Source organism: Candidatus Poribacteria bacterium, from assembly GCA_009839745.1.
Taxonomy (GTDB): domain Bacteria; phylum Poribacteria; class WGA-4E; order WGA-4E; family WGA-3G; genus WGA-3G.
Genome location: VXPE01000101.1, coordinates 1 through 47,501 on the forward strand (window position 1 = coordinate 1; position 47,501 = coordinate 47,501).

General features: G+C 46.3%; 41 protein-coding genes and 1 tRNA gene. 6 read left to right on the plus strand and 36 right to left on the minus strand.

Going from position 1 to position 47,501, the window contains the following annotated elements:
• Positions 1 to 183 precede the first annotated feature (183 nt).
• The 18 genes from F4X88_15340 to F4X88_15425 all read right to left on the minus strand — a co-directional run bounded on the left by F4X88_15340 (position 184) and on the right by F4X88_15425 (position 21,793).
• Entirely contained in the window at positions 184 to 1,020 is an 837-nt protein-coding gene (locus F4X88_15340; protein ID MYA57660.1) for a LamG domain-containing protein, read from the minus strand.
• Between the two features lie 25 nt (positions 1,021 to 1,045).
• Entirely contained in the window at positions 1,046 to 1,486 is a 441-nt protein-coding gene (locus F4X88_15345) for a sigma-70 family RNA polymerase sigma factor (GenBank protein MYA57661.1), read from the minus strand.
• 42 nt (positions 1,487 to 1,528) lie between these two features.
• The gene (locus tag F4X88_15350) at positions 1,529 to 2,623 is read right to left on the minus strand and encodes a hypothetical protein (protein MYA57662.1); all 1,095 of its coding nucleotides are present in this window, start codon (positions 2,621 to 2,623) and stop codon (positions 1,529 to 1,531) included.
• A 41-nt stretch (positions 2,624 to 2,664) separates the two neighbouring features.
• On the minus strand, positions 2,665 to 2,973 hold the full coding sequence (locus F4X88_15355; GenBank protein ID MYA57663.1) for a hypothetical protein: 309 nt from the start codon (positions 2,971 to 2,973) through the stop codon (positions 2,665 to 2,667).
• Positions 2,974 to 3,061: 88 nt separating this feature from the next.
• On the minus strand, positions 3,062 to 4,198 hold the full coding sequence (locus F4X88_15360; protein MYA57664.1) for a hypothetical protein: 1,137 nt from the start codon (positions 4,196 to 4,198) through the stop codon (positions 3,062 to 3,064).
• Positions 4,199 to 4,209: 11 nt separating this feature from the next.
• Positions 4,210 to 5,307 (minus strand): hypothetical protein, encoded by a 1,098-nt coding sequence (locus F4X88_15365; GenBank protein ID MYA57665.1) that lies wholly within the window; start codon positions 5,305 to 5,307, stop codon positions 4,210 to 4,212.
• A gap of 120 nt (positions 5,308 to 5,427) precedes the next feature.
• A complete protein-coding gene (locus F4X88_15370) occupies positions 5,428 to 5,700 on the minus strand; it encodes a hypothetical protein (GenBank protein ID MYA57666.1) in 273 nt (90 codons plus the stop codon).
• A 175-nt stretch (positions 5,701 to 5,875) separates the two neighbouring features.
• The gene (locus F4X88_15375; protein ID MYA57667.1) at positions 5,876 to 6,997 is read right to left on the minus strand and encodes a hypothetical protein; all 1,122 of its coding nucleotides are present in this window, start codon (positions 6,995 to 6,997) and stop codon (positions 5,876 to 5,878) included.
• 235 nt (positions 6,998 to 7,232) lie between these two features.
• Entirely contained in the window at positions 7,233 to 7,511 is a 279-nt protein-coding gene (locus tag F4X88_15380; GenBank protein MYA57668.1) for a hypothetical protein, read from the minus strand.
• Between the two features lie 145 nt (positions 7,512 to 7,656).
• The gene (locus F4X88_15385; protein ID MYA57669.1) at positions 7,657 to 9,297 is read right to left on the minus strand and encodes a hypothetical protein; all 1,641 of its coding nucleotides are present in this window, start codon (positions 9,295 to 9,297) and stop codon (positions 7,657 to 7,659) included.
• Positions 9,298 to 9,311: 14 nt separating this feature from the next.
• Positions 9,312 to 11,009 carry a glycosyltransferase family 4 protein gene (locus F4X88_15390; protein MYA57670.1) on the minus strand — a complete coding sequence of 566 codons (1,698 nt, stop codon included), beginning with the start codon at positions 11,007 to 11,009 and terminating at the stop codon, positions 9,312 to 9,314.
• Positions 11,010 to 11,023: 14 nt separating this feature from the next.
• The gene (locus F4X88_15395; protein MYA57671.1) at positions 11,024 to 13,012 is read right to left on the minus strand and encodes a hypothetical protein; all 1,989 of its coding nucleotides are present in this window, start codon (positions 13,010 to 13,012) and stop codon (positions 11,024 to 11,026) included.
• A 53-nt stretch (positions 13,013 to 13,065) separates the two neighbouring features.
• Complete coding sequence (locus F4X88_15400; GenBank protein ID MYA57672.1) at positions 13,066 to 13,413, minus strand: hypothetical protein; 348 nt, start codon at positions 13,411 to 13,413, stop codon at positions 13,066 to 13,068.
• A 282-nt stretch (positions 13,414 to 13,695) separates the two neighbouring features.
• Positions 13,696 to 14,289 (minus strand): hypothetical protein, encoded by a 594-nt coding sequence (locus F4X88_15405; GenBank protein ID MYA57673.1) that lies wholly within the window; start codon positions 14,287 to 14,289, stop codon positions 13,696 to 13,698.
• Positions 14,290 to 14,441: 152 nt separating this feature from the next.
• The gene (locus tag F4X88_15410; GenBank protein ID MYA57674.1) at positions 14,442 to 17,345 is read right to left on the minus strand and encodes a sigma-70 family RNA polymerase sigma factor; all 2,904 of its coding nucleotides are present in this window, start codon (positions 17,343 to 17,345) and stop codon (positions 14,442 to 14,444) included.
• Positions 17,346 to 17,623: 278 nt separating this feature from the next.
• Complete coding sequence (locus tag F4X88_15415; protein ID MYA57675.1) at positions 17,624 to 17,884, minus strand: hypothetical protein; 261 nt, start codon at positions 17,882 to 17,884, stop codon at positions 17,624 to 17,626.
• Between the two features lie 349 nt (positions 17,885 to 18,233).
• Entirely contained in the window at positions 18,234 to 19,916 is a 1,683-nt protein-coding gene (locus F4X88_15420; GenBank protein ID MYA57676.1) for a glycosyltransferase family 4 protein, read from the minus strand.
• A 20-nt stretch (positions 19,917 to 19,936) separates the two neighbouring features.
• The gene (locus tag F4X88_15425) at positions 19,937 to 21,793 is read right to left on the minus strand and encodes a glycosyltransferase family 4 protein (GenBank protein MYA57677.1); all 1,857 of its coding nucleotides are present in this window, start codon (positions 21,791 to 21,793) and stop codon (positions 19,937 to 19,939) included.
• A gap of 427 nt (positions 21,794 to 22,220) precedes the next feature.
• Here F4X88_15425 and F4X88_15430 point away from each other — a divergent pair, with 427 nt between their 5' ends.
• A complete protein-coding gene (locus tag F4X88_15430) occupies positions 22,221 to 22,412 on the plus strand; it encodes a hypothetical protein (protein MYA57678.1) in 192 nt (63 codons plus the stop codon).
• 77 nt (positions 22,413 to 22,489) lie between these two features.
• Here the strand turns inward: F4X88_15430 and F4X88_15435 are convergent, their stop codons facing one another.
• From F4X88_15435 to F4X88_15490, 12 genes are all read right to left on the minus strand, one after another.
• Positions 22,490 to 23,806, minus strand: coding sequence for an FtsX-like permease family protein (locus tag F4X88_15435; GenBank protein MYA57679.1), 1,317 nt, complete (start codon positions 23,804 to 23,806; stop codon positions 22,490 to 22,492).
• 6 nt (positions 23,807 to 23,812) lie between these two features.
• Entirely contained in the window at positions 23,813 to 24,784 is a 972-nt protein-coding gene (locus F4X88_15440; GenBank protein MYA57680.1) for a hypothetical protein, read from the minus strand.
• Between the two features lie 445 nt (positions 24,785 to 25,229).
• A complete protein-coding gene (locus F4X88_15445) occupies positions 25,230 to 26,366 on the minus strand; it encodes a hypothetical protein (GenBank protein ID MYA57681.1) in 1,137 nt (378 codons plus the stop codon).
• A gap of 19 nt (positions 26,367 to 26,385) precedes the next feature.
• On the minus strand, positions 26,386 to 27,282 hold the full coding sequence (locus tag F4X88_15450; protein ID MYA57682.1) for a methyltransferase domain-containing protein: 897 nt from the start codon (positions 27,280 to 27,282) through the stop codon (positions 26,386 to 26,388).
• A 100-nt stretch (positions 27,283 to 27,382) separates the two neighbouring features.
• The gene (locus F4X88_15455; GenBank protein ID MYA57683.1) at positions 27,383 to 28,474 is read right to left on the minus strand and encodes a hypothetical protein; all 1,092 of its coding nucleotides are present in this window, start codon (positions 28,472 to 28,474) and stop codon (positions 27,383 to 27,385) included.
• Positions 28,475 to 28,554: 80 nt separating this feature from the next.
• The gene (locus tag F4X88_15460) at positions 28,555 to 28,776 is read right to left on the minus strand and encodes a hypothetical protein (GenBank protein MYA57684.1); all 222 of its coding nucleotides are present in this window, start codon (positions 28,774 to 28,776) and stop codon (positions 28,555 to 28,557) included.
• A 212-nt stretch (positions 28,777 to 28,988) separates the two neighbouring features.
• Entirely contained in the window at positions 28,989 to 30,047 is a 1,059-nt protein-coding gene (locus F4X88_15465; protein MYA57685.1) for a hypothetical protein, read from the minus strand.
• An 86-nt stretch (positions 30,048 to 30,133) separates the two neighbouring features.
• Entirely contained in the window at positions 30,134 to 30,367 is a 234-nt protein-coding gene (locus F4X88_15470; protein ID MYA57686.1) for a hypothetical protein, read from the minus strand.
• Positions 30,368 to 30,466: 99 nt separating this feature from the next.
• Complete coding sequence (locus tag F4X88_15475) at positions 30,467 to 32,116, minus strand: glycosyltransferase family 4 protein (GenBank protein MYA57687.1); 1,650 nt, start codon at positions 32,114 to 32,116, stop codon at positions 30,467 to 30,469.
• 21 nt (positions 32,117 to 32,137) lie between these two features.
• Positions 32,138 to 33,853 carry a glycosyltransferase family 4 protein gene (locus F4X88_15480; GenBank protein ID MYA57688.1) on the minus strand — a complete coding sequence of 572 codons (1,716 nt, stop codon included), beginning with the start codon at positions 33,851 to 33,853 and terminating at the stop codon, positions 32,138 to 32,140.
• Between the two features lie 177 nt (positions 33,854 to 34,030).
• The gene (locus tag F4X88_15485) at positions 34,031 to 35,530 is read right to left on the minus strand and encodes a phosphomannomutase/phosphoglucomutase (GenBank protein MYA57689.1); all 1,500 of its coding nucleotides are present in this window, start codon (positions 35,528 to 35,530) and stop codon (positions 34,031 to 34,033) included.
• 103 nt (positions 35,531 to 35,633) lie between these two features.
• Positions 35,634 to 35,951: a hypothetical protein gene (locus F4X88_15490; protein MYA57690.1), complete on the minus strand. Its 318-nt coding sequence runs from the start codon at positions 35,949 to 35,951 to the stop codon at positions 35,634 to 35,636.
• A 223-nt stretch (positions 35,952 to 36,174) separates the two neighbouring features.
• On the opposite strand from F4X88_15490, the gene F4X88_15495 reads away from it, so the two are divergent.
• Positions 36,175 to 36,247: transfer RNA gene (locus F4X88_15495), tRNA-Asn, on the plus strand.
• A gap of 113 nt (positions 36,248 to 36,360) precedes the next feature.
• Positions 36,361 to 37,185, plus strand: a complete 825-nt coding sequence (locus tag F4X88_15500; protein MYA57691.1) for a phytanoyl-CoA dioxygenase family protein — start codon at positions 36,361 to 36,363, stop codon at positions 37,183 to 37,185.
• On the opposite strand, the gene F4X88_15505 is transcribed toward F4X88_15500, so the two are convergent.
• Positions 37,182 to 38,816 (minus strand): thiamine pyrophosphate-binding protein, encoded by a 1,635-nt coding sequence (locus tag F4X88_15505; GenBank protein ID MYA57692.1) that lies wholly within the window; start codon positions 38,814 to 38,816, stop codon positions 37,182 to 37,184. The genes F4X88_15500 and F4X88_15505 overlap by 4 nt on opposite strands.
• A 421-nt stretch (positions 38,817 to 39,237) precedes the next feature.
• Positions 39,238 to 40,365, minus strand: a complete 1,128-nt coding sequence (locus tag F4X88_15510; GenBank protein ID MYA57693.1) for an ABC transporter ATP-binding protein — start codon at positions 40,363 to 40,365, stop codon at positions 39,238 to 39,240.
• A gap of 447 nt (positions 40,366 to 40,812) precedes the next feature.
• Between F4X88_15510 and F4X88_15515 the strand changes: the two genes are divergently transcribed.
• The gene (locus F4X88_15515; protein ID MYA57694.1) at positions 40,813 to 41,013 is read left to right on the plus strand and encodes a hypothetical protein; all 201 of its coding nucleotides are present in this window, start codon (positions 40,813 to 40,815) and stop codon (positions 41,011 to 41,013) included.
• Between the two features lie 34 nt (positions 41,014 to 41,047).
• Here the strand turns inward: F4X88_15515 and F4X88_15520 are convergent, their stop codons facing one another.
• From F4X88_15520 to F4X88_15535, 4 genes are all read right to left on the minus strand, one after another.
• Positions 41,048 to 42,292, minus strand: coding sequence for a YvcK family protein (locus F4X88_15520; GenBank protein MYA57695.1), 1,245 nt, complete (start codon positions 42,290 to 42,292; stop codon positions 41,048 to 41,050).
• Between the two features lie 182 nt (positions 42,293 to 42,474).
• On the minus strand, positions 42,475 to 43,902 hold the full coding sequence (gene glmM / locus F4X88_15525; GenBank protein MYA57696.1) for a phosphoglucosamine mutase: 1,428 nt from the start codon (positions 43,900 to 43,902) through the stop codon (positions 42,475 to 42,477).
• The gene (locus tag F4X88_15530; GenBank protein ID MYA57697.1) at positions 43,892 to 44,668 is read right to left on the minus strand and encodes a hypothetical protein; all 777 of its coding nucleotides are present in this window, start codon (positions 44,666 to 44,668) and stop codon (positions 43,892 to 43,894) included. The genes glmM and F4X88_15530 overlap by 11 nt, the downstream gene beginning before the upstream one ends.
• 8 nt (positions 44,669 to 44,676) lie before the next feature.
• Entirely contained in the window at positions 44,677 to 45,330 is a 654-nt protein-coding gene (locus tag F4X88_15535; GenBank protein MYA57698.1) for a tetratricopeptide repeat protein, read from the minus strand.
• Between the two features lie 183 nt (positions 45,331 to 45,513).
• On the opposite strand from F4X88_15535, the gene F4X88_15540 reads away from it, so the two are divergent.
• On the plus strand, positions 45,514 to 46,623 hold the full coding sequence (locus F4X88_15540) for a nucleotide pyrophosphatase (protein ID MYA57699.1): 1,110 nt from the start codon (positions 45,514 to 45,516) through the stop codon (positions 46,621 to 46,623).
• A gap of 13 nt (positions 46,624 to 46,636) precedes the next feature.
• Positions 46,637 to 47,398, plus strand: a complete 762-nt coding sequence (locus F4X88_15545) for a leucine-rich repeat domain-containing protein (GenBank protein ID MYA57700.1) — start codon at positions 46,637 to 46,639, stop codon at positions 47,396 to 47,398.
• The last annotated feature ends 103 nt before the right edge of the window (positions 47,399 to 47,501 follow it).

Sequence of the window (47,501 nt, forward strand, 5' to 3'; positions counted from 1 at the left end):
GCACCGATTTACCCGTGCTTTTCTAAAGACTAAACTTTTTTCAAACTCACGTTAATTAGCACAAGGCGTTTTCGTAACTTTTACACTCTAAATACTCAAGGTGCTTCTCTCGAAACGTAAACCGTCAATCAGATAACCATAGTCTTTTTAGAGTTAACACGCTTGACATCCTTATGCCTCCTCTTACTGTTTAAGCCGTCCCCATGTTGTGGTGAGTTTTTCGTGTGGTTCGACTGCGAGGGGGATACCGGTCTTCGCTCCACCTTCACCTATCAGATGATATGCATTGTCCGAGGCATCTGAGAATATCCGTTTTCCACCCGGTTCATCAAAATGCCACAACGCAACTGTCTGACGGTCTTTTTTGAACTTGCCGCGCGGTGTAAAACCGCGTTTATTTACACCGTAACGAGCAACCTTTGAGATGCGGACCTCATCGATATATCCTGCAAAGGGTCCCCAAAAGTAGTCGCCGCGAAACTGAATTTTCTTTCCAAACCCGCCGAGTGTAAAATCCTTTGGACGCTCGAAACCTGAGATATCGTGTGCGAGTGTTGTTCCTCGTGCCGAGATGTCTACGGAGTCATTAACGATGATTATGGTTTGTATCCCTTTTGCCTGATAAACGATGTGATACCATTGATTCAGGGTAAAAGGTATCGGTGGATAGGGAGTCGTCGCTCGCCCTTTCGCAATAGGAAGATGCGCTTGAATCTTGAAGATTAAATCTCCCGCGTGAATATCCTCCTCAATACATATTCGCATCTGTTGGCTGAGAATCATTGCGAATGTATTCGTGTCGGGCGGTGTGGTTGGATAGACCCACATTTCGACGGTAAACTCATCCGTGTCTTTTGGGAAGAATACACCCTGGGTTTTAAAATCCAGAACAGCGTAGTCGTCGACCCCGTCAAGGACTAAATAGTTACCACCTGCGGGCGAAGCGGGTGGGAATGCTTTAGCACTCAGCGGAATTAATGCGAGGAAAAAGAAACATGTAAGGATGTGTCGGTAAACCATTTTTTATCTCCTTCATATTCGGTTTTTAGGTGATATTTAGAAGTTTGAGCACTGAAACAACTATAATTGCGATTACCAAAATTGTTAAAAAAGTAAGAAAGAACCGCTTCCTAACTGAATGAGATTTCGATTTTATGTGCGGGACTTGTCGCATAAGGTTCTCGTGTACACTTCCAGATACCTGCGCGTCACCGAGCACTTTTTGAATTAGGAGTATCTCATCCTTTTGTAAAAATTTGTGCGCCCGCTGAAGTCTACGTGCAATTGTATTCGCTGACACACCTAAGAAGTTACCTATCTGCTTAGGTGCCATTTCACCCAAGTAACAAAGGACGATTATCGTTCGCTCACTCTCTGGCAGTTTTTTCAACGCTTGCTGCACGAGTTGATAGCGATACTTGTATGCATTTGTCTCACACCGCTCCAAGATATCATGAGTATAGGAAGATTGTCCTTTCTTCCCCATTGGTGTACCCCCAGTAATTACATGAGATTTTCTATGATACTGCTATTCAGGAGACCATATCCGAAGCCCTTCAAAGTCAAAACGAAAAGGAATGACTTGGACCCCCACTTCTCTAAATCCTCTTCTTGCAGCATCAATAGAATCTGGATTACAGTGGAACACTAAGCAGCCACCGCCGCCGGCTCCGCATGCTTTCCCGCCTGTACAATTGTTTTTTTTCGCAATATCAACCAATTCACCAATCCGTTCCGTATTTACAGAAGGATGTAACTGTTTTTGAAAGTGCCAATTCTCATCAAACAATTGACCTAAATCAGAGAAATTGGCGGTCTCAAATATCTGCTTCATCTCATCAGCAATTCTGCGAAGCGCCTTCAAAGCTGCATGCGTCTTTCTGTTCCCCGCTTTGTAAGTGTCAATTACATTCTGGAGAATGCTGCCTGAAAAGTGCGACTCCCCTGTGTACACAAGTAGTAGAGACTTCTGAAGCTCCTCCAGAACGTCCTCAGTGAGTCCGAGTGGAGTTGATTTAACAAATGTGCTATTACATCGTAGCAGGTTTATCCCACCGAGTAGACCGGCGTAGTGATCTTGTTTCCCACATGGAATTCCGGTTTCCTGTTCAACACCCGCCGCGATGTCAACAATTTGGCATAGCGTTAATTTCTTTTCGACAAAAGTCGAGAGTAGCCCTACAAGTCCAACGCCAAGAGTGCCAGAAGCCCCCAATCCGCTTCCCTTTGGAACTTCGCTCCAAGTCGAGAGATGGCAGCCCTTATTAGGACGAAAGCGAGACAAAATCGCTTGCGGAAGATTCAGCCCGCGCAAGCATGTGGATACGTCCACCGGATAAAAGAACTCTTTGAGATCCACAGCGTGGAGACTTACACATGCGTCAAGGACAGGTGTGAGAGACGCGTAGACATGTAAATCAATCGCCGCATTCACCACCACTCCTTCATTTTCCATCGCGAACGGAATCAAATCTGTCCACCCGCCAGCAAAATCAATCCGCGTCGGCGCACGCGCATAGAGAGGCGCGCGATGCAGTAGACTCGCTACAGCTCTCTCTTGGCTAGCAGAGGAAATCTGCTGCCAATCCTCTTGTGTTTTGTGAAGCAAAGTTGAACGCATCATGGTCTGAGTCTCCTGTATAGATAACGTGATACATCCGATGCTTAAGCATCCAAAACTATACAATTCCAGAGAAATTCGATCGTGGCGTACTCCCCAACCTTTTGCATGAGATCCGTATGCGTTTCACGCCATAATTTTGCCGTGCTTTGTAGATGAATCTCTCTATTCTCCCAAAGTTCTGAAACACAATACCCTGCCCGATCTTGATAGGTATCCAACAGTTCAACTGCCAAGCATCCAGGTGTCTTTCGTAGAACAGGAAGCCACTGAGTTTTCAGAAATCTTTGCAAATCTTTCTTTTTCTTTTTTTCCCGCAGTGTTAAAATATAAAAGATTCTCGATCTTGCCATGTTATGACTCCTTTTTCATTACTAATATTTCCGATATCTGTCGGAATGGACAATCTCTTATTGAGGTTTATTCATGGGAAGCGAACGTTTACTGAAAAAGCGTGAAAAAGGGACCGCGGCACAAAAGCGTCAAGATAACACCCAAACAGATCATAGGCGCGAACCGCAAAGAGCGTTGGATGCGGATCCTGTTATCGAAATCCTCAAATTTACCATCTTCTGAGAGTTGTTTCAATTCCGCCGCCTTCTCTTCCGAAACGCTCCCTGGTAAGGTTCCAAGAACAATATTCGGGTTTAACACACTTGGGAGCGCAAAACCTTTCTTGCTATATGTAATTTCTCCATCGATCCCTTCCACCCTAACAATCTGTTCAGCAGGCACCATGCCCTCTTTCAAATCAGAGATGTCTATCTCGCGATCCAACACCATACTGTCGAGATTCTCAATAAAATGCTTCCCAAAGAAGAATACGGTAAGGTAAAGAAGGTATATCTTCAAAAGCGGGGCGTACGCCTCCGACCAAGCATTCAGCGTCCAAGGGGTTGTGAGAATCATCAATTGAATCATCACTACGGAAACAACATAGTTACGGATCTTTTCCAGACTGAATTTTTTTACAAAGTAACTGAGGGTGAAATACAGAGAAAATACAATCAAGAGTTGATGCCACAATCCCAGTTCAATCCCTAACCAACGCAGCGAGAGGATAACAAACTGCCGTAACCCAAGCAAAAAGATAAGCCGAAATATCCTCTCAAAAATCTGTTGACGAAAATCTTCCTGTTGGAAAATTAACATAAATGCCTGCCATTTCTGTTGAACATTCGTTTTCAGACAGAGGTAGGTAACGAGGATCACACAATACGGCACGAAAATATTAATAATCAGGGATGTCGGTGTGTATTGCGCGAATGCCATCGACTCCGAAAACAATCCCACTGGCATCAATAGAGACGCGCCCCATACCAGTTTGGCATCGCCTGCAGCGAAAATGCCGAACCAATAGAGCACCAGAACGATTAAAAAACCACCAACAACCGTAATGATACTGTTTAAGAGGCCGCTGTTCCCTAACATAACCGAAATGCCTTGACTCAGGATGCCGGCGTAGATGAGCCCGTAGCTGCAAAAATTCTTGATTTTTCTTTCCCGTAAATCTGTATAGGTCGCATAGCAACAGAAAAGTAGAAGAAGACCGATGAACAAATTCTGGTAGTTTAGCATTTTTCAATTCCTTAAGGTTGACTTTGAGGTTCCATTTTCAACGCCCCCCATCGCACCGGCAGTTTCCCGACTGCCTCAACCGAACGAAATCCGGTATCATATACCAACACATCTGTAGAATATTCCCAATCTTCTTCGTAACCTCCGAAAACATAAATCTTGCCGTTAACCGCTGCTGTCCCAGAAGGGTTAATGGGCGTTGGCAGTTCTGGAATATCGTGCCACGCCTGGGTTTGTGGATTATATACATCCACAGTCGCCAAAATCTCAGGAAGCGCATCTTCCCAAATGAAACCGCCAATCAAATAGATTTCATTCCTAATAACAACCGGAGAAAAATCAAGTTTGATGTCTAACATATCGTTCTTCTGCTGCCATTGATGGGTTATTGGGTTATATTCCTCAATAGTCGCAAGATACGGCCCCCCCCTAAAGTCCATTGGCCATCCATATCCGCCGATGACATAAATACGATTGTTGACAACTACCATACCGCCAGGATCACGTCGGGTGGGCATTTTAGGACCCTTCGCCCATGTATCTGTCGCAGGATCATAGATTTCAACGCTATCTGTCCGTTCATCGATATTTAAACCGCCAATGAGATAGATTTTGTCAGCAACTGCACCAATCCCGAAATTGAGCCAAGGTGTGGGCATGTCCTGTTTCCTCGTCCATGTATCTGTTTGAGAGTCGTAGGCATCTACGACAACTGGAAATTTCATATTCGCACGGTTATTGTTTTTTCCACTAAATCCCCCAAAGACATAGATGGTGTCGTTGACTACTGCCGCTTTAGCACCTGTGCGTGGCGTTGGCATATTGGCAATTCTCTGCCACCGGTTTCTTTCTGGGTCATACATCTCAACAATTGATAATCCAAAGGGGCCAGGTATTCTTCTACCAAGTTTTGCGTCTTCATAGAGACTACCACCGATGAGATAAATCTTATCGTCTACAACAACAGTAGTGAAATCCAGTCGCTTAGTAGGAAGTTGAGATACCAATTCCCAATCCTTACCAGCAAAGGATTCTACTGACATCAGCAAGAGAATAAAAACAACTGTGCTAATAACGACAGTTTTTTTAGAATTGAGTGCGCTTAACATTGTAAATTCCTCCTTATGTTGTGAATAGTAGCGAGAACTTATACAAAAACGAATTCGCGTAAATAATAAGTTCTCGCTGATTCTATGTGGATAGCCATCTTACATATAAATGGCTACTGGTTAACACTCAGGGTCCCCACAATAATAGAAAAGATCACCTTCCGCATCAGTTGCAGAACAGCAGGATACAGCGGTGGGACACGCGTGAGTCTTTTCTCCATCGCACCATCTCCAATCTGCTTCTGCCTCCGGGGTCAGCATCACTGATGCCAAAATAGCACCCGTCGCCACTGTCCCTGCGACCAAAGCATTCTTGTGCGCCACATGCCCCTCTTCTTTGACGAAGAAATCACTCAGACGCTGTTTCGTGAGTTGTACTACGTGAGTTTGCATTCGATTTCACCTCCTTTCATCTATCGGATAAACTTACCAAAGCAATGTTCATGCGATACGCCGTTGAGGACATGGAAAAGCCTAAGAATAAACCTTAAGAGACAGATTCAACAGTCAACGGCAGTGATTCGCAATTCCATGACTTGGTAAGACCTTGCATGTAATTGAGCATTTTTCAATTCCTTAAAAGGGGTGGCGGTGCTTTGAGTTCCCCCCATCGCACCGGCAGTTTCCCAGTTGCCGTGACGGCACGAAACCCGGTATCAAACACTTCAACGGTTGGAGAAAGTTCCCTATCTTCTCCACGACCCCCAAAGGCATAAATCTTGCCGTTGACCGCCACTGTAGAAAATGGCAGTTGTAAGGTTGGAGCAGTAGGAATCAAATGCCATCTCTCCGTAGCCGGATTGTACACTTCAATACTCTCAATCCGATCACCTACTGCAGCACCTCCCGCTTGCACATCAAAACCACCAATGAGATAGATTTTATCCGCAATAACAATTGTTGAAAAACCTGATCTCAGACTTGGCATGTCAGGTCTCTTCGTCCACCGGTTGGTTCTCGGTTCATAGACCTCAATGGCCCCAAGATACGGCCCCCCGTGATTGCCGACTTGCGGCCAGCCTGCCCCACCGATAACATAAATGGTGTCGTCAATAACCGCTGTTCCAATTCCATCACGTCTTGTCGGCATTTTCGCTCGCTTTGTCCACGTGTCACTAACAGGGTCGTAGACTTCAACGAGATCAAGGCGTCCTTGGTGCCCAGGTTTCCGGTCCTTTGGATGGAGATACCCACCAATCGCATAGATTTTGCCAGCGACCACACCAGTGCCGAACCACAGACGGAGAATTGACAAGTCCTGTTTCCGAATCCACGTGTCAGTTTGCGGATCGTACATCTCAACGACTTTCAGAAATTTGAAATTCTCACCCCGGTTGTCTTTCCCAGCGTGTCCTCCCATAACGTAGATTTTTCCATCAACAACTGCTGTCTCAGCACCCGCGCGGACGGTCGGCATATCAGCGAGTCTCTGCCACGTGTTGGTCTCTGGGGCGTAGACCTCGACCAACGACATTCCAAACGGACCGTTTTCATGTTCAAAGCGCGTGCCACCGATGAGATATATCTTTCCATCTACCACGGCAGTCGAGAACTCACTTCGATGCGTTGGCAGTTCAGAGATGACCTGCCACTCGTTCGCAGCAGCATTTTCTATTGCTAAATTATAGAGAACCACAGCAGCTAAGCCAACCAGAACCCATTGTAAGAACTCATGTATTTTTAACAGCATTGATGCCTCCTTATCAATATCAATGCCAATCAAACGTCAAGGGTGTGAGGAAAAAGAAAAAAACAATGCTTTTCCCAACTTCTTCCTCACAAAATCTGCTCTTAAGATTGTTCCTTAGCGTCCTTTATTTTATAGGCGGAAAACTTGCGAAAACGAATCTATATCTGATTGTGCCTTTAAGACACAATCAGGTAAGACCTCTTTACCACATCCGCCTACGCAGGACGGCCATCTCTTATATATCGACGCAGAAATAGAACGGCTCACCGTCTCCGTGGAAACCGGAGCGACAATCCTGATCAGCCTTTCGACACCAGACGAAATTGTCTTCTTCACCACACTTAAACCTATGATGAGCCTCAGCGGTATCAGGTGTCAGCATTACTGATGCCAAAATAGCACCCGTCGCCACTGTCCCTGCGACCAAAGCATTCTTGTGCGCCACATGCCCCTCTTCTTTGACGAAGAAATCACTCAGACGCTGTTTCGTGAGTTGTACTACGTGAGTTTGCATTCGATTTCACCTCCTTTCATCTATCGGATAAACTTACCAAAGCAATATTCATGCAATCCGCAATTCCATGGTTTGGTAAGAACTTATATGGCTATATGAAGGGCGTAAAAGGATTCTGATGCGTATGCCCTCCAAGTTCAGAAGTTCAGAGAAGATTCTCTAAGATTTTTTCAGCACGTTCTGGTTCTTTGCAGATGGAGTGAAGGACAGTTTTAACCTCCATCAGTGTATGTTCCTCCAGAAGTGTCATCGCAATTGCCTGCTCTATGTCAATCGGTGCTGGAACCTTTGATAGCACAAATGCCTCTGACTCGATTTCACCACATATCGGATTGTAATGTTTCCTAAAGAGCAGACGATGTTTCGCAGATTTATACTCGGGCCCCTTACAATTTTGAAGATCTCCAAATAAACGGAGGATTCGCCGGATCGTCTCTTGCCATGACCAAGTTGAAGTCGCCTTTAATCCTACTTGCACCAAAACCTGCTGTTCATTGGGATTTTCGAGCAGAAATCTGAGTTCTTGCGATATTGATTCAACTGGCAAATCGACTGGATCGAAAAGACTTGGCGAAATTTGAATAAACCGACACGCGCCTGAAATCTCTTCAGGTGTAGAATATCCCCAAACAACCGTTGGAATGCCACACGCAACGATCTCAAGCAGGAGTAGCGCGGATGCCCCGAGAATCGTCGGAAACACCAATGCATCTAACGCATTAAAAATAAAAGGGCTCGCCTCTTTGTCCTGCAGGGACGCAATATTAAAAAAGTTAACGCAGCCATCACTTGTGAAATTGTCCATCTCAGTGGAATGAATAACCAGATAGTTGAAGTTTGGGTTGGCAAAACGTAGTTTGCGCATGAAGCGAAGCGTTTCGTGCGAATTAAGTCCTGGCACAATACCTATCAACGGCTTTTGCAAAATCGCTTCATGCCCGAGTGCCTGCGCCAATTGACGCTTACATTGCGTTTTATCCATCGGTTTGAAAATAGATGTATCAACACCATAAGGAATATGATGAAAAACACCCAGATCGGGAACGAAATCTGAAAAAAAGGTTTGCGTCCAAGAAGCATCACAAGCAAAGGCGTCAAAGTCTCTCAACGCCGCACATCTCTCAAGCACGGTATTACACGCTTCATGATTTATCAAAGCCTCATTGGACAGGCGGAGTATAACTGGATGCCTGTTAAATTTCAGGTAAACCTGTTCCCATACGGTTAGTGGTGCTAAAGCGAGGATGCCGTCACTGTCCCGCGGAATAAATTTTGCTGGCGAAAATGAGCGGTCACTTCTAAAGAAAATCGGGTGAACGCCTTCAACCCGCAAACCTTCTTCAATTTCTTGGCGATTATTATCCTTTTCAGATACAGGCAAATAAAGGTCGGCGTGATTTGCCAGTGTGGTCAGCAGATGATGATTCGCCGCACTTAGGAGAAAAGAGGTTATCTTTTTGTTCTCCAAAATCCCTTCTGTCAGAAAAATTTTCTGACGATCATTACACCGAGTGAGTTCCATCTCTGCTGGATGTGATGAAAACAGCAGTCCCATCTTTGAAAGTTTAGAGAGAAAAGCGAGTGTCTCAAAAATCTCAGAACGACCATATTTGTCGGCGATGGCTTCAATAATGGCATCTGTTTCCGAAACACTATAAGCGTTCAAAATATCGCAGACAATATCATTCACCGGAATAACAACACCCGCATCAAGATCAGCAACGAACTTCTCGCCATTGCATTCAAATTGATGAAGATTATGCAAATTGCGAGGAAACTCAATCATTATTTAACTCCCCTCTATCCGTTCATGGATTCCTGAAAACCAATAACCTTTTCGAGAATCGCCTCGGATCTATTTTGGCCATATAAATGATGTAACACCGCCTCGACCTCATGTCGGGTGTGCTTTCTAAGAAGTGCCAGTGCCAAACCCTCTTCTATGGATTGAGCATAGCGATCCTTCATTAGGGGTCTTTCCTTTTGGGTTGTAATGTTGTTCAATATGGCTTGGTTTTCAATCTGTCTTCGACGATTATTAAGGGAAGGAGCGAAAGAGATGGCGAAGTGTGGTTTATATCGGTTTTCTAACTGTTGAATTCGCTTCAGTCTTCTAAACAACGCAATAACATTCTGCGCGGTTTTATCCCATGTAAAAGTCAACGCTCTTTCTCTTGCTTTCTCTCCCAACGCCAATCGTGCCTTCTCATCGGTGAGGAGGGTATTGATCGCATCCGCCATTACCTTCGGTGAAACCGTTCCAGCGAAACTCCCAATTTCATCATCATAAGCTCGCGCGGGCACAACAATTCCTGCATCGCCGACAACCTCAGGAAGTCCATCAAGTTTTGGGACAACCGGTGGTATCCCACAAGCCATCGCTTCTAATAGCGCAAGTCCAAACGTTTCTTCACCCACCATTGACGGGAAACAGTAAACATCAAAGGCATTCAGAAGTCGTGCAAGTTGGTCTCTTGGTTGCTGTGGTGCATAAATCAGATTTGGAGGTAACTCCTGATGTGCGTAGATATTCAGTGTTGGCGCGGTCAGCAGAAAACACGCATGTGGCAGAAGCTTGGCAATCTTGATGTAAATTCCGGCACCTTTCTCAGGTTGAAATCTTGAGAAAAAACCGACAACCGGTGAAGTCGCAATCTCAGGTTTGTTCAGCATCTTCGCAACTTCATTTTTGGCTTTCTGCTTCTCCAATGGGCAAAATTTGTTAGCATCAACTCCCAATGGTATAGTATGAAAAATATCCTTGTCACAGACAAATCGACCATACAGATCGCTGACTGAATTCGTTGGAACCAGAAAAGCATCAAAAGGACGCATCGCCGCATACCAAAGCAATCCCGAGTTAATACCATCGCCATTGTGACCTCTTGCAGAATAAATCGGGATAATAAAGGGTGCGTCAACATAATGTAGGAGAAAAAGAAACCTCTTGCCTGGATGACTTTCTAACAGCACACCATCATAATTGCTATCCATCAACTTTAAGAGAGTAGACCGATCGTTTTCTTGGAATCTTATACCTCGCACATTCTCCTTAAATACTTCGTCGTTTTCACTTACTATATCAAGAGAAGCATAAGTTTCAAGAGATTTGACGAGATTGTGATGTGCAACCGACACCCCACCTGTTGCTTTTGTAATATCAGTCGCATAGGCACTCCTTTGCAGGACGAGGATCTTTAATCTTCCAGAAGCCTTTGTCTCTAATGCCGGTGTATCCCTTTTGAAATTTGAGAAGAGAATCCCGCGCTGCTCCATTACAGCCAGCGAATCTAACGCCTCAATGACTAAATCAGCGTCGTATTTTCTTCCAAGCCGGTCTATGATCTCTTCACTTGAAAAAGATGGGCATAGTTCCAGAATCTCCCAGACAATGTTATCAATTTCCAATACAATACATTGACTCAAGTCAGCGACATACATACGACTGTCCTGCCGGAATTTATGTAGATGAGCGGTAGATTTCGGACATACTAACATTATGCACCCCCTCGCTAACGACAGCTTCCACTTACTTTTCCACGCCAAAGGCTACCGTCAATAATCCGTCCATCAATGACCAAAGTCGGGGACCCTTTGATATCGAGTGCCTCCGTCCTTTGTATCTCCTCAACAAGATCTAATGTTATCTTTTCCGATTCCACCGCTTCTGCAATCCTGCTGACATCCAGTCCAACATCCTTCGCGCAATGGACCCATGCTTCCTGAAGGTGGTCCGCGCGACACAGCAAATAATCAAAAAGTTTCTCTGGATATAGCTCAGCGATAACCATTTGTCGCTTGTTCTCCATAAGCTCGGGTTCACCATGTAAACTTGTAAACCGAATATCTCCACTCGCATCTTCCGCAGATGCGTCCTCTTTCCCTATTATAAACCGCAACTTGAAGTCGATGGTATCCCCATACGTTTCAAAAAACGGCAGCAATTCCTGTTCCGCTTGCACACCGAATGGGCAATACGACATTACAAAAAGTTCAACCTCTGGTTTCATAGGTCCACGCATGCGCTGCTCAAGGATCTGCTTGAGGCTCAACTCAGTTCGGCTATGATCAACTTCGGACATGACGTATTCAATAAGTAGGTCGAATCCCGGAGAATGTTCAGGCGTGTGGCACTCTATACAAACTTTTTCAGAAACTTGACCCCGAATATTCTTTTTCAGGGGTGTGTAAACGTGTTGTCTACCCGGACCGTGGCAGGTTTCGCATCCGACATCCACAAGATGCGCACGTTCTGTGTTACCTATCTCGTAACCACTCTCATATCCGGAGCCAGTGACGTGGCACGTGATACATTCGGGATAATATTCCCTACCCACCGTGCGTAAGGTGTTGAACGCTGTGGCGTGCGAAGAGTGAGACCACTGGCTGAATTCTTTCTGATGGCATTCTTGGCATGCTTGAGAACCGATGTAGCTGTTTCTATCATCTTGTTCAAGGGGTTCCGAAGAAAACAATCGATGACCGATGATCTGGAATTGATGGTCGGTAGCGACTTGATGATAGAAATCATCCAAGAGTTTCCTAACGTCCGGATCGTCAGAGACAGATTCTGTTAGCGCAATTTGCTGAATTTTCGAGGATATATCCCCCACGCTATCGGATAGCATGAGCGCACCAAGCGTCTTCCCTTTGGAACTACAATACGTCAGTAAGACATCGCCAACCCTTTCGGTTTCGCCTTCGGACGGACTCAAAATCGCTGAAAAACTCGGGTATTCCCGTGCCAATGCTCTATTGACTTCTATAGGTGAATGACTCAGGCCAACAACAAAATCGGATTGCTCCTGAACTTCTGACATAAGTGAATTAAGTTCCCCAGACACAGATGCCATTTTCGCTGGGTCTTTAAGGTCCAACGTGACCATAGCGATTCGTTTTCCTCCTATCGTTTTTATCAAATACGAGCCAGAATTCTGGGTCAAATCTGAATCCAAAGATGTAAACGACAGGTCAAATTTCCTATTTTCAACGATCCCAATCTCTGCCTCAAAAGGAAAGAACGCGTCATAATCCATCATTTCCATCGCCATAAGGGTTGTTTGTACGCGATGCTGGTCTCGTATATGTACCCCATTACCAGTCGAGGAATCATCTGATTTAAACGAGTGTGGTTTCATGCTTGAGAGTTGAGAAGGTTGGATGCCACCCAGATCCACCAATAGTGGAGAAAACCCGTTTTCGCGGATATGCGATATTACTTTGGCACGCCTCGGTAACCCGCCTGATTGTCCGATAAAACAACCGCATGGTTCAAGCTGTGCTTGTGTGTTCCCAGTGAAGAGAAGCAGCGGCACCCTGTTCGATGAAATCTCTTTCAATTGATGTAGATAATCCACCAAAGATGTCGCATGAATCTGAGAAGCGAGTTGTTTGGTCTCTCTAATATATCGCAACCGTTTCGCTTCACTCCATTGTTGATAAACAAACGGACCTACTACAACAACAGTCAGAATCAGTGTAAGTAATATGTATTTCTTCACAAAAATCTCCAGTTTCTCCAAGTTTAGGCAGTTGTAAACGATTGTAATTCTTTTTACGGTTGGTGCTGCGGTTCTGCTTTGAGTTCGCCCCAGCGCACCGGCAGTTTCCTGACCGCCTCAACCGCACGAAAGCCGGTATCATAGACCAGAACGTCTGGATTAAATTCCAAATCTTTTCCGTAGCCGCCGAGGACATAAATCTTGCCGTTGATCGCCGCCGCACCATAAGGTCGAATAGCCGTTGGCATTGATCGAATATCGCTCCACGCCTGGGTTTGCGGGTTGTATATATCCACAGATGCTAAAAACTTAGGGTGTCTGCCTGTGGGAGCGAACCCTCCAATCAGGTAGATGTTGTCCTTCATAACAACCTGCGAGAACCCGTGTCTGGGGTCTAACATAAGCCCTTTAAAAATTAAGGACACAGTTTTAGGTGGGACAGGGTGCAAAATGCGAGAAAATTGAGAAGAATCTGTATCTACAGCAAAAAAAACAAAAAACCCGCCTGCAATTACGGCGAGTTTATTCTCAGGTACACGGCGTTACAGATGTACCAGTTTAAAATTAAAAAGGCGAACCTTATGTTCGCCCCTGTTGCTTTTAGAATACCATGACTAACAGTCGAATTTTAGCATCATATTTTCAACCGGTGTATTTCCCTTCCAAAATAGACGTATTTGTTGTTAAGTTCTACCCGATCGGCGTAAATCCACGGCGAGTCCCTCAAGTTGAGATGCCACTTCCTGAATGTTAACGTCTACACCTTGACGCACTAATTGATAACACAGGTCCTCCCACCTTTGGCGTTGTGTCCAGGCAATCTTACAGATTTCGGTCCAAATATCAGATCCAAGAGGAAGCGAAAGGGGTTGAATTTCATCAAAATGGATACCCGCTAAAATGCTAAGGGAATCCATAATGGATTTACCTTCCTTAATCACAAGGTTAACAACTTTCCCACATTCTTTAGCGGTCAGACCCTTCACCTCAACGATCGCAATAGCCAATATCCATTTATCTTCTTCCTGCTTGAGTCGAGTGATTTGATAGGCTTGTTCAATCCCGATATGTCCTTCATCAATTTTCCACAGAATGCCTATCGGAAGTTGAGAGATACGATGGCGGACGATCCAAAATTTATCCGATTTACCCATTACTCGTGTGATGGATTGATAGGTTCCGAATTTCTGATATAAAACATCTACCGCTTTGGCGACCTCAGAGGGTTTCTTCTGATCATGGGCAGCTACAATCTTTTTCGCAGTTTCTATATCCATCTCCATCTCAATCGCCTCCTCAGATCATTGTCCAACTTCCTTTGACGCTTACGATAAATGGTTACATAATTCAGCCGAAATTGTGTGCTATTAGCACACTGAAAGGCTTCATGCCTTAACATTCTTCCCGACAAATTCATAATCACTATCTATTATTCCTCCGCAAGCGATATCTGAAATATTCCGCGATCTTTAGTGGCACTATAGAGTCTGCTGTTAATTATATTAAGAGAGACAACTTCACCTGGCACTTCTGAAGCAAACTGTCTCCAGCGTCCATCAGTATCCAACCCATAAATCCCCATATCTCCAGCACCGTAAACTCTGGGACCCGTCACAGCGAAATGATTCATAGTAAAGTGGTTTATAATAATAGGTGTACCTGACCTATCCATTATTACGCGCCAGTGTTCCCCAGTTTCTGAAACTAAGACCCCTGTGTCTGTCGCGACGTAAACCGTTGATCCCACAAAAACGATCTCTTTGAACGAAGTAAAGTGAAGTGGTAGATTGGGTGTAACATCCCTCCAATTACTTCCTTCGTCAAGCGATTGAAACAGTCTACCGTGCCCTTGCCCGACATAGAGTATCTTTCCCGAAACGGCTAACTTAAATCCCTCATCGAAGAAATTGTCATGAGACGGCTTAACAATGTCTACTAACCCTGTGTCCTTCCACGCTGAATCACCAAATTTCCATTTAAAAAGTCTACGATTGTATCCCGCATAGAACACATCACCGCTAATTGCAAACGCCTCGACTCTCGTCCATTTCTCAATAGGAGGCAATGCAGCCTTTGTCAAGCGATCTTCACCCATTATCTCACTATCAATAGCAGGGACATCTTGAACTGGAATCATCGTATTACCTTCTCCAGATAAACGGAAAATGTGCAAGTGATTTTTTTCAGGGGAAATAAAATAGAGCATCCCACTATCAATCACAAACTTTGCATAGAGATTGGCATAAATATAAGCACCATCATCTTTCACTGATTTACGAGAGACCTCTTCAGTACCAATACGGACTTTTTTCCAAGACATGCCTTGGTTGATCGATTGATATACCTCATAGGTAGTATATGCGTATAGCCTATTGTTGAACACAACTAAATCATATATCCTTGTTCCCAGCACTCCGTCCATAAATATATGCCACGATTCGCCACCATCCGTTGTGCGATGAATACCGAAAGCACCAACTTTGTAAAACGTCTCATCGTTCACCGCCGCAGCGGGTAAACTATTGAGCATGTATAAATTCGTGTCAATTCCAAGATTTGTCCAAGTGTCGCCGCCATCCATTGAACATAAATTCGTGGCACCGAGTGCTAAGAGCGTTTCATCTGTCACCAAAAGTTTTACACCCGATGGGAGTGCTGATGGACGATATTTAGGTGTTATCTCAGTCCATGATGCTCCCAAGTCAATTGATCGATAAATCCTACCTGAACTCGGTTCACTCCTTGGCATTATTGAACTTGCATCCATTGGCGTTAATCCAACTAGATCGGGTCCCATTCCAACGTAGAGATTCCTATTAAGCACTGCCAAGGAGTAGACAGATTTTGATGTGTCTACTGGTAATTTCCTCCAAATACTTGAATCCAGACGATAGAGACCGCGGTTGGTACCGGTAAACACCGTCTTCCCAACAGCGATGATTGCTGAAATCCTTTCACTTCCTAAGCCATCGTTAAGTGATTCCCACTCAATTCCGCCGTCTATGGATCGGAAAATCCCCTCATCCCTAAGCGCGAGATACATTATGATATCTGATTCTATGTTTGGATCTTCTATCGCATCAATGATGATGAATCCAACAGTATCACCCTTTGGTCGGACACAAAACGCACGCCATGTCTCACCTTTATCTACTGACGCAAATATTTCATTTGTAGAAACAATATAGAGGGTTCCGCGATTCTCCACCATCGGCATCAGGGATTTATCTATCGGAATACTCGTGCTCAGATACCGCCATGTGGTTGCCTCTGTCTCTAATTTGTACATGCCCTCTCTTGAAATAGCAAAGGTAGTCCCATCAGAAACGGTGTAAATATCGTGCACCTTACCACTAGGAGGACTATCTATTTGTCCCCACTGCGTAGTAGAAAACGTGCGTAGATCTTCTTCAGAGTATGTCCTTAGTGTTACCTCAGAAAACTGTGCCCCAGCACCTATACTTTTCCCAGGTAGAATAGCTCGACCAAACCGGTTTTGTATAGATGGCTTTGATATAACATCAAGAACGATCGGTGCATCAACAATCTCAATCGTAGGTTCCGATGCTGCTTCAAAACTATACGGCTTTTGGAAGCGGGCAAAATATTGATAACTCGCACCCAGCAGGAACATAACCAAAATTGTTGCCGCGCCGAAAGATAGCCACGGTACTAACGGTTTGCCAGCCGGTGGAACTGCCGGGTTAATATCGGCGACTTGCCGCATAATCCGCGCTGTTAAATCAGCAGGTAACTGTACGCTTCCGAGCACTTCGCTCACCAAGGATTCTGCTTCCTGTAGGCGTTCGCGCCCTCGACGCAGACGACTTTTAATTGTGTTTACCGACACACCTAAAAAGTTACCTATCTCCTTCGTCGTCATCTCGCTGAGATAGTGAAGGGTCAACACTGTCCGTTCGCTTTCCGGCAGTTTTTCCAAAAGTGATTTGACAACCTCAGAACGATGCTCAGCGGTTTCTGTCTCGTGTGTCTCTGTCAAATAATGCGTATAGGAGGATTCATCTATCTCTTCCAAGGATGTATCTTCCAGCGACTGCATCGCCGGTTTATGCCTCTGAATCCAATTAAGTGTCAGTCGATGCGCAATCACATACAACCATCCTGCAAAGGACTTAGGATCTTTCAAGGTCCCAAGTTTTTTGTATACTTGGAGAAAAACATCTTGGGTTAGTTCTTCGGCATAGTGAAAATCTCCTATCTTTCGCCAGATAAGCGCGTGAACCCCCTTTTGATGCCTTTCGACCAAGATGTTGAATGCCGAATCATCACCTGATAATATCCTGTGTATTAATTTAACATCGTCTTCTAACATCCATAACCTCCAAAACGAATAACAAATCTTATATTATTCCAATAGCGGACCTTCGCGTGGCACAACCTAACAGGAGACCATGCTACAAATATGTGTGGTTAAAGGTGCTGAATATAAACAAATGCTTTACAATATCCCTTTTAAAATTAAAGACACAACTTTTCGGAGGCAAGGGTGCATTATAAAAAATAAAAAGCAAATTTGCAATCAAAATTGCAAATTTGCTTGAAATCGTATGGCATTCCGACTGCGGAAAACAGTGGAAACGCAAACATGGATTAACTATCATCAACACACTCAGATTCCCACTGTTGACAGGTTCCGTCATCATCGTACTCTTCACACCACGCTCTACACCAGCCATACGGCCCACAATCATCATGGGTTTGACATGATGCTTCTGCAGGTGGAGCATACATCATCTGCGATAACAAAAGGACCCCACCGGCTACACCCAAAGTTAACGGCGCCCGTATACCGACCCGTCCACTTTCAGATGTAAGAAACCGTTTCGCTCTATCGCGTGTCTCTTTTTTCATTCGGATTTACCTCCTTTCCGCCGGATTTACATCCAGCCAAATTAATTTTCCAAACTGAGTTGGAAAACCTATTCCAACATCAAAGACCTACTTGAAAATCAGGCGTAGAGGTCCTTTGCTGGAAATACTCGAAAACCAAATTGTGCAGAGCACAATTTGTCTTATAGTAAAGCCTGTAATTACTTATACACCCGCAGAAGAAGCGTCGGGAATCGGAGTTCCCTCCTACAGGGTTCATGAAGCAGGGTGCGGGTTCTCCAAAATGTAAACTTATTTTCAGATTTTACTATAATTTCACATTTTCAATTCAGTAGACTTATACCGTAGGGTCAATCTCCACTAAAGTGGGTCAAAATTTAGTCCCTCTTCCAAATGCCAAGTTGCCCCGTCGTTGAACAGAACTTTCTATCTTGAAATGCTTGAAAACCGACGCGACTTCAGTGGATTTGTGCTGTTCCATGAGTGTCTCTGCTAAAGCCTTTTCGAGATGTTCATACCTGTTAATCCCCAATCTATACACATTGGATGTTATTTTACGCGTCTCAGAACTATAGCGACGACAGAAAATAGGACGGAACAAATTTTCATCGGTTGGATAACTCCTGGTCATCAACGGACGGTTCTCCTCAAACAATCGGATAATATTTCTTGCTGCCTTCTGCCAAGTGTATTTCTGAGCGAAACCTTTCGCAATCCGTTCATATTCAGCGCGCATCTTAGAAGGCTCCAACCCTTGATTGATCGCTGCCGAAAGTTGGTCCATGGATACGTGAAAATCACCAAAATTATCCCATTCCAATCCGATACTCACCCCTGCTCCTTTTACTTCTGTGGGGAGACCGTATTTCGTCATGGCGATACACGGCGTTCCATAAGCCATTGCCTCCAAAACCACTGAAAGCGGTGTACCCGGCATCGCAGGAAAATAGATCAGATCCAGTGCCTGAAAGAAAACCGGTAAAATTGCAGACATCTCCTCATCATCTGCCCTGAAAATCACCACATTCTCCGGTAGATTCCTATAGTGCTTTGCCAATACGTAATCATAAACAAAAATCGAGAGATGTCGGTTGGCTCGCGCAAATGCAGAAATCCACTGTGCACCAAGATGCGGCTCAAATCCAGAAACCAATCCAACAACTGGGCGCTCGGCAAACATCGGTCTATCAAAAATAGCAGCGGTGTGTTGCTTTGCTAACCCTTTATCAATCGGTTCAACAACGTTGATACCGTCCGGAATCACATGGATATGCTTTCCCGGAATACCAAACTCGCTCAGCCATTCCTTCATCCATGATGCTTTGACAACCAAACTATCATTCGTTTTCTGTGCCACATAGAGAGCCAAGAGTGGTTCAAGCAGCGAACTTTGTAGTTTCTGGCTGTTTTCTATACAGTGAACAATTGGAATATCTGGGACCTGATAGTATAACAGGTCATTCTCCATTAATTGAGAAAGCAGTAAAATACCGTCGTAGCCTTCTCTGGCATACCATACAGGCACAAAGGTATCGTCCTCATCATTTGTTATCTGCCGAATACGAATCTTCCCTAAATCTCTCTTGTTCCCGGAGCGTATACCACCATCCCTGACTTGCGAAAAAGATAGTGTTTCTAACGATGCCTTACGCGTAAGGGCAGATAAAAGTTGATACCGATTCATAGTCGTGATGTAATCAATCGATGATTCTTCATCCCTAAAACCGAATGGAACCAACAATCTGAGTTCTCCACGTACAGGTTGAGAAGCGTTAAACTCACCAGATGACTCGGGAATCCGTGCTAAAAGTTGTCCTCGCTTACCAAACCACTCCAATCGTTTAATACCTTCAAAAACAGATGACACCTTATACTTTTTTTTCAAAGCCTCAACAATTTGATAATCCGTCTGAGTCCCATAGCGACTCAGGATATCCCATTCTACATCGTTGATTTCAATGATGTCATTGGTTTCAAGGTCAGCAACATATTTGCGTCCCTCTCGTTCAAATTTATGGTGGGGTTTTAAGTGATAGCCTGAGTTATGGGTCATTGGTTCTTTATCCTCCTTTTTTAGGCAGTCGCCTGTATTAAGCCGTGAACCCTTTTAAGTGTCGCCTTTGCTCGTTCCTCATCCTCAACCACCGCAGCAAGGACCGCCTCGGCTTCCCTCACAGTGTGATTCTTCAAAATGCTTAACGCAAGACCATCCTCAACATGCATGGAATAGGCTGTATCCCTTATGAGACAGCGCTCATAATGTTGATCCATCCCCAATACAATCGATTTGTATTTCAACCACTCACTGCCTTGATGTGCTAATCCTTCCGCTTCTAAACCATAAGCTGCTTCTGACGGTGTCGGTACAAACATATTTAAAAGTCTGTTTGGACTGACAAGCCGTCTCTTTTCGTGGAGTCTCTCAAAGCACTTTATAATCCGTCGCGCCGTCTTGTCCCAAGTGAAGGACGCTGCCCGTTCTCTTGCCTTCTGGGAAAGTTCCTGTCGCATTTCCTCATCATTCAGCAGCACGTTAATCTTCTCCGAAAAATCTAAGGGTGAAGGGTAACTGACAACCGTCGCTATATCTTCTTCAAAATTCTCGGCATCGGCGATCAGACCCGTATTTCCAACAACCGATGGCACACCATCAAAATTGGGAACGATCGGGGGAACGCCACACGCCATCGCTTCAAGGACTGTCAATCCAAAGGTTTCCTCACCTGACATTGAAAGGAAACAATAGACGTCAAATGCGTTATAGACCATCGGCAACTTCTCACGAGGATGGAATCCGGCGTAGACGAGATTATCAGGGAGTTCCCTCGATTGATACCTTCCAAGGTTCGGACCCGCAATCAAAAACAACAAATGCGGATTCAATTCAGCGAGTTTTAAGTAGATAGATGCCCCTTTTTCTGACTGCACCCGTGAAAGGTAGCCAACAGTTGGCGTTGTTACAATGCGTTCGTCTCCAACCTGTTCAGCCAACTCTTGCTTGGCTTTTTGTTTATTCATCGGACGAAACAACGCCGAATCTACACCGTTAGGAAGTGTATTAAAGAAACTCGAATCCCATACATAATCCGAATAGAACTCCCGGACATAATCCGATGGCGCCGTGAAAGCATCAAAATCTCGCATCGCCGCGTAATGCCGCAATATAGAGTTTATCGCTTTTCCCCCATGTCCACGGGGGGCATGACACTGAACTAAGATCGGCGGGAGTTCTACATGCTCGTAAAGGGGTAGCAGCCATGTTTCCTGGTCGTGATGTAAGGTAAGAATACCGAAATAGGTTTCGTTGAGCCTTCGACTGAGTCTACCGAAGTCAGACACCCTGATATCAACTTCATAGACGTTATCGGCTAACTTCCGATTCTGGTTGCCTGCAAAGTGAAGATCTACGTATTTGGTGAGATGTTCAAACATGTAAGACAGCGCCATGTTCGTCCCCGCATACAACGTTTCGATATCAAAATACGAGTCAACATTGATACCCGGTATGGCAACAAGCAACTTCCGCCGATCCGTTCCTACTGAGACGATCTCCTCGAGATTTTTACCGCGATTGAAGAGTAACCCTTCCTTTTCAAATTCTGCAAATGTTTCAAACGCCTCATAAATCTCGTCCTCTGCATAAGTGGTTTTCAGGACCTGGACAATTTCTTCGTTTGTCCGCTCTTCCGCCAGTTTCAAGATGTCGAACATTACGGCGGAGAGTTCGATAATGCTCGCTTTTTCAAGGTCTGCAGCATAAAATACTGCATCCTTTTCAAAGAGGTAAAGCGGGTGTAAAATTCTTGGGAAATCAAACACTTTTTTCTCCAATCTTTTCGTTGTTTGTAATTGCGCTCTTAAAATTAAGGACACCACATTTTGTAGTATGGGGTGCATAATTTGAAAAAAATATGCGAACATAAACTGCATAAAATCACACCAAGCCCGCACACATTTCGGTATGAAAGCCACAATTTACCAAGGTATTAGGCATAATTCCTTGATAAAAAATCAATAATCTGTTGCAAAAAAAAGGGACATAATTTAGGGAAAATATGCGAACGGAACACGCCGAATTGATCTTTACTGGAAAGCAACGGTGCTACTTTAGAAGTGAAGATAAAAATTAAAATATCAGACTGCACCCTCAGTAACCCAAAATTGTGTCCTTAAATAATAAAGGGACGCACGCCTGACATAAGAAATAGGACAGCGTGAGCAGACAAAAGAGCACTATGTCCGATGCGTCAATGTGAGTAAGATGTATCACTGCTGCCTATGCGAGGCAACAGACGAACTCGTTCTATATTGAGAGAAAACACGAATAGGGTTACGACTCAGAAGGGAGGAAGTAGCGATGAGTATTGATTCACTGATTAAACACGTCGAAAGTCTCAACAATAACATTCGCGTTGAGAGAACAGGTGAATACCTTAGCGTGAAAGGGAACACGTATTATGTGAGAGGCAAATTGAAGCTATTAGGTTTTCGATGGAATCGAAATAAACGAGAATGGTATTACTTGGCAAAAGGGATGGACCTAAACTGAAACGAATCTGGAGAACTTACAGCGTTTAGGTTGGAATAAAAGGTATGGATAGTAGACGGAGGCATCTCTATATCCGACTATTCTGCGCGGAGTGCTTCAATAGGGGGGAACGATGATGCTTTTATCGCGGGATACAGCCCAAACGAAATACCGATTACCACTGAGAATGAGACTGAAATCAGCAGCCATTGTAAGGATATAACGGCGGGCCATTCAGGGACGATTTTGACAATTTTGACGGCAAGTATTGCCATGCCTTCGCCAGCAAAGATGCCTAATACAATACCGATTGCGCTACCTACACCACATATCATAACTGACTCTATTAAAAACTGGAGTAGGATATCAAGAGGTTTAGCACCAAGTGCCTTTCGTAATCCGATTTCACGGGTGCGCTCGTTGACAGCAACAAACATCATATTCATAATACCGATGCCTCCAACGAGCAGTGAGAACCCGGCGATGCTCCCCAGAGTTATTTTTATTATCCTACCGATTTTATCTAATTGTACCATACCCGCTCGCATCTCCCAAATCGAGATGAAATCGTCTTGATTTTTGTGTCTTTTTCTGATGACTGTTTTCACCTCTTCAATTGCTTTCGGAATATCCTCAACGGTATGTGCATAGATCGAGATATACTTAATACGATCATTACCAGTGAAACGTTCTTGAACGGTTGATATGGGGATAAAGGCAAAGTTATCGAAACTCCAGCCGAATCGCAGACTTCTACCTCTCGGCATCAGTGTTCCGACGACTTTGAATCGTTCTGTGAATCGCATTCCTTTTTTTCGGTGTCTCCAACTGTAATACTCGTTATGTCGTGCGATTTTAACTTCTTGTCCCAAGGGCGATTTATCACCGAATAAGGCAATAGCAATCTCATTGCCTAATACGCAGATTTTCGCTCCGTTCTCTACATCTTCATCTGTGATAAAACGCCCCTCTTTAAGGTCCCACTCCATTGCAGTTTTATAGTTAGCATCTACACCGTTCCAGCCCGCACGAGTTTCAGCACCTCCTGGTGCTTGAATCAATACCCCTGACCAATTCCAGACCTGAGGCGCGACAGCCTTGAGGGAAGGACATTCTGCCTCCATTGCCAACACATCTTCATATTTTAGATATTCGCTGCTACGGCTAGGGATCCAGCGGTTATTCACGCGTTTGAACCGCTGCTGGTATATAATGAACTGATTCGCACCGCCGAGTTTCTGTATGTCTTGTCGGACAATTTCCTGGGCACCGTCACCAATCGCTATCATTGCCAGTACCGAAGCAACGCCGATGATAATCCCCAGCATCGTCAGCAGAGAACGTAGTTTATTTGAACGAAGTGCCGCAATACTGATTGATATCGCCTCAACTACGCGCATTTCACTCCTCCACATTATAACCTATTCTCGTTTCAGTTTTCCCCAGAGTGTCGTCAGCAATTGGGGTTGTGGTGAAACTGGCAACGCATACGCCGGATCAAACCAATCCCCAAGATGATTCGAGCCAACATGCGTGAGTTGTTCCGACTGCCCACCATCTAAGTTAACTTTGAAGATGTGGAAACTCTTAAGTCCAACAAACCGTTTATAGAGCAGGGCATCACCACGTGGAGACCAAACGACTGAAGTCGCTCTCGGACCCGCTTCATCAATAATTTGGGTAACGCCTGTTCCATCACGATTCACTGTATAAATCGTCTCTTTCTCAACGAAGTCTTTAAGTGGCACCCGATGCAGCCAAGAAAATGCCAACTTGTCTCCTGTTGGAGACCACTTCACGCCAGGTAGCCATGACGGTATCGCCTTGGCTGGAAAAAGGGGTTTCTGGTTGCGCGTACGGAGGTTGAAGAGCGTTATTTGCATCTTTTCTGCCCACCCCGTGATAAGGGCAAGTTCCATTCCATCTGGCGACCATGTCGCAGGCCCCCCAATTGCGATGCGTTCCTCATCTTCTTCACCGAGTGTTGCAACATGGACCACCTGTTCATCACGTATGATACGCGAGTAAGCGATCTGTTTTCCATCTGGCGACCACGCGGGTCCTACTCTGAGTGCCTCCTTCCCAAACACTCGCTTCACATTTTCTCCATCTGGATCCATGAGGTATAGGTCCCAAGCGCCATCTCGGTCAGAGACGAAAAGGATCTGTTCACCTATTGGCGACCAGACGGGTGTAATATTCTGTGAGCGATGGTGCGTTATTTTTACCTGCTGGCTGCCATCTGGATTCATGAGATAAATATCACGAGTCCCTTCACGGTCTGCCCAAAACGCGATTTTAGCGGTTTTCGGGGCTTCTGCCCAAATAGAGCAAAGTCCGTATAAAAATGTTAAACTGAAAGTGGAAAATAAAAATAAAAGTCGAGGCACCATGAGAATTTCCTCCAAAATTAGACATAGGCGTTTAAAAACTATAGTACAAAGCAGCAGAAATATGTGGCAGTTTTCACTGCCACATTCTGAAATGTCTGGAAGGCCAATTAGTTGGCATCGACTTCCCAGACAATGGTTGAGTTATTAACTATGCATCCCGACAAGTGCCAAGATCACACACCTGACCTGCCGGGCAAGGGACACCACCACCACCTACCTTACCTTCCTCAGACGCGAGGAAGGTTCGGATTCTGCCTTGAATACTATCTTTCATATTGTTTTTCTCCTTTCTGCCGGTGCTTCTGTTCCGGCAAGATTGGATTCCCAAACAGTGCTGGGAATACCATTTCCAGGGCGAATACTATCGCTGTAGGAGTGAAGCCCTCCCCCTGGACATGCTTTCTAATATCTTGTCAAAAGGTTCATCATCCTTGTTGGTTATATGTTACAGAAACTGCATCAGTTTCAGATAAAATGGACCTTGGCAAAGTACCGTTAGTATGGCACCGACAGAAATGACCGGGGCAAAGCGTATCGAGGGTTGGACGTTTATCTGATTGCCGAATTCAGCAAACGCACCTTCCTCCGCAAGGTTTTGTAACTGGAAAATCTCTTCTGCGGTTAGACCTACGGGATCAGGTGAAATAACGATATTATCCTTCTGGCCGCTCGAAAAATCCACCTGCTTCTTTTCGTAGCGGACACTGCCATCGGGCTGTTCTACCCTCACAATTTGCTCAGCGGGAATCATTCCAACCTCAAGACCATTCACGTCCACGACCTTGTCCAAGGTTATACTCGCTAAACTGAGAATCAACTGTTTGGCAATAACAAAAACGACGAGATACAGTCCTAAGAAAAAGGCGAAACCGGAGAGAAATACCGATACAGATGGTGTCGCTTGCAGTGCCAACCCAACAGATGTGAAACCAATGATTAAGTAATAGGCGGGTGTTTTCGGGAACGGCGATAGTAATTTTTGGATCAATGTGAATGCCACCAAAACTAAAACGAGATGCAGCAATCGATCAGGTTTCCACTCAAACTGCTGGAACAAGTAGGTTAACCCGGATCCAATACCGATAAACATAAGGAGGCTAAATAGCTTTTCGAGCAGTGTATTCTTTTGAAAGTAAGACTTAAAGAAATACCGGAACAGATTTAATTTGTTTGGCATTAGGGCAAACTTGAAAAGCAGATAACCGAGGATCCCTATTGAGTATGGAACAATAATATTGAGGGCAAGTATCAGGGGTGGGAAACTTAAGGCACCGCTGAGGTTTCTAAACAGGGACAGCGGAAAAATTAAGCAGAGTCCCCAAAAGAGTTTGGAATCCCCTGGCGAGAAAATACCAAACCAATAGAAAGCAAAAGCGATAAGCCCGCCCCCAAAGAAGAGTCCTAAGATGTAGAGCGGCGTTGTTGTACCAAGATACCACGCCATCAATTGGCTGAGCGTCCCCACATAAAGCAGTCCGAGGGAGCAGAAATTGCGAATCTTCTGCGTCTTCAGATCAGTGTAACTCGCATATCCACAGAAAACGAGTGCTAATAAAATCAGAAAGTATTCATAGTGTGACATAATAGAAAATTGTCTCCCTTTAGGGTTTTATACTCAACGCGAATGTATCAACGAAAGCCCCAGTTTGACGTTGGAATTCCTTTGTTTCAAAATCAATAACCTCAAGTCCAACCTTTTCGTAGAGTGCTAAGACTTCATCTGGTGTGTCAAAATCGTAGAGGTGCATCATAAGAGGGAGTTGCACTGGCAGTGCTGTTATTGCGTATCCACCAGGTTTCAGCACACGCATTGCTTCTGACAATCCAGTTTCTGGATCAGGGATATGTTCAAGCACTTCAATCGCGACGACCACATCGAAAGTGTCGTCAGGATAGGGTAAGGTTCTCACATCTCCAACCGACAGCTTACCCCTTCCCAGCACTCCTCTCTTTGTCAAGAGTCTTTGTGCATGATGGAGGCAGTAGTGACTAATGTCAACACCATCAACTTGCCACGAGGTATTCTGCTGTAGAATGAACGCGGTCAACACCCCAGGACCGAAGCCGAGATCACAGAACTCTGACTTCTCTTCAAAACGATCTAAGTGCTTACCGATGAACGCTTTTCGTTCCAAAGCAGGCGGAAAAGAAATATAATTCAGATGTTCGCTGATCGGATAATATTTCGTTTCATAGAGTTTCGTTGTTACGGCTTCAAAGTCCCTATCTGCTGTGAGTTCAGTAGGAATCTCAAGCGCGAAAAGTTGTTCAATGCTGACTTCACCAGAGTGGAGAATGTCACTGACAATTTCTTCAGTGTGTGCCCAACTCGTTTCGGATCGTTGGATTAAGTCCTCCGTCTGTTCTAAAATAGAAGACAACAGATACTGAATCGTCTGACCAAAACGGGCGCGATGGTATTCCACAGCGTGTGGATACAAGTTTGTGTGTGTTTGAAAACGTGTCTCAAACGAGATTTCAAATTCAGGATAGTTCATTCATCAGTTCCCTTTTTTCCTATAGGACTCGAAGTTGGTTGATATTACGTTCACAATAATTTATCCGCAGGTTAGAGAAAGACTCTATTTCCGATAGATCCTACTTCCGTTTGAGTTCTCCCCATAGTGTCGTGAGCAGCTGGGGTTGTGGCAAGACAGGTAGCGCAAACTCTGGATCAAACCAACCGCCCACATAATTCCATCCCTCATGGGTGAGTTGGACCGGCTTCCCGCCGTCCAAGGCGACTTTGAAGATGTGTAGTTCCCTGTTAACAAGTTGTGTATAAAGGAGTTGGGTGCCATCCGGAGACCAGGTCGGGTCGGCAGCTCTTGTTGTAAGGTCCCCCACGATCTCTTGCGGATCTGTACCATCGCGGTTCACAATGTAAATTGCCTCTTCCCTGAAGCCGTCAATGTGCCAAGAGAAAGCGAGTTTATCGCCATTTGGGGACCATGCGGGACCCCGAACCCACATCGGTTCCTTGGGGAAAGGGAAGAATGTTTGTCTTTTCGTTCGCACCTTGAGCAAACTGAAACGTCTCGGTTTGTCCAATGCGCCGCTGCGAAAGATGATTTCTGTGCCATCGGGAGACCATGCCGGTGTGTAACCAATCGCCACACGCTCCTCATCTTTTCCATCGATGGTGCCAATATAGAGCAAAGTGTTGCCAATTTCTCCATAACTGTAGGCGATGCGTTTGCCATCGGGAGACCATGTGGGACCCGTTCGTCTCTTCCATTTGTCAAACACCTTTTGTACATTAGAGCCATCTGGTTCCATGAGATACAAATCCCAAGTCCCCCATGCCTTCTGCTCACGATTAGATGCGAAAAGGATGTGTTCACCTGTTGGCGACCAAACTGGATAAATATCGTCTGCGCGATGATTGGTTAGATTCACCTTCTCGCTGCCATCAGGATTCATGAGATAGATGTCCCGAGTCTCTCCTATACTGGCTTTGGCAAACACAATCTTTGCCGTATCTGGTGCCTTTGCGAAAACAGCACACACTTTCCAACACAACACGGATACACTGAGCAAACAAAAAAGAAACTGGACCTTATATTTCATGAGAAATACCTCCTTAACGGGAATGAGCCACGGAGAAGTATGGACGCGGTTTTGATAGTGTATCCCTATACTGCCCTTCAGCGTCTGAGGCAGACGCACTTTCAAAGCGCGCCGCCTCATTGGTTCGTTAATATTCGTCAGAAATAATCAGTGACGAAGAAGGCAAACGCCTCTCGTCCTAACCGTTTCTAAGAGTAATATTAACTTGGATGACAACTGCCGTGATCATGGCAGTAATATCCAGGATCGCATTCGGATGAGTGACAACATGGACGTGCCTCAGCATGGGGCACCCCAACGATAGCCTGTGCGAGCAGAACACTCCCCACCGCCGCACCGAGCGTCAGGGGGGATTTTATCCCAACCTTGCCTTTCTCAGACTGGACGAACTCGCGGATTTTACCGCGAAGATTCTTTTTCATCTCAGTTTTTCTCCTTTCTGCCGGTGCTTCTCTTCCGGCAAGATTGACTTCCCAACCGTAGGTGGGAAAGCCATTTCCAAGGCGAATCACTTCGCAGTGGAAGTAGAGCTCTTCCCTTGGAAATGCTTAAAAACTGCCTCGACTTCAGCAGGTGTATGCTGTTCCGCCAACATTTCTAAAAAAGCAGTTTGAAGGCAGTCAAGTTTCAAATACTATCTCTTTTTTATATCTCCCCATGTAGTTGTAAGCAGCTGTGGTTGTGGTGATACCGGCAATGCATACGCTGGGTCAAACCAATCCCCGCCAGCATTCGCTTGAATGCTACCCCCAAGATGCGTCAGCTGCGTCCGAATCCCGCTGTTTACATCAACTTTGAAGATTTGGAACCGACCCTTAATTTCCTGTGTATAGAGAACTTCATCTCCATTTGGCGATAACGCTGGATACTGGGCATAGGGACCTGCTTCTTTAACGAGCTGCTGGAGACCGGTGCCGTCGCGATTGACGATGTAGATCGTTTGCTTTGCCTTCCATGCGTTATGAAGATCCGCATCCAAGATGGGGGGTAGCGGATGCTTGTTCCCAGTAAAGGCAAGTCTGTCTCCCGCAGCAGACCAAGAAGGATCGTATTGCCAAATCAGTGCTTTTATTATGGGTAGCGGTTTTTCCTGCGCTCGTGTCTGGACGTTGATAAATGTCAGTTGAGAGGCGAATGGCTGGTCTACAGAGTAGGCAATTTCAGTGCCATCGGGCGACCATGCGGGATACCAGCCTTCCGCAATATGTTCATCCTCTTGTTCCCCAAGGCGCGCAATGCGGATATCAGAATTAAGAGTATTCCACTGCCTGTTCACATAAGCGATGTGTTTGCCATCTGGCGACCATGTTGGACTGCTTCTATAAATTTTTGTTTTTCGCTTGAAGACGCGTCGAACGTTGGTTCCATCTGGGTCCATCAGGTAAAGGTCTCGCTCGCCGCCGCGATCGGAGATGAAAAGAATCTTTTCACCGGTAGGTGCCCAGACGGCTTGCAGATCATTTCCAGGATGTTGTGTGAGTCTGACCTGTTCGCTGCCATCTGGGTTCATGGTGTATATTTCTCTGTTTCCGTCGCGTGCAGAGGTGAACAAAATTTTAGGGGTCGTCGGTGCTTTTGCGAAAAGCGGAGTGCCGTTCGGACATAGTAGTATCACACTAAGCATGTAAGAGATGAATATGCGTTTCATCTGTATTCCTCCGAAATTTCTCAGGAGACCTAATAAACTCAGCATATGGGAGTGTGTGGCAGTAGAAACTACCACACACTGAAAAGTCAATAAGGTTGTGACGGTCTACGCCACAGCCTATATTGACGGTATTAAACACATGTCCCCTCTCCATCAACGAAAGGACCAACACATCTCTTACCATCCGGGCATTGACCGTCATCTTTGCATCTTTCGCATGCGTCGGCGGGTATTGTTCCCACGATAGCCTGTGCGAGCAGAACACTCCCCACCGCCGCACCGAGCGTCAGTGGGGATTTGACTCCCACTTTGCCTTCCTCGGATTGGACGAATTCGCGGATTTTACCGCGGAGATTTGTTTTCATTTCTGTTCACCTCCTCTCTTTCTACCGGAAATCTCACCCCGGCGGAATGTGCTTCCCAACTGTAGTTGGGAAACCACCTCCAACAGGAAACACACTTCATCAAGAAGCAGAAGTTTCTCGTCGGAAATGCTTAAAAACTGTCTTGACTTCAGTAGGGGTATGATGTTCCGCTAACATTTCTACCAAAGCGGTTTCAAGACAATCATATCTGTTGGTTCCAATTCGGTACACGTTAGATGTCGTGTCTCCGGTCCCTGGATTATATCGACGGCAGAAAACTGATGGGAGCAAAGTTCTTTGCCTGTTGGATACATTCACACTTGGTTTCCGATGACCCTCTTCAATGGACCGGACAGTTTCTTGTGCTACTTTTTCCCAAGTGAATTTTTGCGCCAAACGCTTTGCGGCGGTTTCACATTCGGCGCGTGTATGAGAAGGTTTTAACCACTGATTTACCACGTTGGACAACTCAGGCATCGGGACGCGGAAATTACCGCCTCCACGCCATTCCGATTTCACGACAGTACCAGCACCCTCGACCTCTGGAGGCAGTCCATATTTCGTCAGAGCGACACATGGTGTGCCGTCCGCCATCGCCTCTAAAACCAACGAAAGTGGTGTTCCCGGAATCGCAGGGAAACAGACAAGATCAAGTGCCTGAAAGAAAATAGGGAGAACCGAACGGGTCTCCTCATCATTTGCACTAAAAATTACCACATTGTCTGGCGGATTTTTATAATATTCCGCTAAAAATGAATCGTAGACAAAAATCGCAAGATGTGGATTGGCATGAGCGAACGCAGAAACCAGTTCCGCCCCAAAGTTGGGTTCAAATCCAGAAATCAATCCTACAACGGGCTGTTGTGAAAACATCGGTTTTTCAAAGAGAGTGGCGGTATATTGCTTCGCCAGCGGTTTGCCTATAGGTTCACCAACGTTGATACCGTTCGGAATAACGCTGACACCCTCTCCCGGAACACCATATTCCGTCAGCCAGTCCTTTACCCATGAAGATCTGACGATTAGCGTGTCGTTTGCGTTTTGGAGGGCATAGATATTTAGAAGCGTTTCAAGTGTTGAACCTTGTAACTTCTGAACATCTTCTATACAGTGAACAATTGGCACACCGGGAAGCTGATAGTATAAGAGATCATCTGTCAAAAATTGAGAGAGGAGTAGGATACCATCGTATCCATTCATTGCATACCAAGATGGAGTGAAAGCACTGCTTTTTTCTGTCTCTATATCCCGAATCCGGATATTCCCATAACCTTGAAAGTCCTGCGGTTTTGAGTCTTCTTCTCCTGCTTTGGAAAAAGTAAGGGTTTCCAAGTCTGCGAATTGCGTCAAGTGCGTCAGGAGTTGATAGCGATTCAGATTTGTTGTATGGTCCAGAGATGTTTTCTCGTTTGTAAAGTGGAACGGCACCAACAATTTCGGTTTCCCATCCTTCTGTTTCCAACTGTCTGTATCCCGTTTCGCGGCTCCATCTATTGCGCTTAAAAGGGAGCCTTTCTGTCCAAGCCGTTCCAAACGTTCAATCCCGTCGAAGATAGACTCGACTTTATATTCTTGCTTGAGTGCCTCAACGATTTGGTATTGCGTCTGTGTGCCATAGCGACTTAGAATTTCCCATTCTACATCGTTGAGTTGAACGATATCATTCGTTTCAAGATCTGCGACATATTTCCGACCCTCTTGTTCAAATTTACGGTGTCGGTTCAGGCGGTAGTGAGCGTGAAGTGTCATAGTCTATTCGCCTCCATTTTCTTAAGCGGTTGCCTGGATTAAGCCACGAACCCTTTGAAGAATTGTTTTCGCCTCTGCTTCATCTTCAATGAATTCAGCAAGAAGTGCCTCTGCTTCCCTTGCTGTATGGTTTCTCAAAAGCGTTATCACAAGCCCGTCTTCAACACGCTGGGAATAGAGGGCATCTCCCATTAGAGAACACTGGTAGTGCTTGTTCATACTCAACAGGATAGACTTGTATTTGAGATGATGTTGCTTCGGATTTGATACTTCAATGTCAGGTGTGAAGGCATTCAAGAGTTTATTTGGACTCACAAGTTGCCTTTTTTTGTGAAGTGATTCAAAGAGTTGGATGATACGTCGTGCGGTTTTATCCCAAGTGAACGATAATGCGCGTTTTCTCGCTTTTTGGGACAGTGTTTGCCGCATGCCATCGTCGCTCAATAGTCGGTTAATCTTCTCCGAAAAATCTATCGGGGACGGGTAACTCACAAGAGTCCCTATATCTTGATCGAAATTCTCAGCATCGGCGATTAATCCTGCATCCCCGACGACTGAAGGCACGCCGTCAAAATTGGGAACGATCGGTGGAACGCCACACGCCATCGCTTCAAGAACCGTCAATCCAAAGGTTTCCTCACCTGACATTGAAAGGAAACAGTAGACGTCAAATGCGTTATAGACCATCGGCAACTTCTCGCGCGGATGGAATCCAGCATAGACGAGATTATCAGGGAGTTCCCGCAATTGATACCTTCCGAAGTGTGGTCCCGCAATTAAAAACAACAGGTGCGGATTCAACTCAGCAAGTTTCAAGTAGACAGAAGCCCCTTTTTCTGATTGCACTCGCGAGAGATAGCCGACTGTGGGAGTCGTCACGATTCGGTCGTCTCCTACATGTTCGGCAAGTTCCTTTTTTGCTGTTTCTTTCTCCATCGGACAGAACAGAGCGGAATCTACACCGTTGCGGAGTGTGTTAAAGAAACTCGTATCCCAGACGTAATTTGCATAGAACTCACGGACATAATCCGATGGCGCTGTGAAAGCATCAAAATCCCGCATCGCTGCGTAATGCCGCAACATTGAATTGAGTGCGTTTCCACCATGTCCACGGGGAGCATGGCATTGTACAAGAATAGGCGGCAGTTCTTTGTGTTGATAGAGCGGTAGGAGCCATGTTTCGTGGTCGCGATGTAAGGTGAGAATGCCGAAATAGATTTCGTTAAGCCTTCGGCTGAGTCTACCGAAGTCAGACACCCTAATATCAACTTCATACACGTTAGCCGCCAACTTCCGATTTTGGTTGCCTGCAAAATGGAGATCTACGTATTTGGTGAGATGTTCAAACATGTAAGACAGTGCCATGTTTGTTCCGGCATATAGCGTTTCAATATCAAAGAACGAGTCAGTGGTGATGTTAGGTATCATAACAAGCAACTTTCGCCGTTTATCTTCTATAGCGAAAGTTTCTCTGAGATTTTCACCCCGATTGAATAGCAAACCTTCCCCTTCAAATTCTGCACATCTCTCAAACGCCTCAAGAATCTCGTCTTCTGGATAAGAGGTATTCAACGTCTGAACAATTTCTTCACTCGTCTGCTCTTCCGCCAGTTTCAAGATGTCAACCATCACGGCAGAAATCTCTACGACCCGTGCTTTCTCGATATCTGCAGCATAAAGGACACCATCTTCCTCAAAGAGGCAGAATCGGTGTAAAACTCTTGGGAAATCAAACACGTTTTCCTCCAACTTTTTTGTTGTTTATGATCGGGCTTTTAAAATTAAGGACACAACATATTCAGGCAAGGGATGCAAGATTTAGAAAAAGGGGGAGTGGCATTACTCGCTCAACCAAAGAGATTGGCTTAGAGAGATACAAATCTGGATGGTTTACAACGTTTGAGGTATGAAAAACTATTCCTTTTCCCAGCGAAACCGCGTTTCTCTGCAACCTCCGAGACGCTGAAGTTTTTCACTAATCCTCACCGTTTGTTCAATCAGGAGATCCTCGCTCCCGATAGATTCAACATTGAGCCTCAACAAGGGTTCCGTGTTCGATTTCCGCAGATTAAACCGCCAATTCCCCTGACCACGACCATTAGCAGCAGGTAGACGGAAACCTGTGTGAAATCTGACCGACAAACCATCAACTGACATTTCAATACAAGGGTGATTCCCCAAAGCGTATAGTGTCTGTTGAACGCCCTCCATAGCATCTCGCATGTGCCGCTCGGTTTCAAAGGAGAAGTTAATTTCACCTGAAACAGGATATGCCGATCGGAAACGATCAACAGATTCAGCGAGTGATGTCCGGTTTGCGCTGAGATATTCAAGGATGAGTAATAAGGGAATCATCCCGTTATCCGTATAGAAATTGTCTTTGAAGTAATAGTGTCCGCTTGCTTCCCCCGCGAAGAGTGCGCCGGTCTCCTGCATGCGGGTTTTGATAAACGAGTGTCCACACTTGTTGAGAAGCGGTGTGCCATTCGCAGAAACCACAGCGTTCTCTACTGCCCAGACGGCTCTTGGATCAAAGATGACAGTCTGTTCTCCTTTCTCTTGAAGGAGTTTTTCGGCAAGCAACGCTGTAATGTAGCACCCCTCGACAAACGCCCCGTCTTCATCAAAGAAGAAACATCTGTCGGCATCTGCGTCCCATGCGACCGCCAAATCTGCTTTTGTTCGTTTAACCGCCTGTGTGGTTAATTCCCGATTTTCGGGTCTCAAGGGGTCAGGTCTGCCGGCGGGAATCTTGGAGAATGTGCCATCGGGTTGGGTAAATAATCGCTCACATATCTGGATGGGTGTCTCTGCTAACAGACGTTCGGCAATCTGTCCAGCAAGCCCACTGTTGGCATTGATGACAATCCGCTTGCTGGAGAACTGAGGCAAGTTTGTGAATGCGAGAAGGTGCTTCATATAGACATTCAGGAATGGAATAGGTTCAGGGATTGCGCGACCGTGTGTTTTTTGTTTCCGAGATAGGATGCCGTTTTTGAGGGTATCGCGGATATCAAAGAGACCGGTATCGGCGGATAGTGGTGCGGCATGCCGGCGGACGAGTTTCATACCGTTATATTCAGCTGGGTTGTGAGAGGCTGAAACGATGATGCCACCATCTGTTTGGTAATGCACGACAGCGAAATAGAGCATATCGGTCGAAATCTGACCAAGGTTGAGGACTTCAACACCCGAGTCTACAAGTCCTTCAGCAACCTGCTGCCAGAGTTGTGGTGAACTTTCGCGGACATCGTGTCCGAGGGCAACAATTTTGGGTTGGAAGCGATTTGCGAAGGCGCGGGCGATTTGATAAAAATCTGTCGGTTGAAAGTCAACACCGAAAACGCCACGAATATCATATGCCCTAAATATGTCACGATTCATTGAAAGTCTCCGTTTTGGAAGTGTTCTCATGCATACGCCAGCCGCTCTGGAACGTCAATGTCAATCCAATCCGCACCTGTTTTATTTACGAGGCGAACTAATGAGAATTGCCTCCCTATAAATCGAGACACGTTCATTTGTCGATATAGCGGATTTTGCACGTATCCAGCGAAACGATTACCGTTCCACGTATATTCACCTTGTGCATTGCCCCGTCAACAATATCCTTTTTGGGTTTTGCACAATCGGCTTGCACGAAACAAAGCCTGCCTGTATCGACAAAAAAGCGTCTACCCTCACTGTCCGTGAATTCGCCGTCTCCGTCAAGTGTGTTGAATTCATAGTATCTATACGGAAGTGTGTTGATTTTATTCCAATCAAATTCGTCAAGATAGCTCGGATCCGCGATATACCAAAGCCCGTTTACATCTCTCAAAATAACGTCAATCATTATTTTTAATGCCTTAAATATAATCTCACTCTGCAAATCGTCGATTCATATTTGCCTCCGCAACATCACTCTTAAAGTGTGATGCCCCTTTATAATTAAGGACACAACTTTAGGGTGAAAAGGGGGCATCATTTGTAGCAAAACACTCTTTTCAGGAAACTCTGTAAAAATTTTGAATTTAATTTGCAATTGCGAATGGAATAGTGTATAATTACATTAACATTCCCCCATAGCTCAGTTGGTAGAGCAGATGGCTGTTAACCATCGTGTCGGCGGTTCGAGTCCGTCTGGGGGAGCTCTCAATTTTGCTGACGGGCTTTGCCACTCATTTTGGTTGTCAAGGTCCGTCAGCAAAAATTTTTAACCTGTTCCTGTCCAAACTCGCCTTATCTCTCCAGTGGAGGTCAAGATGCCTAAGAAATTTACCGATGCTCAGCTTGATGAACTCTTAGCGAAAGGCTACTTAATTGTACCCGACTACTATTCAGGTGAGCAACTTGCGGAGATGCAGGCTGCTCAACGCCGTGTACTCCCGACATGGGAAGAAGTTAAGGATGATCCACCGCCCGGTAGAGCGACTTTGACCGAATTCCCGCCCGCTGAAATGGCTTTATTACGTGCGATCGTGGACCACGACGCATGGGAATTCGCACGTAAGTTTCTGAAAACGGAGCGTATTCACTACCGTGCTGGGTGTATGATTGCACGCTACCCTGGATTTAAGGGACCCGGTGTCGATAGCGATCCGAGCAATTTGCACATTGATAACGGCAACAACTCACTGCTACCACAGTCCGAGAGTGCACGTGAATTCGGGCAAATCGGCTTTTGGGTACACCTTGAGGATGTTGACGCAGACCAAGCACCGCTGAGACTCCTCGCGAAGGAACACGGGCGGGATACCGCTAAATATGAACCCCTTGTTTGTAAAGGCGGAACTGTCTGTATCTTCAACAACTATACGCTGCACTCAGCAAGCGATTACCTGCGGGAAGATGGACAACGCTTCACGTGGGGATTCGGCTTAGGACGGGCAGACCACTACTGGGAAGGCTTCCGGCACTATACAGACAAAGGTCGAAATCCGACGTTCTCGAAATTCATCGGCACGCTGACAGGCGCAGAGCGCGAGGTCTTTCGGTTCCCACCTGCTGGACATCCATACTATACGCCGCAGACGCTTCAGGCATTAGAAGAACAGTATCCCGGCTGGAACGCCCGCGGTGAGTATTAAAAAGCCGTTTTTCGGAGCGGTTCGGACATCAGCCATCCGATGACGTTGACGATGTCGTCCTGCCGGTCCTGTAGCATCACTTCGATGAGTGCAGGTTTTTCGGCAGCGAGGGCATCCCGTAACGTGTCCTTAAAGTCCGCCAAATTCTCGACCCGCTCGGCATACGCACCGAAAGACCTTGCGAATTCGACGAAATTCGGATTGAGCAGGTCGGTGTCGATTGTGCGTCCTTCACACCCTTTCTGTTGAGACCCCTTAATCGCTGACAATGCGCCGTCGTTCACCACAATCGCAACGACATTGATGCCGTATTTCATAGCGGTTGCCATTTCCACGGCTCCCATCAGGAACCCGCCGTCCCCACTGAAACAGATGACAGGTCGATCGGGATAAGCGACCTTCGCACCGATCGCCGCAGGATACGCATGTCCTAAGGCGACACCGATATTGGGATAGAGGAACGTCCTCGGATCGTAGACCGGAAATTCACCAAAAGAGGCGTAACCGAGCGCATGGACATCAATAGCGTAGATGGTGTCTCGTGGTAGCACGTCCTGTAGTTCATGAATGACCGGCAGCGGGGGTTGTGCGTCAAATGCCTGTCGGAGTTGCGCCAGTGTTTCATCCCACCCGTTTTCACCCGGGGCAACGTCCTCGATGAGTGCCTGCAACGTCAGTTTCAGATCACCCACCACACCTATATCACACGGATATTCAAGCCCAATCTCATCGGCATCTTCGTCTATTTGGATGAAGGGTTGCGGGAGTTCCAGACTCCAATTTCGGGTATCAATAGAGGTAAACCGGGGCCCGATCCCGATTAAACAATCCGTCCGTTGGAGTGCCTCGCGTCCGAGGTAGCCGTAGCAAATCTGGAGTGCCAACGGATGATCTTCTGACAAAACGCCTTTTGCATTACGGGTAACAATGACGGGAGCATTCAGTTTTTCAGCGAGGAGACGTAACTCGTTTCGAGCGTTTGAGTGAAAGACAGCGGAACCGGCGAAAATCAGGGGCATCTTGGCATTTTGGATTGTTTCGACCGCGGTGCTCAGGGATGCATCATCAGGAGCGGATAATTCAGGGCGTTCGACACGCGGTGGGATTCGGACATCTCCGTCACCGGTGACGACATCCATCGGGAATTCCAGCATGGTGGGTCCCGGTCTCCCAGTGCGCATCGCTTTAAAGGCGTTTTCAATGACGACAGGAATCTCAGCGACGGTATGTGCAATCGCGCAGTATTTGGTAATCGACTCGAAAAACTGCATCTGATCCAAGCCGTGGAACATCTTGCTCGGATGTTTACTGTAGAGACTGGAATCGCTCTGTCCCGTAATCAGCAGGACAGGTGCACAATCCGTGAACGCCTCTAAAATCCCCGTCGAGGCGTTACTGGCACCCGGTCCCGGCACGGTGATAGCGACACCGGGTTCACCTGTTGCGCGCGCAAAGCCATCCGCCATCTGCGTCGCCGCGTATTCATGTCGGACGAGGTAGTGGTCGATTGTGCCTTCGCCGCGTCGCAGCAGGGCATCGTAGATTTGGATGTTTTGGGTGCCGGGCATCCCGAAAACCGCCGAAACGCCTTGTGCTTTCAAACATTCAATGATTATATCTCCGCCTTTCACTTATGAGTCTCCTTTGTGTTCTCTGAGAAAATTTTCTAACCACGCATCGGGATCGTATCCGAATCGGCGTAAGAGTTGGCAGCCGACACGTTTTAGAAAATTTGGGATAAGATTAAAGAGTTTAAGTCGCCAATTCATTTTTTAACTTGTTGTTCTTGGGCTGCTCTCCATTACATTACGAGCAGGTTTCTGGTTAATTTATACTGGATTTGGGAATTTTGACGCTTCTTCGCCAAAACATTAAACCTTTAGCCTGCAACAATACGCAAAAATACCGGATTTAGTCTGGGAATAGACTCAATCCATACGCAAGTCGCGTGTGGACTTGCGGGACAATGTATTACATTGCAAAAACACGCAGGCGGATATACGCAAAGGAACATTATTTATCCAACCCGCTTCACCGAACCGCAAGGAACAATTAAAAAATAGCGTTGCCACTATTTTTATCGAAAAAATGCAGCCGGTCTGGAACAAATGCGACGTAGAGGTGCTGTCCGATTTCCGCTTCAAAGTTCGGTGATGTGCATGCTTTAAGAATCGTGTGCGCGCCGGATGTCCCCGTTCCGAGCGTCAATTCGACGATTGTCTCGGCACCGAGGGGTTCACTGCTATAGACCTCCGCCTGAAACGCATTGGGGATTGGTTGATGACTCACAATAACGTCTTCAGCGTGCGCGCCGAAGATCAGGGCTCGGTCTCGGGCGTTGTCGTTTACAACTTTAGCGATTTTGGGGTCCTGAATTGCGACTGAATTACCGCCGTCAAGATGGCTCGCTAACGTCATAAGGAGGTCGCCATTCGTGGTGGAGATGTCGCACGGGATGCAATTCATGCTCGGATTGCCGATGAAACCGGCGACAAATAGGTTGGTAGGGTGATTATAGATGTCAGCGGGTGTTCCCAATTGCTGGATTCTACCGGCTTCAAGGACAGCGATCCTGTCTGCCATTGACATCGCTTCGATCTGGTCATGTGTCACGTAGAAGGTGGTTGTGCCGAGTTCACGTTGCCGCCACCGGATTTCGGCGCGCATTTCGGTCCGCAGTTTCGCATCGAGATTGGAGATCGGTTCGTCCATAAGGAAGACTTGGGGACGCCGCACCATTGCGCGTCCGAGTCCAACGCGTTGTGTCTCACCGCCGCTCAACTGGTTGGGTGTCCGCAGGAGCAGATGCTCGATATGCAGCATCTGGGCAATATCTCTGACGCGCCGGTCAATCTCTTCTTCGGAGAGTTTTCTCGGATGCAAGGGGAACGCCATGTTCTCGTAAACGCTGAGGTGTGGATAGAGGATATGCGATTGGAAGACGAAGGCGACATCGCGTTCCGCGGGGGTTTTCTCGTTGACGCTCACGTCGTCGAGATAGATCGTCCCTTCTTCGGGGGTGTCCAAGCCAGCGATACACCGAAGCGTGGTCGTTTTTCCTGCCCCCGTCTGACCGAGGAGCACAAAGAATTCCTCGTCTCGGATATCGAGGTTGATATCGTCAAGTGCGATGAGATCGCCAAACCGTTTTGTAATGTTTTCGAGTCGGACTGTGGCCATGGGTAAGTCTACGATTCTGTGTTGTGGATATTGCTATAGTATAGCACAAATTGCGTTTAGCGGTCAACAAGAATTCTTTGAACGGATGTATAAATATTTTATAATGGATCCGAAAAATAAATGGACATTTTTGTAGCGTAGGAAACCGTTAGCGTGCGTCCTCCCTTCAAGGCGTAAAAAGTAGGCAGCTATATGCCACATCCGAGGGTTTGCCCCCTATAATGGTGATAATAGCCGATTTTGTGAAGTGGCATTGTTCTTGCAGGTTAAATAAAAAAGAACCTTACAACAAGGTCCTATAGATACCGTATTCACAGGAACAGAAGATCAGACAAATTTACTAAAAAAGTGTAACTTTTTTTGGCTAACTTCCGTTTAACGTTGTGTTGGACTATATATTCAATTTTTAGCGAATCTATACAAACTCTTTTAGAAAGGGGTAAAGCAATGAAATCCACTAATGTCCGTAAGAACCATCCATCCTTATATGAAACCGCTGTGTGTCTCGCGATTGCGAAAGCACGTCAAGATGAATTACGCTGGGAACTTTTTATTGATAATTTGTCCCAGATTTGCGATACATTCGCCTATCAGATTGCTGCGAAAGGCACTGCCCCTTCTAAGCAATCCAATCAATCACGGCACTAACCAGTTTCTGTCCAGTAACCGGAACCCTCCTTACTCAAACCGACTCTTGGAGTTTTGGATGGTTGCCAAAGATCTTCACAAGAGAGCGGACTAATTTTTCGGGATCGTGGCGGATAACATTCATCTGAACACCGCCTAACCATGTGCCGAATTCAGTGACAACCATATCCCGGATGAGGTCTGCCTCAATCACCTGGATCCCCTGTGCTTCAAGGTTCTCCTGCTCACGATTATAAGAGACTTGCACCTTTGAGGCGTCTGCGACTTGCATTGTCTCCACAGACAAAGACGAAATATCTTTCGCCAAGTTCAGCACGTCCATGAGGTGCTGCGTATCTTCATAGAGCATTGAAAGTCCTTCCTCAGAAAGTGAACGAATCCGGGTCAACTGCGAAACTAGTTCCTTCCGAACATACTCTTGCATGATTTCTGTTGGCGCGGGTTGGTTATTCACCACGACGTAATTGAGCGGAATTTTGGCGTGATCCAAAATAGCATTAACGTGATCCGTGACCGCATAACCATCGGTTTCACCCGGCTGTGTCATAACGTTACAGACATAGATCTTCATGGCGTCTGAACGCTGAATCGTTTCCACGATGCCTTTGATAACCAGGTTCGGCATAATGCTGGTATAAAGGCTTCCGGGACCGATGATGATGACATCGGCGTTAATCAGGGCATCTACAGCCCCTTCATGGGCTTGACACTCATAGATTGCATCGGGGGAATGATGTGTTTTTCCGTTCTCGCGGGGTTCAAAAAAGACACGCTTGATCGGCTCACGATTTTCTCGGATAGGAATCGTGGATTCGCCGCGAACGATCTCTCCATCAGTGAGTTCGGCACACAAAACGGTATAATCCAACGTCACAGGGATAATCTGTCCACGCACTGAGAGTAATCTGGATGCTGCCTGAATCGCTTTCGGGAAGTTTCCTTCAAACTTTTCCGTCAGTGCTGTTAATAATAGATTGCCGACCGTATGTCCACCGAGTTCCCCATTGCTTGAAAAACGATATTCAAAAAGTCCTGCGAGTTCATCAGCATCGGACAATGTGAACAGGAGCCTCCGGATATCGCCCGGTGGGAGCATGTCAAACTCTTCAACGAGCCGCCCTGAACTTCCACCATCATCAGAAACGGTAACAATTGCCGCCAGACTATCCAAATCAATGAGGTGGTCTCTACCCTTCTCCAAATCAGCGTAGTGCTTAATACCACTCAGCAACGCGGATAAACCACTCCCGCCTCCGATGCAGGCAAGTTTCAAAGCCATAATTCCTCCAAATTTCTTTAACTATTAAATCTGAGCGGGGTTTCCGTTGTCAACCCCGATCTAAAATTAATAAAGCACTTTTTTGAGGGTGTGAAAGGTAAACTCGACCTAAAACTGCCGTGTAATAACCTGAATAGTCAGAAAAAAGGCGTTCCTACCCTATATAATAGATAACGGAATTACTACGAAATTTGTTTCATTAACACCTTGAGTGTTTCCATCGTCTCGTCACACAACTGCTCCGCCACAGTGAAAGTCGGTGCCTCACTAAAAACCCGAATGACAGGCTCTGTGCCGGATGGACGGATGTTGACCCATCGGTCCTTCCAAACCCGTTTGACCCCGTCCGTTAGTTCCAGTTGCGGTTCCGCGCCAGCGTCACACGCTTCTTTGTAAACCTCCAAAGCGAGGTCCACAAGACGTTCCGCAAGCTCCTGCGACGGGATTTCCAATTTCTTTCGGCACATCTGATAGTGGGGCATGTTCTCTACAAGCTGCGTTACTGACACACCAGATTCAGCGAGATACTGCGCAATCGCTGCAATAGAAGTGATACCGTCCGTGGTGTAATGGATATTAGGATAGATAACACCGCCAGTGCCTTCACCGCCGATAGCTGCCTTCACGGCGTGCATCTTCTCAACGACCCAACCGACACCGACTTTCGTTCGGTGGAGCGCAACACCGTGCTTCGCTACAATATCATCCAACATCCGACTCGTTGATACCGTTGCAACAACATCGCCTTTCGTCTTACGCAGCATAAAATCAGCGATAAACGCAAGCGTCCATTCACCACTCAATGGGACACCGCGCTCTGTCACAACGACAAGCCGGTCGGCGTCCCCGTCGTGGGCAAAACCAATATCCGCACCAGAAGCGACCACTGTTTTACAAAGTTCATCTAACACTTCAGGTGTGGGTTCGGCAGGACGGCGAAAATGTCCATCGGCGACACAGTTCAGCGCAACAACCCGACACCCCAATCTCCGCAAGAGGGGGGGACTTATGACACTGCCGGCACCGTTGCCAGCATCTATGACGACCTTCAACGCAGCCTTTCGGATTAAATCGGGTGCCAACCAAGCGGAAGACAGAATTTGATCGAGGTGATAACCGACTGCATCTTCACACGTTTCAAGCGTTCCTTGTTCGTTCCAAGGAGTAAGTGCGAAATCCTCTTTTGCGTAGATTCGCATCAATTCGTCCCGCTCCGTCTGTGTCAGAAGATGTCCCAAATTAGAGGCAAATTCAATGCCGTTCCACGCAACAGGATTATGGCTGGCTGTAATGGTAATACTCCCTTGGGCACCGAGTGCTTTCGCCATTAGGAGTATCGTCGGTGTTGGACAAAGCCCTACATCTATGACGTGGCATCCTGTGGCGAAAAGCCCAGCAAGGACGGCATGCCGAACTGTAGGACTGGAAGTTCGGGAATCTCTGCCAATAATCACCGTTCTCCCCCCAACAAAGGTGCCAAACGCCATCGCAAATTGCGTAATGATTCGGACATCGAGCGAAACGCCGACCTCACCCCGAACGCCTGAAACACTCACAATCGGTTTTTCTGCCTTACCCATACAATCCTCTCTGTAGCCTTTATACAGCATATCTACGGGAGCTGGTTATCTGCCATGCTCCCAAAAAACAGCACCCGCCAATCACTATCTGCCAGACTCCCACAAGATACCACGACTTCGGATAGTAGAATACATAAGAAGGAACAGGCGTGCGTTCATAGAGAAGCGGATTTCTAAAGATGTCAAACCCCTCAAAGATACAGCACACAACAATCAGGGGGTTCAGGTGTAAGACTGGTGGAATGAAAGGTTGAAGATCGTCCACATACCGTTGTAAGGGGTTGAGCAGAAACGCGCCACCCATCAAAACACACCATAACAGGGTGGCAAACTCCGTGCTGAAGAGGGCATCTCGGAAAACCTGCGTTCCCCAAACCCCGACCGCCGCTGCCGACAAACTATAAATCCCCAGTATTCCGAACATCTGTAACGCCTTGGCGACGGGAATACGCGTAACGAACAGAGCCGCCCCTGTCGATAAAACTACCCAGCATAACATCGGTATCTGACTTATCAGCAGCAGTCTTAACAACCGGTGTCCAGACGAGATAGAGGCGAGGGCATATTGTGCGTCAAAGCCGGTATTTAGGAAGTCGCAACGCACAGCACGGGCAGCAAGATAGGGTGCTACCAAAAGCACAACAAACACCTGCGCCATAAAAAAACACTCTATCGGTAAACCGAGTTTCGCCTGCATCAACACCCTATAGATAAGATAGAGCAAAAAGCTCGCAATGACAAACCATGTGATAAGTGTTCGCAGGAGGTGGTTTCGATCGATCAGAGTCGCATCCATACGCCAATTTACTCACTTTGGGTCCGAGCCCGAAGTCGTAATACCGCCTCAGCGATAGAGACGAGGTTCGGGTTAATAACCAAAGCTTGCTTATACGCCGCAAGTGCCTCGTCCATCTTGCCGAGTCTGACATAAACGTGTCCCATGCCAGCAAACGCACCGAAGTGATTCGGATTCAGGGAAATCGTCCGTTTGCAATCACGAATTGCCTTGCTCCATTCCTCAAGCATGAAATACGCGATTGCGCGTTGGTTATACCCTTCGGCGAAACTCGGATCCGTCTCAATTACAGCGGTGAAGCATTCAACGGCTTGCTGATACGCTTCGTTTTTGAGTAAGTCTTTACCGTTCTCAAGCATCACGTCAACCGCATCATCCCCGGAATGCGACCAAATTTCCCACAATGCGTATTCGGCATTGAAGCGGGTCCCACGGTCTCTATTTTTCAGAGCATCTACCAACGCAGGAATTGCTTTTGAACTCCCAACCAACCGAAGTGCGAATCCCGCAGCGCGCCCGAGTAAGGGTTCTTTGCTGTGAAGATAGGCAGCCAAATCGGCTTCTGAATAGTTAGAAATTAGAAGTCGTTTGAGCGTCTCCTCGTCTGCTGAATTCTTGAATATCAGTTTCGCCAATTCGGAAGATCCGTTGCGCATCTGCATAATTCAGCTCTCCGTGTGGTCCTAATTTTAAACAAATTATATCAGATTCCCGTTGGAATGACAACCTTAAATCCCAGTCCACGCAAAAAATCTTGCGATTCAAACAGATACCTGCTATAATTATTGGGTCAGACAGGTAGGTAATCCAACAAGTATGCCAAATAGTGGAGCAAGACACAGAACGTGAAACGGCGAAAAATCCTCATCCTTTGTATCGACGCGGGTAGCCACGAGTATCTCGCAGCGAGCGACCTTCCTAACATCCGCCAGTTGGCAAAAAACGGATTTTATGTCCGTGCCAACGCCGTTATCCCTTCGGTCACGAACGTAAACAACGTCAGCATCGCAACCGGCTCCTTCCCGGAAACGCACGGTATCACAACGAATTACCATGTAGACAGGGCAACCGGCAAAGGGGAATTCATTGAGGATAACCGCTTCCTCCTCGCACCGACCCTCTTTGAGATCGCAAAAACCTGTAAATTCGCAGACAAAACGGCACTCTTCGTAACAAAGAAAAAATTACTACGCATGCTCGAAGCAGGCACGGATATAGCCGTCGCCGCTGAATCACCGCCCTCTGAATACATCCAAAAAGTCGGTCAGGTTGAACCGATCTACTCAGCGGAAATCAATTGGTGGTTGCTCCGTGCTGTGCATGCGGTCTTGCGGACAGACGCCCCAGAACTCGTCTATTGTTCAACAACGGATTGGGTGCAACACAAATACGCCCCCGATGACGATCTGTCGCAACAGCATCTTGCGGAATTGGATCGGATTATCGGGAATATCATTGATGATGAACCGGAACGCGAGATCTATATCACAGCCGATCACGGGATGTTGGCAAAAACGACTGCCATTGATCCGGGGCGCGTCCTCAGTGAACACGGTATCCCTGCGAGTTCTATCCCCATTATTAAGGATCGTTACGTCGCGCATCACGGCAATTTAGGCGGTGCCGCTTATGTGTTCCTCAAGGATCGCGCCGATACAGGGCAAGCGATCCAAACCCTTCTGAATACGTCCGGTATTGAAGAGGTCTATTCCGCAGAAGATGCGGCACGCACATTTCGGCTCCATCGTGAACGGATCGGAGATCTTTTCGTATTAGCAGACGAAACGACTGTTTTCGGTGAGTTGGAAACGGCAGTGGAACCGACCGCAGTGCGTTCACACGGGTCTCGGCACGAAAGTTACGTGCCAATCATTGGCTATAACAGCCCGTGGTCGGTAACAGATTTTGAATACAATGTCGATGTCGGAAAACTCTTTTTAGAGAGTTTGCGTTAGCGGAGGTTCTGACGTGCAAGTCAAACGTGTATCTATTACAGTCTTTTCGGTTCTGTTCAGTCTTTTGCTTCCCAGTTTAGTCTATGCCCAACGGAATCAACCCGAAGTTGTGTCCATACCCGATGCGAATTTGGCGACGGCAGTGCGGGAAATAATTGGCGATTCCATTACGACGCACACACTACTGGATCTTACAGGTCTTAGGGTTGAAGAGCGCGGGATAGAAAATCTCACCGGTCTGGAACACGCCCGCAACCTCAGGAGACTGCACCTTCAAAGGAATGCGATATCAGATATTTCTCCGTTAGCAGGCTTGACGCAATTGACTGAGTTATTACTTTCGGTGAATAATATCTCGGACGTATCGCCCCTCGTTGAACTCAAAAAACCGCCTGCGGTGTATATGAACCAGAATCCCCTGAGTTACGATTCCATCAACACGCATATTCCTGTCATACAGGCGAAAGGAATTGAGATAGGATTTGATGAGCGCGTCCCGAGGTACCTGGTTACAATATCAGACCCCACGGAACAAGGCGCGGTCAACTCGCCGTTCCCACTCCGTTTTGTCGTGGAAGTGCAGGACCAGCGAAGGAAGCCGTTCTCAGGTGTGCCGGTGACGTTTGGCATCACTGTGGGGGATGGCACACTTACTGCGGCAGATCGCAGAACGGATGCTACGGGTAAGGCGACAGCACGTTTGAAATTGGGACGCACCGTAGGCACGACCGTTGTCCGCGTGACCGCCGCACATATTCAGCACCCTGATTTATAACATCATCTATAAGTGCTGGTACATTTATACCTGCCTTCGGTTCTTATTTTAACCCAAGTTGCTATTGTTCTCCAAAGAGTTGTTTAATGCTTGTAGCGATGAT

Excerpts from the sequence above, each read along its gene's own strand:
- F4X88_15340 (MYA57660.1), bottom strand. The coding sequence starts at position 1,020 with ATGGTTTACCGACACATCCTTACATGTTTCTTTTTCCTCGCATTAATT.
- F4X88_15345 (MYA57661.1), bottom strand. The coding sequence starts at position 1,486 with ATGGGGAAGAAAGGACAATCTTCCTATACTCATGATATCTTGGAGCGG.
- F4X88_15350 (MYA57662.1), bottom strand. The coding sequence starts at position 2,623 with ATGATGCGTTCAACTTTGCTTCACAAAACACAAGAGGATTGGCAGCAG.
- F4X88_15355 (MYA57663.1), bottom strand. The coding sequence starts at position 2,973 with ATGGCAAGATCGAGAATCTTTTATATTTTAACACTGCGGGAAAAAAAG.
- F4X88_15360 (MYA57664.1), bottom strand. The coding sequence starts at position 4,198 with ATGCTAAACTACCAGAATTTGTTCATCGGTCTTCTTCTACTTTTCTGT.
- F4X88_15365 (MYA57665.1), bottom strand. The coding sequence starts at position 5,307 with ATGTTAAGCGCACTCAATTCTAAAAAAACTGTCGTTATTAGCACAGTT.
- F4X88_15370 (MYA57666.1), bottom strand. The coding sequence starts at position 5,700 with ATGCAAACTCACGTAGTACAACTCACGAAACAGCGTCTGAGTGATTTC.
- F4X88_15375 (MYA57667.1), bottom strand. The coding sequence starts at position 6,997 with ATGCTGTTAAAAATACATGAGTTCTTACAATGGGTTCTGGTTGGCTTA.
- F4X88_15380 (MYA57668.1), bottom strand. The coding sequence starts at position 7,511 with ATGCAAACTCACGTAGTACAACTCACGAAACAGCGTCTGAGTGATTTC.
- F4X88_15385 (MYA57669.1), bottom strand. The coding sequence starts at position 9,297 with ATGATTGAGTTTCCTCGCAATTTGCATAATCTTCATCAATTTGAATGC.
- F4X88_15390 (MYA57670.1), bottom strand. The coding sequence starts at position 11,009 with ATGTTAGTATGTCCGAAATCTACCGCTCATCTACATAAATTCCGGCAG.
- F4X88_15400 (MYA57672.1), bottom strand. The coding sequence starts at position 13,413 with ATGTTAGACCCCAGACACGGGTTCTCGCAGGTTGTTATGAAGGACAAC.
- F4X88_15405 (MYA57673.1), bottom strand. The coding sequence starts at position 14,289 with ATGGATATAGAAACTGCGAAAAAGATTGTAGCTGCCCATGATCAGAAG.
- F4X88_15410 (MYA57674.1), bottom strand. The coding sequence starts at position 17,345 with ATGTTAGAAGACGATGTTAAATTAATACACAGGATATTATCAGGTGAT.
- F4X88_15415 (MYA57675.1), bottom strand. The coding sequence starts at position 17,884 with ATGAAAAAAGAGACACGCGATAGAGCGAAACGGTTTCTTACATCTGAA.
- F4X88_15420 (MYA57676.1), bottom strand. The coding sequence starts at position 19,916 with ATGACCCATAACTCAGGCTATCACTTAAAACCCCACCATAAATTTGAA.
- F4X88_15425 (MYA57677.1), bottom strand. The coding sequence starts at position 21,793 with ATGCAGTTTATGTTCGCATATTTTTTTCAAATTATGCACCCCATACTA.
- F4X88_15430 (MYA57678.1), top strand. The coding sequence starts at position 22,221 with ATGAGTATTGATTCACTGATTAAACACGTCGAAAGTCTCAACAATAAC.
- F4X88_15435 (MYA57679.1), bottom strand. The coding sequence starts at position 23,806 with ATGTGGAGGAGTGAAATGCGCGTAGTTGAGGCGATATCAATCAGTATT.
- F4X88_15440 (MYA57680.1), bottom strand. The coding sequence starts at position 24,784 with ATGGTGCCTCGACTTTTATTTTTATTTTCCACTTTCAGTTTAACATTT.
- F4X88_15445 (MYA57681.1), bottom strand. The coding sequence starts at position 26,366 with ATGTCACACTATGAATACTTTCTGATTTTATTAGCACTCGTTTTCTGT.
- F4X88_15450 (MYA57682.1), bottom strand. The coding sequence starts at position 27,282 with ATGAACTATCCTGAATTTGAAATCTCGTTTGAGACACGTTTTCAAACA.
- F4X88_15455 (MYA57683.1), bottom strand. The coding sequence starts at position 28,474 with ATGAGGCGGCGCGCTTTGAAAGTGCGTCTGCCTCAGACGCTGAAGGGC.
- F4X88_15460 (MYA57684.1), bottom strand. The coding sequence starts at position 28,776 with ATGAAAAAGAATCTTCGCGGTAAAATCCGCGAGTTCGTCCAGTCTGAG.
- F4X88_15465 (MYA57685.1), bottom strand. The coding sequence starts at position 30,047 with ATGCTGAGTTTATTAGGTCTCCTGAGAAATTTCGGAGGAATACAGATG.
- F4X88_15470 (MYA57686.1), bottom strand. The coding sequence starts at position 30,367 with ATGAAAACAAATCTCCGCGGTAAAATCCGCGAATTCGTCCAATCCGAG.
- F4X88_15475 (MYA57687.1), bottom strand. The coding sequence starts at position 32,116 with ATGACACTTCACGCTCACTACCGCCTGAACCGACACCGTAAATTTGAA.
- F4X88_15485 (MYA57689.1), bottom strand. The coding sequence starts at position 35,530 with ATGAGAACACTTCCAAAACGGAGACTTTCAATGAATCGTGACATATTT.
- F4X88_15490 (MYA57690.1), bottom strand. The coding sequence starts at position 35,951 with ATGATTGACGTTATTTTGAGAGATGTAAACGGGCTTTGGTATATCGCG.
- F4X88_15500 (MYA57691.1), top strand. The coding sequence starts at position 36,361 with ATGCCTAAGAAATTTACCGATGCTCAGCTTGATGAACTCTTAGCGAAA.
- F4X88_15510 (MYA57693.1), bottom strand. The coding sequence starts at position 40,365 with ATGGCCACAGTCCGACTCGAAAACATTACAAAACGGTTTGGCGATCTC.
- F4X88_15515 (MYA57694.1), top strand. The coding sequence starts at position 40,813 with ATGAAATCCACTAATGTCCGTAAGAACCATCCATCCTTATATGAAACC.
- F4X88_15520 (MYA57695.1), bottom strand. The coding sequence starts at position 42,292 with ATGGCTTTGAAACTTGCCTGCATCGGAGGCGGGAGTGGTTTATCCGCG.
- glmM (MYA57696.1), bottom strand. The coding sequence starts at position 43,902 with ATGCTGTATAAAGGCTACAGAGAGGATTGTATGGGTAAGGCAGAAAAA.
- F4X88_15530 (MYA57697.1), bottom strand. The coding sequence starts at position 44,668 with ATGGATGCGACTCTGATCGATCGAAACCACCTCCTGCGAACACTTATC.
- F4X88_15535 (MYA57698.1), bottom strand. The coding sequence starts at position 45,330 with ATGCAGATGCGCAACGGATCTTCCGAATTGGCGAAACTGATATTCAAG.